The sequence below is a fragment of the Microcoleus sp. T2B6 genome (genome assembly GCF_036700475.1).
Lineage (GTDB): Bacteria > Cyanobacteriota > Cyanobacteriia > Cyanobacteriales > Microcoleaceae > Microcoleus.
Genome location: NZ_JAUBOZ010000069.1, coordinates 1 through 40,618 on the forward strand (window position 1 = coordinate 1; position 40,618 = coordinate 40,618).

Annotated in this window: 37 protein-coding genes, 1 tRNA gene and 1 pseudogene; 20 read left to right on the forward strand and 19 right to left on the reverse strand. The window is 46.2% G+C overall.

Features of this window, described 5'->3' with window-relative positions; all coding sequences use genetic code 11:
• Positions 1-150: 150 nt before the first annotated feature.
• The 3 genes from QUA00_RS24855 to QUA00_RS24865 form a co-directional block, all read right to left on the reverse strand.
• The gene (locus QUA00_RS24855; protein ID WP_333411495.1) at positions 151-525 is read right to left on the reverse strand and encodes a hypothetical protein; all 375 of its coding nucleotides are present in this window, start codon (positions 523-525) and stop codon (positions 151-153) included.
• Between the two features lie 65 nt (positions 526-590).
• Positions 591-950: a hypothetical protein gene (locus tag QUA00_RS24860; protein ID WP_333411496.1), complete on the reverse strand. Its 360-nt coding sequence runs from the start codon at positions 948-950 to the stop codon at positions 591-593.
• 60 nt (positions 951-1,010) lie between these two features.
• Positions 1,011-1,472: a glycosyltransferase family 2 protein gene (locus QUA00_RS24865; RefSeq protein WP_333411498.1), complete on the reverse strand. Its 462-nt coding sequence runs from the start codon at positions 1,470-1,472 to the stop codon at positions 1,011-1,013.
• A gap of 1,060 nt (positions 1,473-2,532) precedes the next feature.
• Between QUA00_RS24865 and ggt the strand changes: the two genes are divergently transcribed.
• From ggt to QUA00_RS24885, 4 genes are all read left to right on the forward strand, one after another.
• The gene (gene ggt / locus QUA00_RS24870; RefSeq protein WP_333411500.1) at positions 2,533-4,260 is read left to right on the forward strand and encodes a gamma-glutamyltransferase; all 1,728 of its coding nucleotides are present in this window, start codon (positions 2,533-2,535) and stop codon (positions 4,258-4,260) included.
• A 521-nt stretch (positions 4,261-4,781) separates the two neighbouring features.
• Positions 4,782-5,663: a choice-of-anchor L family PEP-CTERM protein gene (locus QUA00_RS24875; protein WP_333141660.1), complete on the forward strand. Its 882-nt coding sequence runs from the start codon at positions 4,782-4,784 to the stop codon at positions 5,661-5,663.
• A 6-nt stretch (positions 5,664-5,669) separates the two neighbouring features.
• On the forward strand, positions 5,670-5,810 hold the full coding sequence (locus QUA00_RS24880; protein ID WP_333411501.1) for a hypothetical protein: 141 nt from the start codon (positions 5,670-5,672) through the stop codon (positions 5,808-5,810).
• Between the two features lie 27 nt (positions 5,811-5,837).
• Positions 5,838-6,023 (forward strand): hypothetical protein, encoded by a 186-nt coding sequence (locus QUA00_RS24885; RefSeq protein ID WP_333411503.1) that lies wholly within the window; start codon positions 5,838-5,840, stop codon positions 6,021-6,023.
• Positions 6,024-6,143: 120 nt separating this feature from the next.
• Here QUA00_RS24885 and QUA00_RS24890 read toward each other — a convergent pair whose 3' ends face one another.
• Entirely contained in the window at positions 6,144-7,301 is a 1,158-nt protein-coding gene (locus tag QUA00_RS24890) for a pentapeptide repeat-containing protein (RefSeq protein ID WP_333141654.1), read from the reverse strand.
• 108 nt (positions 7,302-7,409) lie between these two features.
• The gene (locus tag QUA00_RS24895; RefSeq protein ID WP_333411504.1) at positions 7,410-8,258 is read right to left on the reverse strand and encodes an alpha/beta hydrolase; all 849 of its coding nucleotides are present in this window, start codon (positions 8,256-8,258) and stop codon (positions 7,410-7,412) included.
• Positions 8,259-8,382: 124 nt separating this feature from the next.
• Here QUA00_RS24895 and QUA00_RS24900 point away from each other — a divergent pair, with 124 nt between their 5' ends.
• Positions 8,383-8,853 carry an aspartyl protease family protein gene (locus tag QUA00_RS24900; RefSeq protein ID WP_333411505.1) on the forward strand — a complete coding sequence of 157 codons (471 nt, stop codon included), beginning with the start codon at positions 8,383-8,385 and terminating at the stop codon, positions 8,851-8,853.
• Between the two features lie 124 nt (positions 8,854-8,977).
• Here QUA00_RS24900 and QUA00_RS24905 read toward each other — a convergent pair whose 3' ends face one another.
• The gene (locus QUA00_RS24905; RefSeq protein ID WP_333411506.1) at positions 8,978-9,703 is read right to left on the reverse strand and encodes a DUF3120 domain-containing protein; all 726 of its coding nucleotides are present in this window, start codon (positions 9,701-9,703) and stop codon (positions 8,978-8,980) included.
• Positions 9,696-10,280: a hypothetical protein gene (locus QUA00_RS24910; RefSeq protein ID WP_333411508.1), complete on the reverse strand. Its 585-nt coding sequence runs from the start codon at positions 10,278-10,280 to the stop codon at positions 9,696-9,698. Before QUA00_RS24910 ends, QUA00_RS24905 begins: the two co-directional genes overlap by 8 nt.
• 487 nt (positions 10,281-10,767) lie before the next feature.
• Between QUA00_RS24910 and QUA00_RS24915 the strand changes: the two genes are divergently transcribed.
• Both QUA00_RS24915 and QUA00_RS24920 read left to right on the forward strand, forming a co-directional pair.
• A complete protein-coding gene (locus QUA00_RS24915) occupies positions 10,768-10,974 on the forward strand; it encodes a hypothetical protein (RefSeq protein ID WP_333141647.1) in 207 nt (68 codons plus the stop codon).
• Between the two features lie 20 nt (positions 10,975-10,994).
• Positions 10,995-12,224, forward strand: a complete 1,230-nt coding sequence (locus QUA00_RS24920; RefSeq protein ID WP_333141645.1) for a ferrochelatase — start codon at positions 10,995-10,997, stop codon at positions 12,222-12,224.
• Between the two features lie 924 nt (positions 12,225-13,148).
• Here the strand turns inward: QUA00_RS24920 and QUA00_RS24925 are convergent.
• On the reverse strand, positions 13,149-13,508 hold the full coding sequence (locus QUA00_RS24925) for a hypothetical protein (protein ID WP_190744682.1): 360 nt from the start codon (positions 13,506-13,508) through the stop codon (positions 13,149-13,151).
• A gap of 578 nt (positions 13,509-14,086) precedes the next feature.
• On the opposite strand from QUA00_RS24925, the gene QUA00_RS24930 reads away from it, so the two are divergent.
• Positions 14,087-14,359 carry a hypothetical protein gene (locus QUA00_RS24930; protein WP_333141639.1) on the forward strand — a complete coding sequence of 91 codons (273 nt, stop codon included), beginning with the start codon at positions 14,087-14,089 and terminating at the stop codon, positions 14,357-14,359.
• Between the two features lie 120 nt (positions 14,360-14,479).
• Here the strand turns inward: QUA00_RS24930 and QUA00_RS24935 are convergent, their stop codons facing one another.
• The 3 genes from QUA00_RS24935 to QUA00_RS24945 all read right to left on the reverse strand — a co-directional run bounded on the left by QUA00_RS24935 (position 14,480) and on the right by QUA00_RS24945 (position 16,700).
• Complete coding sequence (locus QUA00_RS24935) at positions 14,480-14,884, reverse strand: type II toxin-antitoxin system VapC family toxin (protein ID WP_333411510.1); 405 nt, start codon at positions 14,882-14,884, stop codon at positions 14,480-14,482.
• Positions 14,884-15,108 (reverse strand): DUF2281 domain-containing protein, encoded by a 225-nt coding sequence (locus tag QUA00_RS24940; protein ID WP_333396506.1) that lies wholly within the window; start codon positions 15,106-15,108, stop codon positions 14,884-14,886. Before QUA00_RS24940 ends, QUA00_RS24935 begins: the two co-directional genes overlap by 1 nt.
• 236 nt (positions 15,109-15,344) lie before the next feature.
• Positions 15,345-16,700: an aminotransferase class V-fold PLP-dependent enzyme gene (locus QUA00_RS24945; protein WP_333411513.1), complete on the reverse strand. Its 1,356-nt coding sequence runs from the start codon at positions 16,698-16,700 to the stop codon at positions 15,345-15,347.
• 95 nt (positions 16,701-16,795) lie between these two features.
• Here QUA00_RS24945 and QUA00_RS24950 point away from each other — a divergent pair, with 95 nt between their 5' ends.
• The 5 genes from QUA00_RS24950 (at position 16,796) to QUA00_RS24970 (ending at position 21,473) form a co-directional block, all read left to right on the forward strand.
• Entirely contained in the window at positions 16,796-18,664 is a 1,869-nt protein-coding gene (locus QUA00_RS24950) for a TM0106 family RecB-like putative nuclease (protein ID WP_333411515.1), read from the forward strand.
• A gap of 88 nt (positions 18,665-18,752) precedes the next feature.
• The gene (locus tag QUA00_RS24955; protein ID WP_333411517.1) at positions 18,753-19,880 is read left to right on the forward strand and encodes an esterase-like activity of phytase family protein; all 1,128 of its coding nucleotides are present in this window, start codon (positions 18,753-18,755) and stop codon (positions 19,878-19,880) included.
• 56 nt (positions 19,881-19,936) lie between these two features.
• A tRNA-Asp gene (locus QUA00_RS24960) sits at positions 19,937-20,010 on the forward strand.
• A gap of 163 nt (positions 20,011-20,173) precedes the next feature.
• Positions 20,174-20,836: a Uma2 family endonuclease gene (locus tag QUA00_RS24965; protein WP_333411518.1), complete on the forward strand. Its 663-nt coding sequence runs from the start codon at positions 20,174-20,176 to the stop codon at positions 20,834-20,836.
• 43 nt (positions 20,837-20,879) lie between these two features.
• Positions 20,880-21,473 carry a nucleotidyltransferase family protein gene (locus QUA00_RS24970; RefSeq protein WP_333102478.1) on the forward strand — a complete coding sequence of 198 codons (594 nt, stop codon included), beginning with the start codon at positions 20,880-20,882 and terminating at the stop codon, positions 21,471-21,473.
• A gap of 353 nt (positions 21,474-21,826) precedes the next feature.
• Here QUA00_RS24970 and QUA00_RS24975 read toward each other — a convergent pair whose 3' ends face one another.
• A complete protein-coding gene (locus QUA00_RS24975; RefSeq protein WP_333411520.1) occupies positions 21,827-22,324 on the reverse strand; it encodes a DUF393 domain-containing protein in 498 nt (165 codons plus the stop codon).
• A gap of 351 nt (positions 22,325-22,675) precedes the next feature.
• Between QUA00_RS24975 and gltX the strand changes: the two are divergent.
• Together gltX and QUA00_RS24985 are read left to right on the forward strand one after the other, a co-directional pair.
• A pseudogene (gene gltX, locus QUA00_RS24980) lies at positions 22,676-24,118 on the forward strand (glutamate--tRNA ligase); the annotation flags it as partial.
• A gap of 402 nt (positions 24,119-24,520) precedes the next feature.
• Entirely contained in the window at positions 24,521-24,955 is a 435-nt protein-coding gene (locus QUA00_RS24985) for a CAAD domain-containing protein (protein ID WP_333141683.1), read from the forward strand.
• 361 nt (positions 24,956-25,316) lie between these two features.
• On the opposite strand, the gene QUA00_RS24990 is transcribed toward QUA00_RS24985, so the two are convergent.
• The 3 genes from QUA00_RS24990 to QUA00_RS25000 form a co-directional block, all read right to left on the reverse strand.
• A complete protein-coding gene (locus QUA00_RS24990; RefSeq protein WP_333411522.1) occupies positions 25,317-28,973 on the reverse strand; it encodes a CHAT domain-containing protein in 3,657 nt (1,218 codons plus the stop codon).
• A gap of 40 nt (positions 28,974-29,013) precedes the next feature.
• Complete coding sequence (locus QUA00_RS24995) at positions 29,014-30,243, reverse strand: transposase (protein WP_333411524.1); 1,230 nt, start codon at positions 30,241-30,243, stop codon at positions 29,014-29,016.
• A gap of 705 nt (positions 30,244-30,948) precedes the next feature.
• On the reverse strand, positions 30,949-32,220 hold the full coding sequence (locus tag QUA00_RS25000; RefSeq protein WP_333411526.1) for an aspartate aminotransferase family protein: 1,272 nt from the start codon (positions 32,218-32,220) through the stop codon (positions 30,949-30,951).
• 128 nt (positions 32,221-32,348) lie between these two features.
• Here QUA00_RS25000 and QUA00_RS25005 point away from each other — a divergent pair, with 128 nt between their 5' ends.
• On the forward strand, positions 32,349-33,626 hold the full coding sequence (locus tag QUA00_RS25005) for a ribulose bisphosphate carboxylase small subunit (RefSeq protein WP_333411528.1): 1,278 nt from the start codon (positions 32,349-32,351) through the stop codon (positions 33,624-33,626).
• Between the two features lie 400 nt (positions 33,627-34,026).
• Here the strand turns inward: QUA00_RS25005 and QUA00_RS25010 are convergent, their stop codons facing one another.
• Entirely contained in the window at positions 34,027-35,511 is a 1,485-nt protein-coding gene (locus QUA00_RS25010; protein ID WP_333411530.1) for an AAA family ATPase, read from the reverse strand.
• Between the two features lie 772 nt (positions 35,512-36,283).
• On the reverse strand, positions 36,284-37,357 hold the full coding sequence (locus QUA00_RS25015) for an ATP-binding protein (RefSeq protein ID WP_333141608.1): 1,074 nt from the start codon (positions 37,355-37,357) through the stop codon (positions 36,284-36,286).
• Here QUA00_RS25015 and QUA00_RS25020 point away from each other — a divergent pair.
• Both QUA00_RS25020 and QUA00_RS36935 read left to right on the forward strand, forming a co-directional pair.
• Positions 37,356-37,541 (forward strand): hypothetical protein, encoded by a 186-nt coding sequence (locus QUA00_RS25020; RefSeq protein ID WP_333141606.1) that lies wholly within the window; start codon positions 37,356-37,358, stop codon positions 37,539-37,541. The two genes, QUA00_RS25015 and QUA00_RS25020, sit on opposite strands and share 2 nt — an antisense overlap.
• 57 nt (positions 37,542-37,598) lie before the next feature.
• Positions 37,599-37,763: a TRADD-N-associated membrane domain-containing protein gene (locus tag QUA00_RS36935; RefSeq protein WP_445305761.1), complete on the forward strand. Its 165-nt coding sequence runs from the start codon at positions 37,599-37,601 to the stop codon at positions 37,761-37,763.
• Positions 37,764-37,831: 68 nt separating this feature from the next.
• On the opposite strand, the gene rbsK is transcribed toward QUA00_RS36935, so the two are convergent.
• On the reverse strand, positions 37,832-38,752 hold the full coding sequence (gene rbsK, locus QUA00_RS25030; protein WP_333411532.1) for a ribokinase: 921 nt from the start codon (positions 38,750-38,752) through the stop codon (positions 37,832-37,834).
• A 317-nt stretch (positions 38,753-39,069) separates the two neighbouring features.
• Between rbsK and nblR the strand changes: the two genes are divergently transcribed.
• Together nblR and QUA00_RS25040 are read left to right on the forward strand one after the other, a co-directional pair.
• On the forward strand, positions 39,070-39,765 hold the full coding sequence (gene nblR / locus QUA00_RS25035) for a response regulator transcription factor NblR (RefSeq protein ID WP_333411534.1): 696 nt from the start codon (positions 39,070-39,072) through the stop codon (positions 39,763-39,765).
• A 124-nt stretch (positions 39,766-39,889) separates the two neighbouring features.
• Positions 39,890-40,405, forward strand: a complete 516-nt coding sequence (locus tag QUA00_RS25040) for a DUF192 domain-containing protein (RefSeq protein WP_333411535.1) — start codon at positions 39,890-39,892, stop codon at positions 40,403-40,405.
• Here QUA00_RS25040 and QUA00_RS25045 read toward each other — a convergent pair.
• On the reverse strand, positions 40,365-40,618 hold a 254-nt coding region (locus QUA00_RS25045), incomplete at its 5' end, for a hypothetical protein (RefSeq protein WP_333411536.1). The genes QUA00_RS25040 and QUA00_RS25045 overlap by 41 nt on opposite strands.

Here is a 40,618-nt window from a genome sequence, read left to right on the forward strand (position 1 = left end):
CCCTATGCCCTATGCCCTATGCCCTATGCCCTATGCCCTATGCCCTATGCCCTATGTCCTATGCCCTATGCCCTATGGCCTATGCCCTATGGCCGCTTATCAAGCGTGCACCTCATGTTACTCAGAAAGGCTATACAACTATAACATTTTTTAGGACAGCCCCCCGATTTCAGACGATCGCTGGGGGTTTAATTCTGCCGAAGGACCAATACCTTCTGCGGTTTGATGACTCAACTTTTCGTGAGTCTTCATCCATTTCCACTTGTGCACAGTAGCTTGAGGATTGAGCAATGTGGTAGCGATGCCGTAAACAATAGTAGGCAAAACCTCCCGATTTAACCAACTTTGTCCTAGCTTTCTCATGTAGTGCAGTGCCAAAACTTTTCGGAATTTGTTTAGCCTTTTCAAAAGCGGCAAATTCTTAAAACATAACTGTTCGTACTCGTTGAGCGATAACTCTTTTTCTCCCCGCAAGCGCCACAGTTGGTTTTCCTTGACACAATCAGAAGCTAAGCTGTTCGACATTCAAACTGCACTATTTGTGGGCCAGACCCCATACTGCAAGGGGTTGAGGCAATAAATTTAAATGACTAACAGCTTATGCGCTTCTTCAGCCAGTGCTTATCTGTGAGAGAGTTGCCTCTAATTCGATAATTTCCCAAAGGTTCTGTCGCCGCTAGCAAACCGTACTTTTGAGCAATTTTGGTAAATAACTCTGTATCTTCTCCTACCTGCCAATCTTCGGGAAACCCGCCTTCTTGGAGTAGAATAGAGCGATCGACTACAACAGAAGACGGGAAAACCCAAGGACATTCGCCTGTCTCCTTAATCGCCTGCATTTCTGCTTTAGTGGTAGGATAGGTGGGAATGTAACTCAACTTGTTGCCGCGCTTGTCTAAATACCGCAAAGCGTGAGCCACAGCTTTGACTTCGGGATTGTCTGCGAGCATCTTCAAACAAACTTCTAACTTATTGGGTTCCCAGGTATCGTCGCTGTCGATAAACGCTACCTACTCGCCCGTTGCCCGATATATCATTAAATTTCTAGCCTTAGAAACCCCGTAATTTTGGGGATTCTGGAAGTATTGAATTCTCGAATCTTGCTCGACCAGCTTAGCAGCAACTTTGTCAGTAGCGTCAGTAGAGCAGTCATCAACAATTAAAATTTCTAGATTCTTGTGGGTGCCATTGAGTACGGAGGCAACTGTCTCGGCCAGAGTGTCGGCAGCATTGAATGCAGGAATGATTACGCTGACTTTTTGGCTGTTCATAACTTGCATTAAGGTGTGGTTTGGTAGTTGTTCGCCGAAGTATATAGCAATCCTAAATGATTTGTGTAATTCTTGTAGGGGCTCTCCCCACGCCCGGTTGCCCCGATGCAGGCTGGGGTAGGCATTCTTGGCGCTACCCCTACATATTTTTACAACTGATGCGAGGATTGCTATAGTCTCGAAGCAGACACTCTGACTCATTTACTTGCAAGTACCTGTAGTAAGGAAACTTGCCTACATACTGCCAATATAACAGGTTTACGGACATTAGTGCGAGCTACCATAAGGAGGGGACAGCCGTTAGCAGGCGGAGTGCAGACTATTATTTGGCGGGCAATTTTTCTGACACGAAGGCCACGGGTGCGAGGGATTGAGGGTTTTTACGGGGGACTGGAGTTGTCCTAAATTCGATCGCATCTTTTTGCTTTAATAGGACTTACCCAGAAAAACCCGGTCTCAATCAAAATCATTGGTTTGAGAACTATAGAGCTACTAAAAAACCTGGTTTCTGACTCAGAGCGATTCCGGTTAATCGGTGAGCATAAAATTGTTTTTCATGGGCCAGAGGCTGGCGAGTGAGGACTTTGATTCCTCACTCGCCAGCCTCATTATAATTATTTAATCAAACTTGAGAGCCAGATTGGGTAAATCCTGTTGTATTGATTAACTAACCAGTCGAACAACTGCCCAAAAACGGCTATAGCAATCCTAAATGATTCAGATAAATTTGTAGGGGTAGTGCTAAGAGTGCCTACCCCCTATCTATCGGGCAACCGGGCGTGGGATTGCCCCTACAATAATTATGCAAATGATGCGAGGATTGCTATATGCTAAATCTGCTCTATGTTGGATTACCATAGCCATCACCTAAAATACTGATTATTTTGCTGTTGCTTAATCATGCTCTGAAACAAAAATAATTTGAAGATTCAGAAGCTTTGTGAATCCTGGTTTATATGATTGGCATCTTTAGTTTTTTCTATCGTAAATCAGCAACGGCGTTTTTGTAGGTTCCTCAGCTCTTTTGAAATCGGTATTTTCTTAAAAAAGATGCTTTTTCAAACTTGTTTAATTATGAATTGGCCATAAGCTGTCCCTGATTTTTCTCTTCCTCTTGTACCGCGATCGCCTCCCAGGGTCAAATCGTTTTTCCGTCTGCCATAACAGGTAATTTATCTGCGATTGAACTTAGTATTGCTAGTTCTTAGGGAAGACCATCATAAAATTATACTGTAAAAAATCCTCGCCTCACCCGTAAAAAATGTTGCCAAATTTCTTGAGTAAAGTGCGAATTTATACTTGTTGCCTAACAGTCTTGGTGTTGGGTGGCTGCCAGCAGCAGCTACAGCCAAACTTGCAGCAACAGCGCAGCAAACAGGGGATGGCAGTTTCAGCTCACCCTCTGGCGAGCGCTGCGGGGCTGGCCGTGCTGCAACAGGGCGGCAATGCAGTGGATGCGGCGGCTGCTACGGCTTTGGCGATTTCGGTGGTGGAGCCTTTTTCGGCGGGTATCGGTGGCGGGGGTTTTTTACTGCTGCGGCGGGCGGAAACGGGGACTGTGCAAGCGCTGGATTTCCGGGAACGAGCTCCGAAACGGGCGGCGCGGGATATGTACCTCGACAAGCAAGGGAAGGTACGCCAAAGGGCAAGTCTGGACGGGCATTTGGCGGCGGGTATTCCCGGCACTGTTGCTGGACTTTATACGGTGCACCGCGAGTATGGTAAGTTGCCTTGGGCACAGGTGGTGGCGCCGGCGATCGCCCTGGCTGAAAAAGGCTTTCCGGTAAGTTCGCGGTTTACCACGGCTACCGGGCGACGACAGGATGTACTCAAAAAAAACCGGGCGGCGCGGGAGGTTTTTACTCGCGGTGGCATTTTATACCAACCTGGTCAGCTTTTGGTGCAGCGGGATTTGGCGCGGACTTTGCGACAGATTGCACAAAATCCGCAGAGTTTTTATAGCGGGGACATTGCGCGGGCGATCGCCGCCGATATGGCTAAAAATGGCGGCATTATCACTCTCGAAGATTTGAAAAACTATACGCCGATTTGGCGGAATCCGGTTTGCGGCAACTTTCGCACTTACGAAATTTGCGCGATGTCGCCTCCTTCTTCCGGCGGCGTTCATTTGTTGCAAATCTTAAATATTCTGGGAGATACGGATCTCAAGAGGTTGGGGAGGCAAAGTCCAGATACTTTGCACTTGCTGGCGGAGAGTATGAGGATTGCTTATGCCGATCGGGCTGAGTATTTGGGCGACCCGGATTTTGTGAGTGTACCGGTCAAAGCTCTGACTAGCACCAATTATGGCAAATTCAGACGATCGCAAATCCAAATGTCAAAAGCCAGACCCTCCAGCGAGGTAAAAGCTGTTGACGCTGAAACTTTGAGCCGCTTTGTGTGGGAGTCTCCCGAAACTACCCACCTAACGGTAGTTGACAAAGAGCGCAATGTGGTATCCTTAACTTTTACAGTGAATGGCGGTTTTGGGGCGGGAGTCGTGGCTGCGGGTACGGGAATTTTGCTCAACAACGAGATGGATGATTTTGCAGCCGCGCCGGGAGTGCCGAATTTGTTTGGTTTGGTGGGCGGGGAGGCAAATTCGATCGCCCCAGGGAAGACTCCTTTATCGAGCATGACGCCGGTCATCGTGACAGAAAATGGCAAATTTCGCCTCGCTGCGGGGGCTCCCGGAGGCAGCACGATTATTACCACGGTGTTGCAAATTGTACTGAACGTATTGGTTTACGACATGAATGTCGGCGATGCTGTATCTGCACCGAGGATTCACCATCAGTGGCAGCCCGATCGCCTGAGGGTGGAACGGGGAGGTTTTGAGGCTGCGACGCTTTCGGAGTTGCGGCGGCGGGGACACCAGATTGTTGAAGGTGACGGCTGGGGCAATGCCAATGCGATCGTCCTGACTGCAGACGGTTGGTTGGAAGGGGCTGCCGATCGGCGCGGGGAAGGAGAAGCAAGGGGATTTTAGTCAACAGTCAGTCGATTAGAGATTTTAGATTTTAGACTTCGGCCAGCGGTCGAGTGGCGCGAGGGTCGAAGGATTTTAGATTTACTCCACAGATGAATCTGGGATGTTGAACTAGGGTAAAAAATTTTGATCTCTCTACGACAGGAATCGGGGGCTTGTATGGTTTTTTTGGGGGAGGTCATGAGTCATGAGTCATTAGTCATTAGTCCTTAGTCATTAGTCATTAGCTATTAGTCATTAGTCATTTTGGAGAGCGCCAACGGTATCCAAACCGGGTTTCTTGGGTCTCCAGTGCGTAAGTCCTGAAATTATTAGTCTGTGTACGTGTATTTTTGCATCCGTATTTTTGCGCTGATGTTTATAGGCTGACTTATTGCCAAGAACTACCAAAAAGAATAACCATAGAAAGCGTATATACACTTATGTGTAAAGTTATTGTAAAGGCACTAGACATTGATACTTATATAATGTAAAAATTAAGTTGTGCAGAGAATCAGGTTTGTATCTTCCAGGAAAAATTTATGCTAATTACTCACAAAATTGCTGCCTTAACAGCTACATTAACTACTGCTCTGAGTTTGTTGGCAGCGCCAGCAATGGCATTTTCGGTAGGGGCAACTAATAACACTGCGACTTTAAGAAATAATTTATTGGGGGCTAATACAGCCGGGTTGAGTAATTTCTCTGTTTCAATTAGGGGTAATTCGGCTGCTTTTGGTACTTTCACTAATGACCCCTTCGGTTTGACATCAGGTGTTGTTCTGAGCACTGGTAGAGTCGCCGATATACCGGGTACGAATCAGACAGATAACTTCACGATAAAGGACAGCGATTTAAGCACGGACTTTGGATCTGAAGGTGAACAGGGGGATGTGACTCAGCTAAACCTCAGCTTTTTTGCTGATAGCACGGTTCAAAAGTTGTTCTTTCAATATGTATTTGCTTCTGAGGAGTTTCCTGAGTTCGGCGCTTATGAAGAATATAATGACGATTTTGAACTGCTGCTGAACGGCACTAATTTGGCCAAATTGAGCGACGGAAAAACAGTTACGATTAATAATCTGGTTCCAGATCCATATAATCGCTCTACATATCACTCAGACTATATTGACAACCCAAGTTTGACAGGTATTGCTGCTAACATTGTTAAGCTCGACGGTTTTACTAAAGTTTTAGGTTTTGAGGGTTTGCTCAAGCAAAATCAGAGGAATGTTCTCAGTATCCGCATTAAAGATGTGGGCGATGGCAAGTTAGATTCTGCTGTATTTATTAAAGGCGGTTCTGTGGGGACGGTTCAAGCTGAGCCGGTTCCCGAACCGATGACTGTGGGGGGTTTGATGGCGGGAGGCGCTATGCTGGCTGCTGGACGAAAGTTACGCAATGGCCGTGGCGGAAGTAATTAATAACGGATGTTGAAGGCAGAAGGCAGAAGGCAGAAGGCAGAGGGCAGAAGGCAGAAGGCAGAAGGCAGAAGGCAGAAGGCAGAAGGCAGAAGGAAAAAACAGAACAGGAACCATTTTGGCGGTTGCTGTAATATGAATCTCGATTAGCCGTGTTGGAGACAGAAAGGGGGTTTGATGAAGGAAAAGACCTTGTTGCAGTTGTTGAACCGGGTAAAAAAACTCGGTTTGTGCGATCGCGATCGCGTAATATCATATCAAGTAATTCAACCATTATGGGTACGCAGCGAGGAATGCAAGTCCTCATACAATTATGACGACGAATGCCCTCACTACGAACCAATTTTCTTGCGGTTGTTCTAGCGGACAGAATATAAGTTTTCATCCCAAATTCGCAAAGGGCGGATTTTTTTATGTTTGGAGTTGCAACAAATATTGCGGGTAAAACCCGCGTCTACAACCACTGACTAAAAACTAAATAATTTAGCTATGAACAGTACCATCGGGTAAGATTGTACCTGTTAATGTAGTCCGGGTAAGTTTGACCATAACTCGATCGCCGTAACCGATTTTCGCTCCTGTCAAGTCAGCACCGCTCAAGTCAGCACCGCTCAAATCGGCTCCGATTAAGTTGGTTTCTCTCAAGTTGGCATTGATCAAACAAGCTCCTAACAAATTAGCCCTGAACAAGTTTGCTTTGTGCAAATTCGCGCCTGTGAGGTTGACGTTGTGTAGAAAAGTATCGCTTAAGTCGGCTTCACTTAGGTTTGCATTGCTCAAGTTTCTCCCTGAAAAATCCTTTTCTTTTAAGGAGGCTCCTTGGAAGTTGGAACCGCTCAAATCGGGAGCTTGCGGCCCAGCTTGGCGGTAAGACTGAGATGGTGGCGGCTGCGATTGGTAGCGCGACGCCTCTGAATAGGGCCCTGCAGGGTTTCCCCCATAGTTTCCCGGATAATTTCCAGGATATTTTCCTGAAGAGGGTTCAGAAGAGTAGCGGGGTTCTTTTGGGGTGGCCGGTGGTGGCTGGGTGTTTTGCTGCTGGGTGTTTGGATACTGAGTATTTCTGTACTGAGTGTTTTGGTACTGAGTATTGGGTTGCTGATTGTTTTGGTACTGAGTGTTTTGGTACTGAGTATTTGGTTGCTGGGTATTTTGTTGCTGGGTGTTTCTGTACTGGGTATTTTGTTGCTGGGTATTTTGTTGCTGGGTGTTTCTGTACTGAGTATTTTGTTGCTGGGTATTTTGTTGCTGGGTATTTTGTTGCTGGGTAGTTTGTTGCTGAGTGTTTTTGTACTGAGCGTTTTGTTGCTGGGTAGTTTGTTGGTGAGTGTTTCTGTACTGAGCGTTTTGTTGCTGGGTGTGTTTGTGCTGGGTGTTTTGTTGCTGGGTGTGTTTGTGCTGAGTATGTTTGTGCTGAACGTTCTGATTCTGACCTCTTGGTTGAATCGATCGCAATTGTTCGCGAGCTTGATTAATTTCCTTAATCTTTTCTTCAGCTTTCTGTAGTAGTCTGGGATTGTCTTTGGGGATGCGATCGGGGTGCCAAATGAACGCTAAATCCTTGTAGGCTTGGCTAATTTCTTCTCTGGAAGCTCCCGGCAACAGTCCCAGCACTTTATAGTATTGGTCGAGGTCGTTCATTGTACCACCTTTCGCTTTAAGAAATTAGGAATTAAAAATTAAGATCGGAGCAAAAGCCGTTCTCAAAGCTTGCTTGTCCGATCGTGCATTAGATGAACAATAACTCAGCTAAGCCGCTGCTGGCAAAAAGTCTCGAATTCGCTGCAAGTATGTTGCAGCATCCTCCAGCATCGGAAAGTGAGCCGTATTCGGAATTATAACAAATTCTACTTTTTTGCTGAGGGAGGCCGCTTGCTCTCCCATGACGGCGGGGATAATTTGGTCAAATTCTCCTGCCACAAGCAGTGTGGGAACACTCAGCCGCGCAAATTCTTGGGGCATTTCCTCGGCTGCTCTTTTGCTGACGGCTGTCACCATTGTACCTATAGCAGCTTGCTCGTCTGCCATTAAAAAATCCTTGAGAAACGCCAGACTGACCTCTGTGGGCAGGGAACGGCGCAAAAACCGGGCCATAAATAGCCGATCGGCAAAAGGGATCGATGCCAGCCAAGATGGTCTAAATTTTACCACATAGCCACCGAATTTGTGAAAAGTTGTAAAAGATTTTTCATCGTATTCAAAAATCCCGCTGCAAGTGAGAATTGCTTTTTCTACTTTTTCAGGGTAAAGGTTGAGAAATAAAGTAGCAATTGATGCACCTGTAGAGTGAGCATTGAGAAAGACGCGGCTTAAATTCAGAGATTCTAATAATTCCGCTAAGTCGTGGGCATAGGTTTCGAGTTCGTAGCTGGACTCAGGAGGCTCTTTCGGCAAGGGCGATCGACCAAAACCTCTCATATCGTAAAGCAAACAATCAAAATCATCAGCAATAGCCCGTGCCGTGCTTTCCCAGTAGCGCGCCGAGCCCGCCCAGCCGTGCAGGAATACCATCACTGGTTTCCCGCTAGGTTGGGCCGTGTTATCTGCCGTTATCCACTCGTAATAATGTTCTACACCGCGAATTGAAATGAAAGACATGATTAAGTAGTTTTGAGTTGTGAGTGATAATTTTAAATCATATAGGAATGAGGGGCGATCGCGTCTCACTCAGTTAGCCGAACTCGTATAATGTAAGCAGCAAAAGATTAAAAGGAAATTTAATATGAAAGAATTAAATAAATTAGAATTGGATGGAATTAAGAACATGGGGGCAGTTAAGACTCAGGTAAAGCTGACCAATGCCATAGATGAAGCTCTAATTAGTCGGGGGTTGCTCGCGCCTCGGCTGTTGCGTGAGTGTGAAATAGAAGCTCTAGTAGATACAGGATCGGTTTATCTAGTAATTTCAGCAGAGATGGTACAGCAGCTAGGTTTACGAATTATAGGACAGCAGCTTGTTAAGTATGCTGATGGTCGTCAGGAAACCGTAGGAGTAACGGAGGCTATATTAATTGAAATTGAGGGGCGTAGGACTACCGAGGATGCTCTGGTAACAGGTGATGAGGTGTTGATTGGTCAGGTGGTTTTGGAGAAGTTAGATTTGCTTGTCGATTGTAGGAATCAGCGGTTAATCGGGAATCCCACTAATCCTAACTATCCTGTAACTTATATCAAGTTAACAGGCGGATGCTAAAAAAAATACCCAGATTACCAACTTCTTAAAAAAGTCGGTAATCTCAAAAAAATCTGCGTTAATCTGCGTCAACCCGCCCACATCTGCAGTCAAAAATTACCAACATAGGAACCAATCATAAATCTTAAGCCGCAGAAGCAGCCAGCCAAAATAAACCATCTACCAAAAGCGTGCTTAACACTGCTCCGCTAAACGCGCGCCAGTGCAGTTGCGTGCCGCGCAAACTCAGCAAACCGACTGTTAGCAACACAGCGATTAAAACTAAAGCACAGCCTATGCCCCAAGGAGTTTCAATTTGACCGATCGCACTTTGAAAAATCGGCATAGCTAATTCCGGTTCCGCGTGCATCACTTGCCGCCAGTAGGGCATCAACCCAGTTAAATAAAAATATAAATCAGTAATGGCAGTACCGAATAGCGAACCCAAGTAAAAATAGCTGCCAACTTTTCCCCAAGATTTGCCCAAGCACCAAATAGCAAAAGGCAAGCCAATTGATTCTATAGGTAGATGTAAAATTGGTTCCCATCTAAACCAGCCCCAATAGATAGAACCTGCGAGCCAACATCCGGCAAATCCTAATAATAAATCTCCCCAAAGTTGTGTTTTGGGGCGGAAAATTAGAATTAAACTCAGAACGAACCAGGGGATAGTTGACAGCAAACTGATGGTTGGATATAAGCGCACTAACGGTGCTTGCACGAAGACGGGAATTGAGACTAAAAAAGCTGAGGCACCAAATATCAACCACTGTTTGATGCTGTTGGTTGTGGCTGAAGTGAGAGAATTGTCGAGGCGGGCGATGGTGGCAATAGGTGCGATCGCTGAGGATACTAAATTTAGATTAAACAACTGATTGGACTCCGTATTGTTTCAATAGGTGGACTAAAAATTTTGCTGCGGTTGTGGGTGCGACAGTCTCAATGCCGGCGGCGGTTTGGCTGACGTGCCAGCCTTTTGCCGTTTGAGGAGCTCGCCATAAATCCAAATGTTCGATCGCGGGATCTGCATAAAAGCTTTCTCCACCGCCACCGAGAATTGCCGAACTCCAGTGCGTAAAGCGATCGTGGCTGATTCGGTGGATCGGAAAATTGCCCCCCAGGGGTACTCCCCAACCGTCTAAGGCAAAAAATGCCCCGACTTTGCCGCCGAGTTGCTGCCACATCCAAGCCGCCCCGATCGCCCCGGCTACTCCTGCCGAAAAGCTGACAAATACTAGACTTTCTCCTGCTAAGTCTTCGGTGCACAAAAAGTGCAATATGTCAAGAGCCGAGAAAGGTGGATATTTATGAGCGGGAAAAATCTTGACACGATCGACTATTTGCTGGTTTGGGCGATCGGCTACCAGTCCCCAAAGCCCCGAAAGTCCCGTCAGGAAACAGTCGGTTAGCTTTGGTTCGTGGAATCCGGGGCAAATTACCAGTCTCATAGTTCGTCAAGAAAGTTAATATAGTTCGCAACATAACTTTATCATATGCCTACTATATCATATACTACCCCAGGGGATAGGGTGTTAAACTTATAATAGAGTCAAGTTTGAAGAGTATCCCCCCAAGTTAAATGCTGGGAACGCTCCAAACCCCATTAATCTGAGGCAAGGTGAGGGAGTCTTAAGAAAACATAAAACTTATCCCCCCCGACCCCATTCCCTGTCAAGCTTAGCAAAGCCAGATTCTAGTTTTAAGCAGTTCTGTATTTAGATTTAACTTTTCTGGCGGCGTCGAAGCCCGGTCCAAAAAAGCTTAAAGAAACAGGATTGTGAAAATTAGAGGCCTGCCAGCTTAGCTGCCCTACGAATTTCGGGTCAGGGTCAATCGATTTGAGATTTGAGATTTGAGATTTGAGATTGACTTGCGCGAGATAAATGCGGAGGCTTGAGGATTTTCGATTTGGGATTGATTCCACGGATAAATCACGTGGCGGGTACCACCTTTGAAATTCTTGGTCAAAAAACCGACTTAGGACTGATGCTCATCAATCCGGTTTCTAGGATAAATAAGAGGTTGCACCGGGAAGTATGGGCCAAGAAACCGGGAATCAGCCCCGCGCACGTCTGTCGTGCGATCGCACACAATGAAAAATCTCCGATTCCCCCTTCATCCTGCCTGGATCTCTTAGAATAAATAAAATTGAGGAATACAAAGTGGTTGCTTCTCCAGAAAAAATCGATTTCAAAACATCTGCAGCACCCGCAAGCAACGATCGCGTTGCTGTATTGCTGATGGGTTACGGCGAAGTCGAAAGCTACGACGATTTTGCCAACTACAACGAACAAGCTTTAAATTTGCTTACGGCAAAGTTTGCGCCAGTACCGCTTTGGATTTATCCGCCGCTGGCGAAGATTTTAGCAATCTTTGACTTGCACGAGTGGAGTCACCAACACGGTCAATTCGTTTCGCCGCACAATGCAATTTTTGAACAGCAGCGCGCTGGGATTGAAAAGAATTTACAGGAGAAATGGGGCGATAAAGTAAAAGTGTTCAAAGCTTTTAACTTTTGCGCGCCGTTTTTGCCGGAACAAGTAATCCCTCAAATTCAAGCAGAAGGATTTGACAAAATTCTGATTTATCCGCTGTTGGTAGTTGATTCTGTTTTCACCAGCGGCATTGCAGTCGAACAGGTGAATAAAGCTTTAGCACAAACCTTTGATGGCAAAGAACATTGGGTAAAAGGACAGCGCTACATTCCTTCTTTTTACGATGAACCTGCTTACATCCAGCTAATGGCGGATTTGGTTGAAGAGGAAATTAAGAACGATTTAGCTGTAGCGCATTTGCCTTCTCAGATTGGGATTGTGCTGATGAATCACGGTTGTCCGCACAAGGCGAAGGGCTTTACTTCGGGAATTGTGGAAAGTCAAGCTTTGTACGATCGCGTGCGGGAACGTTTGATGTATCGCTATCCTTTGATTTCGGTGGGTTGGCTGAACCACGACACGCCGCTGATTGAATGGACACAGCCGGATGCGACGTTAGCTGCGAAGAATTTGATCGATCTGGGTGCAACTGCGATCGTCTTTATGCCGATCGGATTTGCGACAGAAAATCACGAAACTTTGTTAGATGTAGACCACATTATTGAGTCTTTGCAGAAACAGCGTCAAGGAGTTACTTACCGCAAATTGCCTTGCGTTAACGACCATCCAGAGTTTCTGAAAATGGCCGCTGAGTGGGCAAATCCGCAGATTGAAGCGTTGTTGAGTGAAACTGCGATCGCTGTTAATCCGAGTTTGGCTGCGGCGCACCGCGAGCACGCGCATTCTCATGAAGGGCACGGTCATTCTCATGGGGGACACGGGCATTCTCATGGTGATCACGGGCATTCTCATGGTGATCACGGGCATTCTCATGGCGGGCACGGGCACAGTCACTAATAGGACTTGGGCCTGAGAGCTCAGAAACCGGGTTTTTTGCGAAGATACTGCATGGAAATGGCAGATTTAGTGAAAAACCCGGTTTCTTTTGTTAGGGTGCGTAGGTCGAAATTTGGGCGAAAAGGGCGATCGGCTACGGGATAGCTATGCTTTACGGCTTTTTTATCAGATTTTCTGTGCTTGTCAAACATCCGCTTAGTCGCTACACTGTAGATACTCTGTATATACATTATTTTACCAAAGGTTGATTAACAGTAAGACTTTTTCTGACATTTGCTAACAATCACTTACATTTGCCTTCTGGTCTTCATGTCATATAGAATGAATTTAGCCACTCAGATGTAGGTGAAAAACCTTGGTAGTACGCAACCGCTATATAAATAAGTTGCCTCTACATTATCAAAGCAAATAATCAGATTGGCGTGGGGCTGTAAGCGATAACCAAGCTGAAGGCAAGAATATAAGTGCTTGTAGAAAATTCTACGGGCATCGGTTGATACGCCTTGGTTGATATCTGATCTCAACTTATGTATTTGTTAGCAAATGTTAGCAAAAAAGTATCGGTAAATTCCTCAGAGTAATATTACTAGCTAGGGCATCGGTACAGTATTAGGAGTTGACAAAAAAAGAGATGAAAGGCTTGTGAGATGAGGATTACATCTGTTCACAATCTTAAAGCATAGCTTTGAGCAGTGAACAGATGGATGACGAGGCGAACAAACTTCTTACTCACTATCTTGGGGAATAGGTGTTGCGCTCGCGCCCATTTTCCAGCTTCCCATCGCGCTCGCCTTACTTCTCTCCTAACTCGATTTTCGATTTTTTGCTGAAAATCAGTTGATCGCAAAAACCGGGTTTCTCCACAATCCAAAATCTTTTTGGTGAATATCAGACTGGAAAAAACTCGGTTTTTGCCTACATTATCTATTTCTTGAAGTTGAGCGTAGGCGTTTTACAAAGGTCAACACCATATAACTCAGTGGATTTGCCGTCTGAGTATTCGGCGCTGACATCAAAAATACAGCCCGCTTCCGAGCCGCCGTAGTCAGCTTGATCCCAAGAAAAATTTTGCGTTTCCCGATCGGCAATGGGGGACGGTAGCTCGTTTTTTCCCCAATCATTTGTATCGGGAGGGCCGATATAGATGGCTGTCATCGTCTTGCCGCTGTTGTTAATTACCGAAATTTTGATTATCTCAGCGAAAACGCTAGCTGCTGTCAGCGCTAACAGGGGCAGTGACAGCCCCGCAGCGATCGTTACTTTGCTTAACAACTTGTTAATCATTTACCCTCGTACCTCAAGAAGTGTGATATTTATTTAACTTTAGCAGAATACTTTTTTAAACGTCTCCTGCTCAATAGTCCGGACAGTTTTTATATGGCCCAATGGCTTATTCTCGGTTGACTTCGCAGCCCCTGTGGATAATTAAATCAATGTCAGCTCCACCCCGCTCGTTGCATTTAATTGGACTTTATTTATGATCCTTGCGCTGTAAAGCTTGTAGTCTCGTTCCAAAAACTGTCCGGAGTAGTGCTGCTAAAGTAACACTAATTGAGGCGTATTAGCCACAACTTTATGAAAGCACCCTACAGGCCTGGAACTTAAATTATAAGCTTAGGAATGAGAATTAAATAACTTACACAAGGAAAGTGGGGTGTCCCGCCCGCCCTTTTTGGACGGGCGGGCGGGACACCCCACAATAACAATTACAATTGTAAGTTATTTAATTTGCGAGCCTTAAGCACAATCATCGTATTAATATCCATAATTAATCTTTACAGATTAGAGATTAGAGGAAAAGAAAAATTATTTGTCCGTACATTCCTGCTCCCATAATCTCTCTATTTAGCACTCGGTTGCGGATGCAAACAGTAGTCATTGCAGCCCATAAATGGGGTTTTTCGCTAAATCAAATTGCCGCTGAGTATGATTTAAGTGAAGCTCAAGTGAACGATGTATTCGCTTTTTATGCAGTCCACTGTCAGGAAATAGACGCCTCTATTGTCGCCGAACAAATTATCGAGCCTATCGTTCGTCGGCGGTATTCGCTTGAGGAGTTGGTTGGGGCGATCGCGCCTGAGAATCTTCATAATGAGATTGACAGTGGAGTTGCTGTGGGGAACGAAGTGTGGTGACACAATATTGCTATTTGTATGGTGCGTCGCTGTGAGATTTTCCTGCTAGTTGAAATAGCTACGGGAAGCGACGCACCCGAAGGTATTACTGTAGGGAACGAAGAGAGTTTCCTGTCATACTCACCAAATTGTTTGAATAGTAGTTAACCCTTGAATTTTTGCGTCGCGGGTGACTAACGGAAGACTCAAAGATAAAGCAGTTGCGGCAATAATCCTGTCTGGCATATCAGGAACCGTTGCCCTGTCAATTTGTTGAATAGTTGCCGAGATATTGCGATCCAAAGGTGCTAGCATAATCCCCACATTTGGATCGTCTGCAGCATTTAAAACTCGTGTCAGCACCTCGCCTGCCAAACGCCCTCGCTCAATCAAGTAAGAAATTTCTACAATTGTAATTGCGGAAAAGTAGATAAAATTTCCCTCATTAACCGCTTGTTCTAATGCTATTAATGCTGCTGGCGACAATCTTGGCAGTTCAAAAATGTACCAAATTAGGGTATGGGTATCTGCTACGACTGAGGGCATCAAACAATCTCCCTGGGAAAATTTCCCCACATTTCTTGTCGGGCTTGGGCGATGTCTTCTTCCGTAATATCTACTTTTAAGTCAGCACACAAGCCTTTGACACTCTTTAGGGGTCGTTTAGCCATAGTTTTTTGTTGAAGAAATTCAGCAAAATCTAAAACTTCTTGCTGTCGTTCAGGGGGCAATGCCCGCAACTTATCTAAAACTGCTTGCTCTAAATTCATCGTTTATTGCCCTCCGTAATTACTCTAAAATTATCTTCACGCTTTTACTTACCAAATTCAAAAAATGTGCTTGCAACCTACTTACCATATTATAAGGTAAATCCCACAAAAAACTAACGCCTCTTGCATCCTATTTTGAAATAATATTTTTCGGGTGGAGTGCGATCGCCCCTCATTTTGTAGGTGCGTCGCTATGAGATTTTCCAGCTATTTGAAATAGCTCAAGGCGACGCACCCTACGTTATGGCGCTCGCCCCAACCAACTTATCAATCTCCGCCTCAGTTGTAAAATAGTGAACACAAGCCCGCACACAATCAGGATTAAGAATTGTCCTTACCATACTCCCCTGCTTCTCTAACAAATCAACTAGCTGCTTGTGCGGCATCCCATTAGTTAATCGAAACGAAACCAAACCAGCTTCTGGCGCAGATTTCCGCAAACATTCCACATCGGGAAGTTCCGATAAACGCTCCCAGAGATACTTACTCAAACGGCAAATTTCTGCATACCTTTCCTCGATCGTACCCCATTCATGTTGCAGGGCGATCGCACTCCGCAAACCCGCATACAAAGGATAAGCCGAAGTCGCAATTTCATAGCGCTGCGATCCAGGCTTCCACCCAAGAACTTTAGCATTAGCATCCGTCACAATTCCCCGCCAACCGATAAACACCGGATGCAAATCTGCCAAAGCTTCAGCACTCACATAAAGTCCCCCCAAACCTTCCGGGCCGCACCACCATTTGTGACCAGTAAAAGCATAAAAGTCAACCCCTGATTCAATCAAATTTAAAGGCAAAACCCCCACAGACTGAGCCGCATCAACTAACACCCTAACTTTGTGCTTCTTTGCAGACAAATCCTCTTGTCTCCCCCCTTGAATCAGGGAAAAATCCTCTTGCCTATCCCCTTGAATCAGGGAAAACCCCTCTTGTCCCCCCCCTTGGCAAGGGGGGGTTAGGGGGGGTTTTATATCTGTTTCCCCATCCCCTTGAATCAGGGAAAACCCCTCTTGTCCCCCCCCTTGGCAAGGGGGGGTTAGGGGGGGTTCATGACATAATTTCACAATCTCAGCCAGAGGCAAAACTTGGCCAGTATTCCACAAAATGTGACTGATTACCAACAAGCGAGTATTTGGCCGCAAACTATCAGCAATCACCGCCACCGGATCACCCTCATTCAAAGTAGCCGTCAACGGACAAATCGAAACCTCAATGTTGAAACGGCGCTGAAGTTCCATTACACTAGCTACAATGCCGTGGTGCTCGCAATCAGAAAGCAGCAAATGGTCGCCTGCTTTCCAGTCAATGCCCCACAGCGCAATATTGCAGCCGACGGTGACATCTTCAGTCAGGGCGATGGTTTCAGGAGGTACCGTCAACTCAGATGCGATCGCACGTCGCGTCAGCATCGCCTCCTGAACCACCCAAGCCCCCACCTCCCCCGAAAACGGCCCCCCAAGCTGCACCCGTTTGTAAGCCTCATAAATCGCCTCTAAAGCAGGCTCAGGCAGCGGCCCTTGTCCGCCGTAGTTAAAATAAGCTTTATTGGCCAAAGCTGGGAATTGTTGCCGGTGATTGTCCTTTGTCATTTTTTTTGGGGAATTATTGATAGCGTTAATATTGAATAAGTAATGCTGTGAATTTTATACCTTTTGCCTGATACTCTATGCCTTGCGAATACTAAATGTTAATAACTGACAAACTACTACTTTCCTATCAGCGATGCCATCTCCGAGCATTTTTAGATACCTGCGGAGACTGGAAACAACTAGATCCCCCCAGCGACTTTTTGCTGAAACTGATGCGCGACAGCGCGGCATACCAGCAGGAAGCTTTGGAACACGAGACTTACCAACAACCATATTATCCTAGAGGGGATTGGGAAGCCGGCGCGGCCGCTACATTGAGTTTAATGCAGCAAGGGGTCGATCGCATTTACCGAGGAGTTCTGATCCAGGGCGAATTCGGCAAAACCAACGGCGCAACAACTTCTCTGGTAGGAATTGACAGTCAATATTTCCCTGAATTTGGCGAAATACCCGAAACTCCCGTTCATCTTTCATCCTCCAATCTTCCCTCTTCAAACATTACCCTGATCAGCCGCCCCCATTTATTAATCAAACAACCGGGACAATCAAAATTTGGCAATTGGAGTTATATTACTGCGGATATTTGGCTTAGCAAGCGACCAAAACAAGAGTATCAAATTATCGCAGCTTTTCACGCCCAAGTTTTAGCTTCCGTACAGGAAACAATGCCAGAGACTGCGTGGCTGATGCTGCGAAAAAAAGGGCTGTGCTCGGTGAATCTCGGCCAGCGAACTCCTCAGATGTTCGAGATTTTAGACAACTGCATTCAGATGATAGAAAATCGGGATAAACCAGAGGTGTTCATTTCCCGGCAAAAGTGCAATCTTTGCGGTTGGTATACTATCTGTCACGCCGAAGCCGAATCTATTAAACATCTTTCGTTATTGCCGGGAGTTACTGCCAGCCGCTATGCTAGACTAAAAACTCTCGGAATTACTGATGTTGAAGCTCTCGCTAATGCTAGTTCCAAACTGCTTGCTGAGTATCCAGAATTCCCGGACAGAGTTGCTTTTGATGTGGTGCAGCAAGCTCGCTCTCACTTGCTAAATCAACCGCTGTTGCGAGAAGAAGGAAGTTCGGCAACGGATTTTGTAACGGATGTAACGGATGTAACGGATAGAAGTTCGGCAACGGATTTTGTAACGGATGTAGCGGATAGAATTTCGACAGCGAACACTGTACGGGATTTAACAAATTTAACGGATCTAGGTGTGAGGAAAGAAGGAATAAGGGAAGAGGCAGAAGTTAATGAATTTATAACCATACCTGAAGTTGCCGAGAAGAGTTTAGCAAAAGTTAATCTTGTTCTGGAAAAAACTACAGAAAATAAACCTGCGACATCTTCTATACCTGCGCCAATTCTCCGCAAAAAACCAATTCCGTATTCCCAATCTGTCTTTTTGCCGATCGCCCCTATCGAACTCTACTTTGATATTGAAGCGGAACCAGAGTTAAACTTAGATTACCTCCACGGAGTCTTAGTTGTTGACAGATCCAACAATACGGAAAAATTCCACGGTTTTTTAGCAGAATCAGCAGCAGAGGAAGGTGCAATCTGGCAGCAATTTTTAGAATTAATGTGGGCTTATCCTATTGCTCCGATTTTCCACTTTTGCGACTACGAAGTCAAGACTTTTAAGCGACTGGCTAAACTTTACAATACTCCAGCTTATTTGTGGAAACCCGTGCTGAAACGGTTTGTAGATATTCACAAACAAGTGACGCAAAAGGCGATTATGCCGGTGGAAAGTTACGCACTCAAACCAATTGCCCGCTGGCTGGGTTTTGATTGGCGAGATGCTAAGGCTAATGGTGCTCAGTGCGTCTGCTGGTACGACGATTGGCTCAAAACTGGCGATCGATCGCTGTTAGAGGCGATCGTCCGCTACAATGAGGACGACTGTCGTGCTACATACATAGTTAAAGATTGGTTGACAAATTTTTTGCTGAATCATGAGCCGTGATTTTTAGATGTAACGAACCGCGAAGACGCAAAGGGCGCGAAGGAAGAAAGGGAAGAGGAAGATAGGTAATAATGTATTTATTGGTAAAATGCGAAAGCTAGCAAAAGCAACTATATTTATTGTCTGTTTTTTGATGGCAGCAACTGTTGCTATTTGGGTACACCAGTCAGCTCAATCTTTCGGTGTTACGAAAATAGATTTTATCGGCAGAGCAATATTTCCTACAGGTTCTCCGTTTCAGGGGACGGAAATTGGCGGACTTTCGGGCATTACTTATGATGCCGAGAAACAAGTTTATTATGCCATTTCTGATGACCGCAGCAGCAAGGCTCCGGCGCGCTTCTATACTCTCAAAATTAACTTGCAATCTGGGAAACTGCAAAAAGAGCAAATTACTTTTACTGGTGTTACTACTTTATTAGATGAAAACGGCAAAGGTTTTCCTGAATTAAGTTTAGATCCCGAAGGGATAGCTTTTACTGGCAATAGCGTGTTTGTTTCTTCTGAGGGAGATGTCGCTCGCCAAATAAATCCTTTTATCAAAGAGTTCTCCCTCGATGGTAAACTCCTGAAAACGCTGGCAATTCCTGAACTATTTTTGCCGGATGACAAGGGCAGTAAAGGCATCCGCAACAATCTCGCTTTTGAAAGTTTAACTTTAACGCCCGATCGCAAATACCTATTTACAGCTACCGAAAACGCCTTGGTTCAAGATGGCGCCGTAGCTTCCCTGGAAACCGGGAGCCCGTGCCGGATTTTGCGCTACGATGCGGTGATCGGCAATCCTGAAGCATCGTTTCTCTACATCACCGAACCGCTACCCGCTGGTGCGAATCCTGTGGGAAAATTAACTAGCAACGGTTTAGTGGATTTGTTGGCGATCGACGATAACCGCTTGCTGAGTTTAGAGCGTGCTTTCTCCCTGGAAACCGGCACAACTATCAGAATTTTTGAGATTTCTCTGGAAAAGGGCGATCGTATTGAAGCACTCGAAAGCCTCAAAAGCCGTCTCAGCGAGGTTTCTCCCGCTCAAAAACGGCTGCTGCTGGATTTGGAAACCCTGAAAATTCCCCTAGACAACATTGAGGGGTTGACATTTGGCCCCGCCCTAGCGGATGCTAGCAGAGGTCTGATTTTGGTGAGCGACAACAACTTCAGTCCCCTGCAAGAGACTCAGATTTTGGGCTTCCAAATAAAAGTTCAAAAAACCTCTTGACAAAAGGTGAAGTTATAGGCATAATAGAAATTGTGCCTGAAAAAACGGCAAAACGAGGGACAGTAGTTCAATTGGTTAGAGCACCGCCCTGTCACGGCGGAAGTTGCGGGTTCGAGCCCCGTCTGTCCCGTTCTCTCGTAAATAGAAAGTTTAAACCTTTCATAAATCTCTTTCTAAATTGAGTTCGTTTGTAGTCAGGACTTCAGTCCTCTTGCGGATAAAAAAGGACTAAAGTCCTGACTACGAATCTTATGCTATTTAGATAGCAGGACATGATTAAGGAGCGGGAAAATATGACCGTTACAACCATTAAGCCCTCACCGGAAAAAACTACACAACGGGTAGTATTATCTAATATCAGTTGGCAGACTTACGAAAGCTTATTAGCAGAAGCAGGAGACAAGAGATCCTCGCGATTTTCATACTCTCAAGGAGTCTTAGAAATTCTCATGCCATCCGACTTGCATGAAACTATTAACTGTTTGCTCAAACGGATTGTTACAGCTTTGACTGAGGAGTTGGACTTGAAGATTAAGGGATTTGGTTCGACGACTCTCAACCGTGAAGATTTAGAACAAGGTGCAGAACCAGATTCATGTTTTTATATCCAAAATGTCGATCGCATTCTAGGGAGAAGGCTTGACATCTCAACCGATCCTCCCCCAGATTTGGTAATTGAAGTTGATATTACCAGTCCTTCTTCTAATCGATTTGTAGTTTACACACAGCTAGAAATCCCTGAAGTTTGGCGGTATCGGGGACAAACTGTACAAATTTATCAATTGCAAAATCGGGAATATATTACCTGCGATCGCAGTCCGACATTTCCCATCCTTTCTGTAGCAATGCTCAATCAATTCTTGCAGATGGCAGAAACTCAAGATGACAATGCCATAATTCGGTCTTTGCGTCAATGGGCAAGCGAGCAGTTGCGATCGCCCGACAACGCTCAATAATATTTAACTGAATTTAACTAATTTTAATTGAGGAATCTGCTAAATGTTAGAGACAAGCGTTGTTTTACAGGAAGTTGAACTTTTTTTTATGCAGCAAGGTAAGGTGTATGAAGCACTCCAAAACATTACTCAAAGTTTGTCGAGAGCAGGCATAGACTATGCAGTAATTGGTGGCATGGCCCTTGTGATTCACGGCTATATCAGAACTACTCAAGACGTAGATTTGTTACTGACACCACAAGGGTTGGATTCCTTTCGATCGATTTTGCTCGGTCGTGGATTTGTGCCTGCCTTTGCTGGTGCTACCAAAATGTTTAAGGATGTGAAGACAGGAGTATCTGTTGAGATTATCACAACCGGAGAGTTCCCTGGAGATGGGAAACCTAAATCAGTTAGTTTCCCTAACCCGGCAGCCGTAGCTGTTGAAAAAGACGGCATTAAAGTCGTTCGATTGGTTACACTGATTGAACTGAAGTTGTCATCAGGTTTGAGCGGTCGCGGTCGATTGAAAGATTTGGCGGATGTACAAGAATTGATTAAAGCTCTGAGTTTGCCTGCGGAATTAGCACAGGAACTCGATCGCTCTGTGCGAGAAGAATATTCCCGACTGTGGATCGATGTTCAGCCTGATGTTTGAAATTAATTGAATTTCTATTGATTGGACGATCGACTCCCAGCAGCGCTCAAAGGTGCGAGGAAATAAAGGGCCGGGCTATTTGATATGTCAAAACTAGGACGATGGGCACGAGGATCGGAATCGCCACTAGCAGTCCCCATTTGCCAAACCTAAGTTTTTGACCGTCCGATTTGAACAGGAAAATTACAGCGACAATTCCCATAAGTATCCAGAGACCACCGAAGCCCATGAAGACTGTATAGCCTGCATCTTGCATTTTTTTTGACCTTTAATAGTAGTCCATCTTTAATGTTACTTGCAGCCTGTTTCTGCTGACATCTTCTGATAGGTCGATCGAATTTCCCCAATACTACTCATTTCGAGTTGAGTTGGCAGCGGCCCTGACTTTCGCACTCGATCCGCTGAGTTCGATCGCTCATAATTGTTGCTAAATCCGGTCTTCCCGTCAGCATCAGCCGCCAGTCTGCCCAAATTCCGTACAGCCAATTGGCGATCGCCCCGATCGCTGGTAACTTAGTAACTGCATAAATCCATCCCATACCTAAAATCTCGTAGGTGCGGCGAAAAACCTCCACATTTTTAATTGCCGTACCGTCGGGTAACACCGCGTGAATCCGCCCCATCGCCGTTTCGTAGTCGATTCCGCCGTGGGCCTCCGGGTTGTAGCCATCATCCGCGATATCCACAAACGACACTAAACCTCGCCCTGCGTCGCGTTTTTTCAAGAAATTAACCTCCCGCACGCACAGAGGACATTCACCGTCGTACAGTAACTCAATCTGCCAAGCAGGCGCAACAGACTTGGGTGAGGGTGCAACAGATTCGGAAAACTCAGTTTTAGCAGCAGACATAGGGAAATATATTTTAATGTCGTCGATCGCACACAAACATTTTACAAGGATAAATAGTTATCAGGTGCGCCTTGGGTACTCCTAAAGCAGTTATTTGTGGTGTGAAAAATAGTCCCAAAGGTGAATCCAGTCTTGGCCACCCGCAAGCTATTATCATCAAGATGCCCTCTCCTGCCATGCCGGAGACTTTACCCCCGATCGCCCGATAGTCGAATATCAAACAAATCGAGGCAAAGCACCTGCCAAGCACAACTGTTAATTCGGCAACAAAATATAATAAAATTTAAAGTCTTAAACATAAGCTATTCCCCCAACCAGCAAATCGCCCCCAATCTAAAAGCAAAAATCTACATGAATGTCAGAGTCCGTCTAGCCCCCAGTCCCACCGGAAACCTACACATCGGTACCGCCAGAACCGCCGTATTCAACTGGCTGTTTGCCCGCAACCAAGGCGGAAAATTCATCCTGCGGGTAGAAGACACAGACGTAGAACGTTCTAAAAGCGAATACACCGATAACATCCTCGAAGGCCTCACCTGGCTGGGTATGGAGTGGGACGAAGGCCCGAGTTTTCAGTCACAGCGTCTGGAAATATACCGCCAAGCAGTCCAAACCCTTCTCGACAATGGACTCGCCTACCGCTGCTACACCACGTCGGAAGAACTCGACGAAATGCGGGAAGCACAAAAAGCCAACAAACAAGCCCCCCGCTACGACAACCGGCACCGCAACTTGACAAGCAAACAGCGCGCAGCTTTTGAAGGCGAAGGGCGACAAGCTGTGATTCGGTTTATCATCGACGACGATCGCACGATCGCTTGGAACGACATGGTGCGCGACACCGTAACCTGGAAAGGTAGCGACCTCGGCGGCGATATGGTGATTGCCCGTGCATCCAGCGGCGGCGTCATCGGCCAACCCCTCTACAACCTCGCAGTAGTTGTCGATGACATCGACATGGGCATCACCCACGTCATTCGTGGCGAAGATCACATCGGTAATACTCCGAAACAAATATTGCTCTACGAAGCTTTGGGCGCGACAATCCCAGAATTTGCCCACACGCCGCTGATTTTAAACTCCCAAGGACAAAAGCTTTCTAAACGCGACGGCGTAACCTCGATTTCTGACTTCAAAGATATGGGCTACCTGCCCGAAGCTTTAGTTAATTACATGACTTTGCTCGGTTGGACTCCGCCGGATTCAACGCAGGAAATATTTACACTGTCGGAAGCAGCAGAATTATTTACATTCTATCGAGTCAACAAAGCCGGTGCAAAATTTGATTGGGATAAACTCAATTGGCTAAACAGTCAATACCTGCACAAAATGCCAGTGCCGCAATTGACAGATTTGCTGATACCTTATTGGTGGCAGAAAGGCGGTTACGAGTTTGACTTGGAGGCCGATCGCCCCTGGCTCGAACAAATAGCTGCTTTAATCGGCCCGAGTCTCGTTCGCTTAACCGACGCTGTGGATATGTGTAAGGTATTCTTCTCCACCACGGTGGAATACGAAGAAGAAGCACTCGCACAATTGCAGCAAACAGGGGCTGCACAGGCTTTACAAGCAGTTGTAGAAGCGATGGAAAGTCATTCATCCCTGACATCAGCGGAAGCTCAGAAAATCACTAAAAAGCTCAGTAAAGAGAAAAATCTTAACAAAGGGCTAATTATGCGATCGCTCAGAGCCGCTCTGACAGGTGCAATGCACGGCCCCGACCTGATAGAATCTTGGGTAATCCTTCACCAGCGAGGAACGGCTAAAACCCGTTTGCTTGATGCCATTAGCAACTTGAATTTGCCGGCTGTTGGTGTCGCGGACGAAACTTCTACCCCAGAACAACCAAAGGCAGAAACAGTCGCCGAAACTTCTGCTACAGAACAGTCAGCAGCGGAGGTTTCAAAAGTCGAAACACCGACTATTGAAACAATCGAAACCCCGGTTGTTGAACCATCAGCAGCAGAGGTTTCAGAAGTCGAAAAACTTGCGATCGAAACAGTCGAAACGCCGACTGTCGAACCAGCAGTGGAAGTTACAGCAGTCGAAATACCGACTTCAGAAACAGGCGAAGTGTCGGCTCTTGAACCAACCGACGGGGAGGTTGCAGCAGTCGAAATACCGGCTCTTGAAACAGTCGCAGCAGCAGTTGAAATACCTGCCGCCAACCAGCAAACAACTATTGCGAGTGGAGAAATGACTTCATCAAACGAACCAGAAACAACCGTTATCATCACCGAAATTCCTGCCGGAAATGAAGCAGACAGTTCAAGCGGTACAACAAAAGTCATAATTACCGAAGAACCGCCGAGTCAGGGCCAGCAGATCAAAGAACAAATTATCTCAATTTTGTCCGAGTTTCCCGCTTACATTGGCAGCTTTTACGAGCAGTACAAAAGTCCCCTGACTGTTATCGGTGTAATTGTAGCCTCGATTGTCTCTTTGAAAGTGCTTTTGGGCGTAATAGACGAACTCAACGACATCCCCCTGCTAGCACCCACATTCGAGCTAATTGGTATCGGATACACCGTGTGGTTTGTCTACCGCTATTTGCTGCGATCGTCCAACCGGCAACAATTAGGTCAAGAAATTCAAGCCTTGAAAGAACAAGTTTTCGGCAAAAAGTCCTAAAATTTTGCTGGTAATTTGTTGAATTTGTGCCCGACATTGATAACTTTAAATAAGTTGTTAGTGTCGGGTTTTTAAATCAGGGCTGTTTCATTCTTTTGTAGGGGCAAACCCCCCGTGGTTGCCCCGATCGCTGAAATGCCCAATTTATCGTGTCTGGGCCTGGGCGGGCACGGGGGCACCGCCCCTACAAAATCCTGGTTTTTCTGAGAATGAAACCGCCCTGGTTTTTAAATGACTAATAACTAATGACTAATGACTGTTGACTAATGACTGTTGACTAATGACTGATGACTAATGACTACTGACTACTGACTACTGACTAATGACTAATGACTAATGACTAATGACTAATGACTAATAACTAAACCCCAGTCGCAGTAAAAGCCGCCCAATAATAAGGATTGGCAAAAGGATAGGGTTTGCGGTTGCGAATTTGCTGCAAAGAAGCCTCCGCAATCAGGCGATAACTTTGAGAAAGCCGATCGAACATTTGCGAAATTTGAGGTTGAAAATCCGCCAGCAACACCTCCAATTCCTCGCTAGTCAAATCCCGTAGCCACCTTTGAGCGTCCCCCAGCGCGATCGCCACATCTCCCACCTGCAACCGAGAAAACCGTCCCAGATTTTCATAAAACTTGCTCGTCAGCAGCAGCGTAGAAACATCATTCACCTTCCAAAGACTGCTAACCACACTAGACGTGCCAGCATACAACAAACCCGCCGACAAACCCACAAAATCTCCTCCAGCACCGCTAACTCCGCCAGCGGCTATTTCGCAACCCGATAAAGTAACTAAAAAATATTGCCGAAAATCCAGATTAAAAATTTCCTCCAAACTCAGAGAATCATTCCTCAAAAACACTGCGGATTTCAGTGGCCAAGCCAAATTAAGCAAACTCAAACAAGCAAAGTGAGCGCATTTTTTATGCGGCAACTGCCCTATTTTCTGGGGCAAATTCCCATTATTAGCAGACATTTCTTGGGAAAAAGCCTCTTTAATTGCCGGCTTATGGCGCACAACCTCTGTACTGGCAAAATACTGGGAAATAGTGCCGATTTCAATGTTGCTGTAGAACGCATCTCTGGTGAAAGTGGGAATTGCCAAAAGCTGCTGCAAACCGGGTTTGTACCGACCAATAGCCGCTCCGTGTGCGCTTTGTCTCAACAGCAATAGCTGACAGCTAGGAGCATAGCGAATTCCTCCGGGAAATCGATCGATCAAATAAGCAGCAGGCGCTGCAACGTCGCCAAAAGACGAACTTTGAGAAAAATCCGAAAGGCTGTAGGTTTCCACATCAAAACCGCTGCGCTCGCTCCACCCAGACCTAAAAATTCCCCCACCATCCTCAAACCCGTCTCTCCCCGCCAAAGGCAAAGCGTGGAGTGGCAAAGCGTGCAAAAATCGGTGCGGCACAAAAATCAGCCGATCGCAATTGTCGGGAATCAGTGCCACCACTCGATCGATTTCCAGCATCGTAGCCAAGCGTTTGAGGCGAGTCGGGAGATGATTGATCCAGCGACCTTTTTGTTCAGAATAAGCGGTGAGGTACTCCTGGCCCCAACTTTCGGCAGCCAAAGCATTTTCCGACGAACACAGGTGAACGGCGGGATATTGTGCACTCTTTACCACCACAAAAGCAACCAGCAACTCCCCCAAACTCGCCCACACCACAGCAGCGCAATTGTCATCAGGCAACAATTGGCGAATTTGCTCGAAAGCGATCGGTTCAACTTTGTGAGCTAGGCTGAAGAAAGGATCGTTTGCCTGCACCTCCCGTGCAATCAACCTATCAAACTGCTTCCACAATTGATTTAAGTGCATGAAGTCCGAGTTCGACAGCAGAGAACCGCTGTTCAAACCTGGGCTATCGCCCTCAGAAATCAAAGTCGTGTTGGGATCAGGTTCTCCCTCTTCTTGGTGCTGCTGTTCCCCCGCTATTTCCAGTTGCAGCGACTCCAACTCGCTTCGCACCCCTGCGGGAATTTCGGCTTTCGGAGTCAAGTGGCATTTAACCAGCAGTTCTACCAAATTCCGATTTTTGTGGCGTTCGGCGTATTCCAGAGCCTTAGCGTAATATTCAGGTTGGCTGGCACCGAGTTCCAGGCAAACTTGCACCAGGCATTTATAGAGTCCAGCCCAAGTGCGGGTTAATTTGACTTTTGCGGTACTCGTCTGCTCGCCAAAATCGACTGTATCAACCCCAACTTCGCTACGCAAGAATTCCACAGTATCGACAGCAGCAGTAAAAACCCCGTAGGCGCGAAGCAAGTCGCCTCGAACTCGGTAAGCTTGACCCAAATAAAATAAAATTTCAGCCCAGCGGTGGGGATAGGTTTCGCGAGTGTAGACTTGGGTGGCGTTTTGATAGCAGCCGATCGCGCTTTCCATGTGGGACAAGTTTTCCGCCTCGGTCAGTTGCGAATAAGCCCTGCCGAGATAAATTTGCAGCATTGCCCAGCGGTTGGGATATGCCTGCCTGGTGTAGACTTCCCCTGCATTTTGATAGCAGGCGATCGCGCTTTTGAGATTGCGGTTTTTTTCCCCTTTCAGGTGTTCGCAGAAAGCGCGGCCGAGGTAGGCACACAGGATTGCCCAACGTTCGGGAGTTTTTTGGCGGTTGCAAAACAGCAAAGCATTTTGATAGCAGGCGATCGCCATTTCCATATTTTCGGCTTTTTCCCCTTTCACCCGCCGACTGTAGATCCTACCGAGGTAAGTTTGGATCGAAGCCCAGGCTTCGGGAAATTTGATGCGGGTGTAGACTTGTAGAGCATTTTGATAGCAGACGAGCGCCATTTCCACATTTTCCACCGGATCGCCTTTGATGCGATCGACAAACACCCGGCCCAAATTCCTTTGAGTCGTCGCCCACTGCAGCGGAAAAGCTTCGCGAGTCCGCACCTGCAAAGCTCTCTGATAGCACGTAACCGCGTATTCGAGATTTTCAGCTCGGTTGCCCTGCAGCAACTCGCAGTAAGCATTTGCCAAATTATTTTGAGTGGTGGCCCAACGGCGGGGAAACACCTTGCGGTTGTAGACTTGCAAAGCATTGTGGTAGCAAGCGACGGCCAGTTCCAGATTTTGGGATCGGTTGCCCTGCAGCCGGCGGCTGTAAGCACGGCCGAGATTGTTTTGAGTGCTCGCCCACTCTTGCCCGAAAGCCTCGCGGCTGCGAACTTGCAGCGCGTTTTGATAGCAGGCGATCGCCTGTTCTAGATTGTCTGCCGGATCTCCCCTGAGACGCTCGCTGTAAGCGTTGCCCAGATTATTTTGCAGCGTCGCCCACTGTTCCGGGTACTGTTCGGGCGTGCGTACTTGTAGGGCATTTTCAAAGCAAGCGATGGCCTGTTCGATATTTTGAGCCTTATCACCTCTGGGGCGATCGGTGTAAGCGTTGCCCAGATTGTTTTGCATCACCGCCCATTCTTGGGGAAACTCTTTGCGGGTAAACACCTTAGCAACTGTTTCGTAACCGGCAATTTCGATTTCCAAGTTATTAGCCTTGCTGCCGAGGGGAAACCGCCCAATTTTGTTGCTCAGATTGCCGATCAGGGCTGCAATCCGCCTTCTCTCGGATTCTTTGGCAGCAGAAAACACCAAATTTGCCCAGCAGCGCAGCAGTTGTGCGAAATTCTGGTCGAGTTTGTCTAAATTGTTTCTCAGCAGCGAGTACAGGTGCTGCGAATCAGCGCCGCGCGCCACTGCCTGCAATACTTCTGCTAAAAAAGCCAGATAGGCTGCCCCGGTTGCGGGCAATTTATAATTCCCTTTTGCAGATTCTAAGGGTGCGATCGCCCTTTGGAAAAATTTTGCAGCTTTCAGCAAGCTTTCTCGCGTCAGTGCCACTTCTTCCAAATAAAGCGTTTGCACGAACCCAAAGTCGATCGACTTTGGGTTCGTCCTCAAAATCAAATCTATTCCTGAGTCCCCAGGATTTTCCAGCAGCGCTTGGAGCATATTAACATCAGTTTTGCGACGCTGTTCGTCCATCGTGCATTCCGCCAAACTATTAACCATAGGAGCGCTGCTTCCCTGCAACCAAGTGAACTACCCACCCCTAAATCGTAGTACCGAATATAGTAGGGGCTTCTGTACTCATAGGCGAGTGCCTTAGCGGAGACTTTCGTCCCAGCTTTGGTCTTACCTCGCATCCTAAAGCAGAAACGGCTGAACCTTCCGCCTTTAGTATTTTGATACCTTCTGCTTTCATCTTTATCGCTGCGTTCCCCTCCCGATCGCGATCGGTAGCACAGTCAGGATAAGTCCCTTCCCTCCTATCTAATGGCATCTCGGTCATTTGATCGAAACAATTAGAACAAAGTTTGGAACTGGAAACCCCTCTATCAATCTCGACTAAGTTCCCGCCTTTGCGTTCCCACTTGTAGGCTAAGAAGTTTGTAAAACTTTCCCAAACCTCCTGTGATATTGCTTTCGCCAACTTGGGATTGCGAATCATGTCCCAGAAAAGGAATTTTTCTACTATGACCGCGAGGCGATCGCTAACCAACTTATAACTAAGTTTAGGTAAAAAATATTGCCACGAATTCCTAAACCGTTCGCATACCTTGGTCACAGCTTTTCTATATTTGTATTCAGAATTACTTTTTTTCGGCTGGTCTGTTAACTTTTGCTGTTTGCGCTTCAAGTTCTTCTCGTGCTTGGCAAAATGCTTAGCATTAAATTCATATTTAGATCCTTTTTCATCATCGGGGACAATAGCAAAGTATTTCAATCCTAAATCAATGCCCGCAATCCTACCTTTTTTTGTTGTCTGGTTCTCAGCTTTAATTTCAGTCAGTATAGATGCAAGATATTTCCCTGAATATTTTTTACTAATAATTGAATTATGAATTTTACCCTCACTTAATCTATATCTATTTTTTTTGGGCTGAGTTATTTCCCTATAGCGGAAAATCCTAGTACCCACTACAATTTTGACGTTTTGAGGATAATGAAATGACTGTTTTTTATCTTGAGATGGGAACTTATAAAAACCAGCAAATCCATCAAGAAAAAGTTTGTAGGCAGGGGTTAACTTGAGCGTAGTAAATAGCAAAAATTTGCTGGAAAACTCACCTAACTCTCCACTTTTATCTAATTTTTTGAGAGTCGGTAAAAGTGTGTTAAACCCGAAGCAGCCAAGTCCTTTACCAGTTTTTTTATAAACTTCAATTGATTTATTTAGACCATAATTAGACCACCAACGCGCACACCCAAAAGTTGAAGCTACTTGTATTTGTTGATTTTGGGTAGGATACAAACTAACTTGGATAGCCTGGTGTAGCAATCAACATCACCTCCTTGGTTCTTCTATTCTCTCACAATATACAGTTGATGATCAAAGCATTACGAAAAAAATTTTTTTGTGACGAGGATTACATATTTTCTCTCTTGAAAGCGATAAGCAAAATTACTTGAGGATGCAATCGTCGTCACCCGCCCTTCCCACTATAACGGTACTCGGTTTAGTGGGAAGGGCGCGAAATAGTTAAACCAGGATTCACCAGTCCCAACAGATACGCAGATAGCGAAACTAGCACCTACGATCGCTAATAGTATTATTTTGCGCGTGCCTCTTGAGTAAAATCGCGGTTAAAGGCGCTGTCACCCTGTGGGGCGGGTTTCACAGGCCTTTCTAAAATTGACAAACCCGCCCCGACAGACTTGCAGCGGGACGGGTTTACTTTTACCCCGATCGGACTTAGGCTAAGGAATGAGAATTAAATAAAATCCACTTTTCCTGTTTGTTGTGGGATGGGCGTCCCGCCCGTCCCCGATAGACGGGCGGGACGCCCATCCCACAAGAAAAAAGGGAAATTATTTAATTGACGATCCTAAGAAACCGGGTTTCTGGGAAACTATTGGGTTTAGTAACGAGAAATCTCGAAAGAAACCCGGTTTCTGAGGAAGAGTGTGTCTTGGACTAAGTGAGTTATCTAGGATATTGCGCCAGCTTCAGCGCTACAGCTAACAAAAATCAACTCAGTAAATTTTACTTTACCGCTTGAGAACGCAAGGCTGATTCCACTGCCTGCAGAGCTCGATCGACTTCAGCGGAAGTGACAATCAGTGGCGGGACAAATCTCAGCACTTTCGGCCCTGCGGGAACCAACAAAACTCCTGCGGCGATGGCAGATTTGACGATATCCGCCGATGTAAGTTCGATGTCGGCTTGCAATTCCATCCCGACAATCAAACCCCAGCCGCGCACCTCAGCAATTAAATGCGGATATTCGGCCGCCAACTTGTTGAGGCCTGCTTTCAACTGTTCCCCGCGCTGCTGCACGTTTTCTAGAAGGTTTTCCCGTTCCAAAGTTTGGCAAACGCACAAAGCTACAGCGCAAGCAAAAGGATTGCCGCCGAAAGTGCTGGCGTGACTTCCCGGTTCAAATACATCGCAGGAAGATTTGCACAGCATAGCGCCGATCGGGATACCGCCGCCCAATCCTTTGGCAGACGTAAAAATATCCGGTTCAATGCCGAGGTTTTCGTAGCCCCAGTATTTGCCGCTGCGTCCCATCCCGACTTGCACTTCGTCGAGAATTAGCAAAATGCCTTTTTCGTCGCAAATTTCCCGAATTCGCTGGAAGTAGGCGAGATCTCCGGGGCGAACTCCGCCTTCGCCTTGCAGCGCTTCCAGCATAATTGCAGCTACTTGGCGTTCGTCTTTGTCGAGTTGCTCGATCGCCGTTTCGATCGCACTAATATCGTTATAAGGCACGTAGTGAAATCCCGGCACCAAGGGGCTAAAACCCTTCTGGTATTTAGGCTGTCCCGTTGCCGTAATTGTCGCCAAAGTCCGCCCGTGGAAACTCGCAACGGCGGTAATGATTGTCGGATTCGAGATATTTAATTTTTCGTGGGCGTATTTGCGGGCGAGTTTAATTGCCGCTTCATTAGCTTCCGCGCCGGAGTTGCAAAAGAAGGCTCTGTCCGCGCAAGAATGGTCTACAAGCCACTTCGCCAGCTCGCCCTGTACGGGGATGTAATAAAGGTTAGAAACGTGGTGTAGGGTCTGAATTTGCTGAGTTACCGCTGCAACCATTGCCGGGTGGGCGTGTCCCAGAGTGCAGGTAGCAATACCGGCCACAAAATCGAGATATTCGCGGCCCTCGGTATCCCAAACGCGGCAGCCGAGGCCCCGTTCTAGGGCGATCGCAAAACGCCCGTAAGTTGTCATTACATAGCTGTCGAAGCTTTCAGAACTGAAGGGACTGGCTTCGGCTTGCACGCTTGGTTCTTTTAATAAGGTTTCTGGACTCACGAATCGCTCCTTAACACATAATATGTAGACCTCGATTGTACGGTAAAAATCCAGGTTAGCGGTGCAGGCTGTTAGTTTTGTCATAAAATCATAACAGTAACTTCAATTAATCCCTCACAAATCTACTGATGAGTTATTACATTTCTCCTAACTTTCTCGATAAAGTTGCGGTGCACGTCACTAAGAACTTTTTAAATTTGCCCGGAGTAAGAGTCCCCCTAATTTTGGGAATTCACGGCCGCAAAGGAGAAGGCAAAACTTTTCAAACCGAACTGGTTTTTCGGCGGATGGGCTTTGAACCGGTGATGATATCTGGTGGGGAATTAGAAAGCCCGGATGCAGGAGATCCGGCGCGTTTAATTCGCTTGCGCTACCGGGAAGCGGCGGAGCAAATTCGCGTGCGCGGCGAGATGTGCGCCATCTTTATTAACGATTTGGATGCTGGTGCTGGCAGGTTCGATACTACTACTCAATATACTGTCAATACTCAGATGGTCAATGCGACTCTGATGAATATTGCTGATAATCCAACTAATGTGCAGTTACCGGGAAGTTATGACAGTACGCCTCTGCACCGAGTGCCGATTATTGTCACGGGAAATGATTTTTCTACGCTTTACGCGCCGCTGATTCGCGACGGGCGGATGGAAAAGTTTTATTGGGAACCCAGCCGGGATGATAAAATTGGCATTGTTGGGGGAATTTTTGAGTCAGACAAATTGTCAAAAACCGATATTGTGGCGTTAGTCGATAATTTTGCCGATCAGGCGATCGACTTTTTTAGTGCTCTGCGATCGCGCATTTATGACGAACAAATCCGCGAATTCATTCACAAAGTAGGAATCGAGCGAGTTTCCAAGCGTTTGGTAAACACTTTGGAAGCAGCGCCAGATTTCCATAACCCGAATTTCAGCCTCGCTCATTTATTAGAAATGGGCAGTTTGATGGTGGGTCAACAAAAGCGGATTAAGGAAATGCGCTTAGTAGATGAATACAACCAATCGCGGCTGTTTAACGTTCAAGGAACCCCCAATGCTCCTGCTGCTGCGCCCACGCAAAGTCAATTAAACGACCCCTCCTCGAAATATTATAAGGCTTACGAGGAGCCAAGTTCTGAAGTGGGTAACGGTCATGCGGCGCGGCTGAGTTCCGAGGTATTGGAACAAGTAAAGCAGTTGTTAGCAAGAGGCTGCAAAATTGGCATGGAATATGCAGATAATCGCCGATTTAAAACTGGTTCTTGGCAAAGTTGCGCGACGATTAAAACTGAACAAGAAAAAGATGTGGTTGCATCTTTAGAAACTTGTTTGGCGGAACACGGCGGCGAATACGTGCGGCTGATTGGTATCGATCCAAAAGTCAAGCGACGGGTAGTTGAAACAATTATTCAGCGGCCGCAGGGTTAAAGTTAAAGCAGTCCGCCAGGGAATGAATTCCCTGTCTAATAGCTAAAGTCCTCTGAAGAGGACTAATGAGTTTAAAAATTTTTATTCTCATATCATGTCCGGTCGAGCGATAGCGATTTTTGTAGGGGCGGGTTCACCAACAATACCTGCCAATAATTGACCATCTCAAAAACCCGCCCCGACCGGGATATTATGGTTAATCGATCGGACATGATATAATGAGTTTAAAAATTTTTATTCTCAGTCCTCTTTAGAGGACTTTAGCTTTGAGGCAGGGGTTTCAACCCCTGTCGGACTGTCGGACTATCGGTTTAACGTTAAGTTGACACCAATGAACACTGTTGTGTCCCTACAGGCAATATCTTCTTACTCTCGCCGTAGACTACAGGACAGACAGAGATTATGCAAACCAGCGGCGAATTAATTCAACTTGGAAACGGTAGCCCTCACTAACTTCCTCAATCAATTCGCGTTGCAAAAGTAAATTGAGAGCATCGAATTTATTGGAAAAGTGTTGCAAAATAGTTGATCGGCTGACTATTGCCCCTTCTCCTTGTGCTGCCAAAAACTGCAAAATAGCTAATCCTGCTGCATCTGCTTGATTGCTTTGAATATCGGCAAAAAAGAAACTGCCAACACTTAAAGCCTCTGGTATTGCTGCTTCTACATCGGCTAAAGTTGCTAGTCGGCGGATAGATGGATCTTGCTCGTTTTTTAGTGCGATAATTTCAGCGCAGAGGAGTTGTATTAGGAAAGGGTGACAGCGGGTGAGTTGCAAGACTCGCTCAACCGCATTGAGTTCGTAACGCAGGGTAAAATCTTTGACTGGTTGCTCAATTAGTTGACGCGCTTCGGGTTGTTTCAGGTAGCTGATATGAACGACTTGGACATTGATTAAATAGCTAGCCCAACGCTGAAATTCTTCTATTGTATGGGAACCAGCTAGCAGCACTTTGAAGCGGGGACGATGTTGAATCAGGTGACGCAACATTCCCAGAACATCCTCCCGATCAAAGCGTCCTTTTGTGATGGCATTATCTAGCGCCTCGAATTCATCGAAGGCAAGCAGGGCAATATTTTGTTGTAGGGCTTCTTCTACTTCGTCCAGCCATTCATCAAAGCGGGTGAAAGGGTCATCTTGCAGTGTTTCGCGCTTAAGAGATGGGAGAGTGAAGGCACTTTGGCGCTGGGCTGAGTTTGCCATACTCCGGGCGATATTGTAGAGAAAACCAGCATAATCACTCGCTGATGAAACTGGCCCTTGTAAGTCTACAAACATGGGAATGATAGTGCTGGGTAGCAAGCGTCCCAAATTGTTGAGGAGGGATGTTTTGCCCATGCGCCGCTGTCCGTAGAGTAGCAAGGGAAGGCGGCGGCGGTCTAGCAGTAATTGCTCGATGCGCGTACTGATGTAAGTTCCACTTAAGTCAACGGGTTTGACAAAGATTTCCTGTTGTTCTGTCAGGGGTACGCCGATTATATAAGGGTTGTCGATTTCTTGTCGCAGTTCGACAACTTCTGCTAGTTCCCGCACATAGTCAGTGACAATTTCATACCAACTGGTAGCAATGGGGCGAAAGCGTACTGCATATTTGTCACCACTGCGGGTCAATTCTCGAATTAAACTGTTTAATTTTTCTGCTACTGCACTGAGGGCTAAACGCTGGTTGTAAGGACTTTGCTGGTTGAGGGCTGCATCTACGTCTTGGCTGATATAACTGAAGCTATTCAGTAGGGCGCTGACTGGACTGTTTAATTCGCCGATCGATATACTGTGGTGAGCGTTACTTATGGTTGTTACGTCTGCACAAATTTCTAGCCTTTGTACATCCTGTTTAATCTTTGTGAGCCGATCGGACGATCGCCGATAGCTAGTATATCCCAAAAATATAAGTAAAAATGCACAAATGAGTGCAAATATATAAAACATTAAAATATGAGCGAGCAATAAATTAATGCAGCTCGCTAAAATTGGTGTGTTACATTTGCGTTAGGGAAAAAGAGAATAGAGTGCCCAGTACGGTTAGACTCTGGACACCCACGCTCCCCCTGAACATTACCCTGGAGCTACCGTTCAGAAGCCTTGATCAAACTTTTGAAGGAAAACTCGATGAGTATTTTTTATCGACTACTCTTGGCTGTTGCTTTGATGGCCTGCGCCATATTGAATGACGTACCTTTTAATGATCCAGTCGTGTTTCCCGTTATCATCCAATTACTCATGCCTATGGAGGACAGGAGCAAGGGCAAGGATGAGGACAAGCATGAATAGCAACAGTGTGAATCGTTGAACTACTTTTTTTAATCAAGAACAGCTAAGTAAGGTGACAACTTACTTGGCTTTTTTGTTTTAAACGACTATATCGCTTTAAACGAATACAGTCTGTTTACGTCAACTGTTTACGTCAACTGTTTACGTCAACTGTTTACGTCAACTGTTTACGTCTATACATATCTGTATAGTACATTAAGACGTGATTGAGTTAAAGGTTGAGCAAAGTTGATTTATGGCTGACTTATGGATGATTTAGGAGTGACTTTTGGTAAACAATTAAATGCTTGCATAAATTAGCTCGCCCAAGACCGATTACCAGCCCCCCACAGGCAAGATCCCGTTTCAAATTTAAGGGCAAATTAGTTTTCATGGCATTTACCTTTTAAAAATCAGCGAATGGCTCTATGTGTTGTAAACCTTCTTCACGCCAATTATCCTCAGTTTCCCCATCTTCCAGGCTAAATAATCGTTCTCGACAAAGGATTTGCAGCGGCAGAGGCCAGCATTTACTTTGATTCAAAATCCACTCGACATCCTCATCAGGAAAAGGCATGGGCGAACTGGCTATCAACTCCCGCGCTTCGGCTGCAGTCATAGCTCCCAGAGTTGTGGTATATCCAAAGATATTGAAAAAAGGCGAACTATGTCCGGTGCTACGCGCTAATTCCATTGGTGATTCAGAAGTTGCCAAAACAAACCCTAAATTTCCATTTGTTTGGTTAGTCGCCAAAGAGCGCAAACTCTCCCAAAACCCATCATCTAATTCGGGACAGCGTTGCAATCCTGCGCCAATTTCATCTAATAGGATGACTGTAGGCTGACGTAAATTACTGCTAACCACATCCATAAATTTATCTAAATCGCAAGGGTTAGGTACTGACATTTTTAGGGATTCTAAAATGTAGCGCAGCAGCCCTTCCCGACTCTGCCGTCGCGCATCTTGAAAATCTACGAAAATCCAACGATAGTTTTCTGGATGGGGCAACCAGTCAGATTTTTGACCGGGACGCAACTGTTCTGTTGGGGTGGTGGTAATATTTTTTAAGTAGTGCAGCAAAGAAGTCTTGCCACTGCGCCTCTTGCCGATAATGGCAGCATTTTGCAGGGGACGGCGTTTCAGTAAGTCGAATAGGCGTTTTAGTTCTTTCTGCCGCCCGAAAAAGTGATGCGGATGGGTGATGGGAGTTCCAGTGATGAAAGCTGAGGTTTCCTCGAAGATAGGCTTAGGGATAGTTTCGTCTATATGTACGATATTTCTCCACTCATACCCCAATCTCCCGCTAATTTCCTCAAAATTTCTATAATCAACAGGTTTACCCGTCAGAAAGCTCTTGACGGTGGATAGGGAAATTTCTAATTCTTCAGCCAAAGCCTTCTGAGTCGGAAAGCCGTTGCGTCCTAAAGCCGATTTGACTTGTTCGATACACCCTGGAGAAACTTTGAGCGATCGCCCCATGATGCCTTTAGAGAAAATTACTAATTTAGATTATAGGTTCGATCTCAACTACAAGTCAACTCGCTCAACCTTTTTGCTCAACCCTGAACTCACGTTAAATTTAGAGAACGATGGTCGATCGTCCTCTGATGATTCTTCCAAGATCGCTCGTCGTTGGGAGATGATTCAAGATAGTTGGCGTTAAGCTCGTTTTAGTTCTAACGCAACTTTTGGATTCATCATCACCAGCGCTTTAGTCAATATTTTAGGCATCGGACTGTTGTTTTCTGGAAAAGTCACAGAAGGCTCAGTTGCCACCGCTGGCGGATTAACATCAAATATTGTGAGCGTTGGGTTACTCAAGTTTACAAAAGAAACGAACGACAGACTCGATCGCCTAGCCAAAGAATTCAAAGACGACAATTAAACAAAAATAGTTAAAGTAGGGTGCGCCTTCCGCACCTGACAAATTCAACTAACACGCACCTGACAAATTCAAGTTAAATTATGCAAAAATTTATCAAAAGTTGCCCGATCGCACATAGCACCTTGAGCACCCACTTTAGTCGTGCACAGAGCGCCCGCTGCTGCGCCCCACCGCACCGCCTCTGACAAGGACAGACCGGCATCTAATGCAGAGGCCAAACCGCCGTTAAAAGCATCGCCAGCAGCCACAGTGTCGATCGCCTCCACAGCAAAAGCCGGTACAAAAAAGGTTTCATCCGCCGTAACAGCAACAGCCCCGCGATCGCCCAACTTGACAATAACATTCTTGACACCGCGCTGCTGCAAGTGTTTGGCAGCTACAATCGCTGTTTCCGTGTCATTCACCCGAAAACCGACTAACTGGCCCGCTTCCACTTCATTCGGCGTGATAATGTCAATTAGCGGATAAAGTTCCACTGGCAAATCCGCCCTAGCCGGTGCTGGATCGAGAATAACTCGCACCCCGGCTTGACGAGCAGCTTTCGCAGCTTTTTGGACAATTTCCAGGGGAATTTCTAACTGTAACAGCAAAGATGTAGCTGCTGTTAAAAGTTTTTTGAGACGTTCTATCTCGGCTTCACCGACATTGTTATTCGCGCCCGGAATCACAATAATATTATTTTGACCTGTCTCGTCTACCGCGATAATTGCCACTCCTGAATGAGTGTTTTGGTCTATTAATACATTGTCGGTACTTAAACCATAAGATTGTAAATTTGTCAATAATTCTTCAGCAAATTTATCGTTGCCGACGCGACCGATGATGTGGGTGGAAGTGCCGAGACGGGCGGCGGCGACGGCTTGATTTGCTCCTTTGCCACCGCCGGCCGTGAAAAAATTGCTACCGATGATAGTTTCGCCTGGTTGCGGCAACCGGGGAGTTTTTGCTGCTAGGTCGATGTTGATACTACCGAATACGATAATGGTCATAATTTAAATTGGGAATTGGGCATTGGGCATGGGGCATTGGGCATGGGGCATGGGGCATTATAGAATTGGGAATTGGTAATGGGTAGCAACTCGCAAATAACCCATAACGAATAGACATCTCCCATAATTATCGTGGAACAGGCAGGATGCCTGTTCAAAATCTGCTTTTTAGGAGAAGTCTAATAACAACAAATAACAAATAACAACAGCCAACAGCTAACAGTCAACACCCAACAGTCAACAGCCAACAACCAACAGTTAACAACCAACGGCCATCAAACGTGCTAGAACAGTTATGGTCTCCACCGGTCAATTCAATGGCTGCAATTACTCTCGATCGCAATCCCTGTGTCCTGCTAGTTGAAACAGACGAAGTTCTCGCCGGCCACTTGAGTCTCGACTTAAAATCCTCCGGCTACGAACCGGTAGTGGCTTCTAATACCGCCACTGGCCAACATTTAGCCCGTGAATTGCAGCCTGCTTTGATTGTAATTGACCGGCTACTTGGCCCTGAGTCGGGGCTGTCACTGTGTTCTTACCTCAGAAGTATTGGCAATCGGGTGCCGGTGCTGCTATTGGTCGGTCGTGATACAGTTGACGATCGCGTAGCTTGTCTGGAAGCTGGCGCGGATGATTATTTTCTCAAACCTTACCGCACTGAGGAGTTTTTGCAGTTGGTGCGCTTGTATTTGCAGCCGGATAACAGCAGCAACGAACAATTGAGGTTTGGCGATTTAGTTTTGGATTTAGCCTCTAGGCGGGCCCTACGCAATGGACGGGCGATCGACCTGACGATGAAGGAATATGAGCTGCTAAAGTATTTGATGGAACATCCCCGCGAGGTTTTGACTCGGGAACAAATTCTGGAAAATGTTTGGGGTTACGACTTTTTGGGTGAGTCGAATGTGATTGAGGTTTATATCCGCTATCTGCGGCTCAAGATTGAAGATGAGGGCGAAAAGCGTTTGATTCAGACGGTGCGCGGTGTTGGCTATGTGATGCGGGAAGCTTGAAGAAGTCATTAGTCATCAGTCATTAGTCATTAGTCATTAGTCAGTTGTCAGTTGTCAGTTGTCATCACTCAACGCAGTCAACAGTCAACAGTCAACAGTCAACAGTCAACAATCTAAAATCATTATGAATTATTTAACTAATTTGCTCGGTATTGGAGTAAGTATATTTTTGCTGGGATGTTCGCCGACTTTACCGATCGCGAATGCTGGTGCTACTGGTATTTTGGCCTCGCAGTCTCCGACGGCGACAACATCGGGTCAAGTGCTGCCTGTTTCTGCTAGAGCTCGGATAGGCGATCGCCCAATCGAACTCGAAGTGGCGAAAACACCGGAACAGCAGGCTATGGGTTTAATGTACAGAACTTCTTTGGCGGATGACAGAGGAATGCTGTTTGAGTTTAAACCGGCGCGGCGGGTCAATTTTTGGATGAAAAATTGCAAGATTTCTCTGGATATGATTTTTCTGCGAGATGGGGTGGTTGAGGCGATACAAGTTTCTGCACCTCCTTGTACTGAAGATCCTTGTCCTACCTACGGGCCCAATACTGCTGTCGATCGAGTTATTGAACTCCGGGGCGGGCGAGCTGCTGAACTCGGTGTCAAAAAGGGCGATCGTATTGAAATCGAGTTTTTCCAGTAAAACTTCGGACTGTTTCAGTAAAACCGGCAAAAAGACACCATCCCCCGGTTTCCATCGCCCAGAGAGCCCCCTGCCTTCGCAGGGCTGTTTCATTCTCTTGTAGGGGCAGCCCCCCGTGGCTGCCCCATGTCCCAAACGCCTGTGCAGTCGTCTGTGGCGGGGTAGGCACGGGGGGGTAGGCACGGGGAGTAGGCACGGGGGGGTAGGCACGGG

What these genes read in the sequence shown, in the direction of transcription:
- QUA00_RS24855 (WP_333411495.1), bottom strand. Translation starts at nt 525, where the DNA reads ATGTCGAACAGCTTAGCTTCTGATTGTGTCAAGGAAAACCAACTGTGG.
- QUA00_RS24955 (WP_333411517.1), top strand. Translation starts at nt 18,753, where the DNA reads ATGCGAAAGCTAGCAAAAGCAACTATATTTATTGTCTGTTTTTTGATG.
- QUA00_RS24895 (WP_333411504.1), bottom strand. Translation starts at nt 8,258, where the DNA reads ATGTCTTTCATTTCAATTCGCGGTGTAGAACATTATTACGAGTGGATA.
- QUA00_RS24880 (WP_333411501.1), top strand. Translation starts at nt 5,670, where the DNA reads ATGTTGAAGGCAGAAGGCAGAAGGCAGAAGGCAGAGGGCAGAAGGCAG.
- ggt (WP_333411500.1), top strand. Translation starts at nt 2,533, where the DNA reads ATGTTGCCAAATTTCTTGAGTAAAGTGCGAATTTATACTTGTTGCCTA.
- QUA00_RS24935 (WP_333411510.1), bottom strand. Translation starts at nt 14,884, where the DNA reads ATGCCCTCAGTCGTAGCAGATACCCATACCCTAATTTGGTACATTTTT.
- QUA00_RS24950 (WP_333411515.1), top strand. Translation starts at nt 16,796, where the DNA reads ATGTTAATAACTGACAAACTACTACTTTCCTATCAGCGATGCCATCTC.
- QUA00_RS24865 (WP_333411498.1), bottom strand. Translation starts at nt 1,472, where the DNA reads ATGAGTCAGAGTGTCTGCTTCGAGACTATAGCAATCCTCGCATCAGTT.
- QUA00_RS24985 (WP_333141683.1), top strand. Translation starts at nt 24,521, where the DNA reads ATGACTTCATCAAACGAACCAGAAACAACCGTTATCATCACCGAAATT.
- QUA00_RS25020 (WP_333141606.1), top strand. Translation starts at nt 37,356, where the DNA reads ATGATGCCTTTAGAGAAAATTACTAATTTAGATTATAGGTTCGATCTC.
- QUA00_RS24965 (WP_333411518.1), top strand. Translation starts at nt 20,174, where the DNA reads ATGACCGTTACAACCATTAAGCCCTCACCGGAAAAAACTACACAACGG.
- QUA00_RS24925 (WP_190744682.1), bottom strand. Translation starts at nt 13,508, where the DNA reads ATGATTAACAAGTTGTTAAGCAAAGTAACGATCGCTGCGGGGCTGTCA.
- QUA00_RS24890 (WP_333141654.1), bottom strand. Translation starts at nt 7,301, where the DNA reads ATGAACGACCTCGACCAATACTATAAAGTGCTGGGACTGTTGCCGGGA.
- QUA00_RS24930 (WP_333141639.1), top strand. Translation starts at nt 14,087, where the DNA reads ATGCAAACAGTAGTCATTGCAGCCCATAAATGGGGTTTTTCGCTAAAT.
- QUA00_RS24885 (WP_333411503.1), top strand. Translation starts at nt 5,838, where the DNA reads ATGAAGGAAAAGACCTTGTTGCAGTTGTTGAACCGGGTAAAAAAACTC.
- QUA00_RS24875 (WP_333141660.1), top strand. Translation starts at nt 4,782, where the DNA reads ATGCTAATTACTCACAAAATTGCTGCCTTAACAGCTACATTAACTACT.
- QUA00_RS24945 (WP_333411513.1), bottom strand. Translation starts at nt 16,700, where the DNA reads ATGACAAAGGACAATCACCGGCAACAATTCCCAGCTTTGGCCAATAAA.
- QUA00_RS24860 (WP_333411496.1), bottom strand. Translation starts at nt 950, where the DNA reads ATGCTCGCAGACAATCCCGAAGTCAAAGCTGTGGCTCACGCTTTGCGG.
- QUA00_RS24900 (WP_333411505.1), top strand. Translation starts at nt 8,383, where the DNA reads ATGAAAGAATTAAATAAATTAGAATTGGATGGAATTAAGAACATGGGG.
- rbsK (WP_333411532.1), bottom strand. Translation starts at nt 38,752, where the DNA reads ATGACCATTATCGTATTCGGTAGTATCAACATCGACCTAGCAGCAAAA.
- QUA00_RS24970 (WP_333102478.1), top strand. Translation starts at nt 20,880, where the DNA reads ATGTTAGAGACAAGCGTTGTTTTACAGGAAGTTGAACTTTTTTTTATG.
- QUA00_RS25040 (WP_333411535.1), top strand. Translation starts at nt 39,890, where the DNA reads ATGAATTATTTAACTAATTTGCTCGGTATTGGAGTAAGTATATTTTTG.
- QUA00_RS24910 (WP_333411508.1), bottom strand. Translation starts at nt 10,280, where the DNA reads ATGAGACTGGTAATTTGCCCCGGATTCCACGAACCAAAGCTAACCGAC.
- nblR (WP_333411534.1), top strand. Translation starts at nt 39,070, where the DNA reads ATGGCTGCAATTACTCTCGATCGCAATCCCTGTGTCCTGCTAGTTGAA.
- QUA00_RS25015 (WP_333141608.1), bottom strand. Translation starts at nt 37,357, where the DNA reads ATGGGGCGATCGCTCAAAGTTTCTCCAGGGTGTATCGAACAAGTCAAA.
- QUA00_RS24975 (WP_333411520.1), bottom strand. Translation starts at nt 22,324, where the DNA reads ATGTCTGCTGCTAAAACTGAGTTTTCCGAATCTGTTGCACCCTCACCC.
- QUA00_RS24940 (WP_333396506.1), bottom strand. Translation starts at nt 15,108, where the DNA reads ATGAATTTAGAGCAAGCAGTTTTAGATAAGTTGCGGGCATTGCCCCCT.
- QUA00_RS25005 (WP_333411528.1), top strand. Translation starts at nt 32,349, where the DNA reads ATGAGTTATTACATTTCTCCTAACTTTCTCGATAAAGTTGCGGTGCAC.
- QUA00_RS24990 (WP_333411522.1), bottom strand. Translation starts at nt 28,973, where the DNA reads ATGGTTAATAGTTTGGCGGAATGCACGATGGACGAACAGCGTCGCAAA.